This window comes from Aliirhizobium wenxiniae, assembly GCF_014201355.1.
Lineage (GTDB): Bacteria > Pseudomonadota > Alphaproteobacteria > Rhizobiales > Rhizobiaceae > Neorhizobium > Neorhizobium wenxiniae.
The window spans coordinates 213,611-270,346 of record NZ_JACHEG010000006.1 but is presented as its reverse complement, the minus strand read 5'-3'; the positions used below and the strand labels follow the sequence as shown (position 1 = coordinate 270,346).

At 56.4% G+C, this 56,736-nt stretch carries 52 protein-coding genes and 10 pseudogenes (2 of these 62 only partly in view); 28 read left to right on the top strand and 34 right to left on the bottom strand.

The window, feature by feature from the left end:
* The 4 genes from HNQ72_RS22710 to HNQ72_RS22695 form a co-directional block, all read left to right on the top strand.
* Positions 1-159, top strand: the final stretch of a protein-coding gene (locus tag HNQ72_RS22710; RefSeq protein WP_183995530.1) for an anti-sigma factor. The gene continues 570 nt to the left of window position 1, outside the view; 159 of the gene's 729 nt are visible here — the last part of the coding sequence; its start codon lies beyond the left edge, outside the window; it ends in the stop codon at positions 157-159.
* Positions 160-212: 53 nt separating this feature from the next.
* On the top strand, positions 213-1,184 hold the full coding sequence (locus tag HNQ72_RS22705) for an alpha/beta fold hydrolase (RefSeq protein WP_183995529.1): 972 nt from the start codon (positions 213-215) through the stop codon (positions 1,182-1,184).
* The gene (locus tag HNQ72_RS22700; protein WP_183995528.1) at positions 1,168-1,605 is read left to right on the top strand and encodes a DoxX family protein; all 438 of its coding nucleotides are present in this window, start codon (positions 1,168-1,170) and stop codon (positions 1,603-1,605) included. The genes HNQ72_RS22705 and HNQ72_RS22700 overlap by 17 nt, the downstream gene beginning before the upstream one ends.
* A 128-nt stretch (positions 1,606-1,733) precedes the next feature.
* Positions 1,734-2,291 (top strand): fasciclin domain-containing protein, encoded by a 558-nt coding sequence (locus HNQ72_RS22695; RefSeq protein ID WP_183995527.1) that lies wholly within the window; start codon positions 1,734-1,736, stop codon positions 2,289-2,291.
* 185 nt (positions 2,292-2,476) lie between these two features.
* On the opposite strand, the gene HNQ72_RS22690 is transcribed toward HNQ72_RS22695, so the two are convergent.
* Together HNQ72_RS22690 and HNQ72_RS30685 are read right to left on the bottom strand one after the other, a co-directional pair.
* The gene (locus tag HNQ72_RS22690; RefSeq protein WP_183995526.1) at positions 2,477-2,908 is read right to left on the bottom strand and encodes a PIN domain-containing protein; all 432 of its coding nucleotides are present in this window, start codon (positions 2,906-2,908) and stop codon (positions 2,477-2,479) included.
* A complete protein-coding gene (locus HNQ72_RS30685) occupies positions 2,908-3,207 on the bottom strand; it encodes a hypothetical protein (RefSeq protein ID WP_244654463.1) in 300 nt (99 codons plus the stop codon). Before HNQ72_RS30685 ends, HNQ72_RS22690 begins: the two co-directional genes overlap by 1 nt.
* A 1,250-nt stretch (positions 3,208-4,457) precedes the next feature.
* On the opposite strand from HNQ72_RS30685, the gene HNQ72_RS22685 reads away from it, so the two are divergent.
* From HNQ72_RS22685 to HNQ72_RS22680, 3 genes and pseudogenes are all read left to right on the top strand, one after another.
* Positions 4,458-5,432, top strand: a complete 975-nt coding sequence (locus HNQ72_RS22685; protein ID WP_183995525.1) for an alpha/beta hydrolase — start codon at positions 4,458-4,460, stop codon at positions 5,430-5,432.
* A 19-nt stretch (positions 5,433-5,451) separates the two neighbouring features.
* A pseudogene (locus tag HNQ72_RS31120) lies at positions 5,452-6,171 on the top strand (prolyl oligopeptidase family serine peptidase); the annotation flags it as partial.
* A gap of 17 nt (positions 6,172-6,188) precedes the next feature.
* Positions 6,189-6,522, top strand: a pseudogene (locus HNQ72_RS22680) (3'-5' exonuclease); the annotation flags it as partial.
* A gap of 269 nt (positions 6,523-6,791) precedes the next feature.
* On the opposite strand, the gene dinB reads toward HNQ72_RS22680, so the two are convergent.
* From dinB to HNQ72_RS22660, 4 genes are all read right to left on the bottom strand, one after another.
* Positions 6,792-7,883: a DNA polymerase IV gene (dinB, locus tag HNQ72_RS22675; protein WP_244654464.1), complete on the bottom strand. Its 1,092-nt coding sequence runs from the start codon at positions 7,881-7,883 to the stop codon at positions 6,792-6,794.
* Between the two features lie 42 nt (positions 7,884-7,925).
* Positions 7,926-8,117 (bottom strand): hypothetical protein, encoded by a 192-nt coding sequence (locus tag HNQ72_RS22670; protein ID WP_183995523.1) that lies wholly within the window; start codon positions 8,115-8,117, stop codon positions 7,926-7,928.
* A gap of 334 nt (positions 8,118-8,451) precedes the next feature.
* A complete protein-coding gene (locus tag HNQ72_RS22665; RefSeq protein WP_183995522.1) occupies positions 8,452-9,225 on the bottom strand; it encodes an SOS response-associated peptidase in 774 nt (257 codons plus the stop codon).
* Positions 9,226-9,286: 61 nt separating this feature from the next.
* A complete protein-coding gene (locus tag HNQ72_RS22660; protein WP_183995521.1) occupies positions 9,287-9,592 on the bottom strand; it encodes a hypothetical protein in 306 nt (101 codons plus the stop codon).
* A 220-nt stretch (positions 9,593-9,812) separates the two neighbouring features.
* Between HNQ72_RS22660 and HNQ72_RS22655 the strand changes: the two genes are divergently transcribed.
* The 4 genes from HNQ72_RS22655 (at position 9,813) to HNQ72_RS22640 (ending at position 15,792) form a co-directional block, all read left to right on the top strand.
* Positions 9,813-10,016, top strand: coding sequence for a hypothetical protein (locus tag HNQ72_RS22655; RefSeq protein WP_183995520.1), 204 nt, complete (start codon positions 9,813-9,815; stop codon positions 10,014-10,016).
* 313 nt (positions 10,017-10,329) lie between these two features.
* Positions 10,330-11,106, top strand: a complete 777-nt coding sequence (locus tag HNQ72_RS22650) for an ImuA family protein (protein WP_183995518.1) — start codon at positions 10,330-10,332, stop codon at positions 11,104-11,106.
* The gene (locus tag HNQ72_RS22645; RefSeq protein WP_183995516.1) at positions 11,027-12,538 is read left to right on the top strand and encodes a Y-family DNA polymerase; all 1,512 of its coding nucleotides are present in this window, start codon (positions 11,027-11,029) and stop codon (positions 12,536-12,538) included. Before HNQ72_RS22650 ends, HNQ72_RS22645 begins: the two co-directional genes overlap by 80 nt.
* The gene (locus HNQ72_RS22640) at positions 12,535-15,792 is read left to right on the top strand and encodes an error-prone DNA polymerase (protein ID WP_183995693.1); all 3,258 of its coding nucleotides are present in this window, start codon (positions 12,535-12,537) and stop codon (positions 15,790-15,792) included. The genes HNQ72_RS22645 and HNQ72_RS22640 overlap by 4 nt, the downstream gene beginning before the upstream one ends.
* 536 nt (positions 15,793-16,328) lie before the next feature.
* Here HNQ72_RS22640 and HNQ72_RS22635 read toward each other — a convergent pair.
* Positions 16,329-16,616, bottom strand: coding sequence for a DUF982 domain-containing protein (locus HNQ72_RS22635; RefSeq protein WP_244654465.1), 288 nt, complete (start codon positions 16,614-16,616; stop codon positions 16,329-16,331).
* 411 nt (positions 16,617-17,027) lie between these two features.
* Between HNQ72_RS22635 and HNQ72_RS22630 the strand changes: the two genes are divergently transcribed.
* Positions 17,028-17,207, top strand: a complete 180-nt coding sequence (locus tag HNQ72_RS22630; RefSeq protein ID WP_183995514.1) for a hypothetical protein — start codon at positions 17,028-17,030, stop codon at positions 17,205-17,207.
* A gap of 320 nt (positions 17,208-17,527) precedes the next feature.
* Here the strand turns inward: HNQ72_RS22630 and HNQ72_RS22625 are convergent, their stop codons facing one another.
* Both HNQ72_RS22625 and HNQ72_RS22620 read right to left on the bottom strand, forming a co-directional pair.
* Positions 17,528-17,728 carry a hypothetical protein gene (locus tag HNQ72_RS22625; RefSeq protein WP_244654466.1) on the bottom strand — a complete coding sequence of 67 codons (201 nt, stop codon included), beginning with the start codon at positions 17,726-17,728 and terminating at the stop codon, positions 17,528-17,530.
* 41 nt (positions 17,729-17,769) lie between these two features.
* Positions 17,770-18,186, bottom strand: coding sequence for a hypothetical protein (locus HNQ72_RS22620; protein WP_183995512.1), 417 nt, complete (start codon positions 18,184-18,186; stop codon positions 17,770-17,772).
* 499 nt (positions 18,187-18,685) lie between these two features.
* Here HNQ72_RS22620 and HNQ72_RS22615 point away from each other — a divergent pair, with 499 nt between their 5' ends.
* The 5 genes from HNQ72_RS22615 (at position 18,686) to HNQ72_RS22595 (ending at position 21,421) form a co-directional block, all read left to right on the top strand.
* A complete protein-coding gene (locus tag HNQ72_RS22615; RefSeq protein ID WP_244654467.1) occupies positions 18,686-19,117 on the top strand; it encodes a GNAT family N-acetyltransferase in 432 nt (143 codons plus the stop codon).
* A 104-nt stretch (positions 19,118-19,221) separates the two neighbouring features.
* Entirely contained in the window at positions 19,222-19,704 is a 483-nt protein-coding gene (locus HNQ72_RS22610) for a pyridoxamine 5'-phosphate oxidase family protein (RefSeq protein ID WP_183995510.1), read from the top strand.
* A 14-nt stretch (positions 19,705-19,718) separates the two neighbouring features.
* On the top strand, positions 19,719-20,354 hold the full coding sequence (locus tag HNQ72_RS22605; protein WP_183995508.1) for a glutathione S-transferase family protein: 636 nt from the start codon (positions 19,719-19,721) through the stop codon (positions 20,352-20,354).
* A gap of 6 nt (positions 20,355-20,360) precedes the next feature.
* A complete protein-coding gene (locus tag HNQ72_RS22600) occupies positions 20,361-20,963 on the top strand; it encodes a DedA family protein (RefSeq protein ID WP_183995506.1) in 603 nt (200 codons plus the stop codon).
* A gap of 17 nt (positions 20,964-20,980) precedes the next feature.
* Positions 20,981-21,421 carry an MgtC/SapB family protein gene (locus HNQ72_RS22595; RefSeq protein WP_183995686.1) on the top strand — a complete coding sequence of 147 codons (441 nt, stop codon included), beginning with the start codon at positions 20,981-20,983 and terminating at the stop codon, positions 21,419-21,421.
* Between the two features lie 370 nt (positions 21,422-21,791).
* Here the strand turns inward: HNQ72_RS22595 and HNQ72_RS22590 are convergent, their stop codons facing one another.
* On the bottom strand, positions 21,792-22,616 hold the full coding sequence (locus HNQ72_RS22590) for a DUF1206 domain-containing protein (protein WP_183995504.1): 825 nt from the start codon (positions 22,614-22,616) through the stop codon (positions 21,792-21,794).
* Between the two features lie 193 nt (positions 22,617-22,809).
* On the opposite strand from HNQ72_RS22590, the gene HNQ72_RS22585 reads away from it, so the two are divergent.
* Positions 22,810-23,112 (top strand): hypothetical protein, encoded by a 303-nt coding sequence (locus HNQ72_RS22585; RefSeq protein WP_183995502.1) that lies wholly within the window; start codon positions 22,810-22,812, stop codon positions 23,110-23,112.
* Positions 23,113-23,451: 339 nt separating this feature from the next.
* On the opposite strand, the gene HNQ72_RS22580 is transcribed toward HNQ72_RS22585, so the two are convergent.
* The 3 genes and pseudogenes from HNQ72_RS22580 to HNQ72_RS22570 form a co-directional block, all read right to left on the bottom strand.
* On the bottom strand, positions 23,452-23,658 hold the full coding sequence (locus tag HNQ72_RS22580) for a hypothetical protein (RefSeq protein WP_183995501.1): 207 nt from the start codon (positions 23,656-23,658) through the stop codon (positions 23,452-23,454).
* 32 nt (positions 23,659-23,690) lie between these two features.
* Positions 23,691-24,334, bottom strand: a pseudogene (locus HNQ72_RS22575) (SDR family oxidoreductase); the annotation flags it as partial.
* Positions 24,335-24,429: 95 nt separating this feature from the next.
* On the bottom strand, positions 24,430-25,152 hold the full coding sequence (locus HNQ72_RS22570) for an MOSC domain-containing protein (protein ID WP_183995499.1): 723 nt from the start codon (positions 25,150-25,152) through the stop codon (positions 24,430-24,432).
* A gap of 817 nt (positions 25,153-25,969) precedes the next feature.
* On the opposite strand from HNQ72_RS22570, the gene HNQ72_RS22565 reads away from it, so the two are divergent.
* On the top strand, positions 25,970-26,212 hold the full coding sequence (locus tag HNQ72_RS22565) for a DUF6894 family protein (RefSeq protein ID WP_183995497.1): 243 nt from the start codon (positions 25,970-25,972) through the stop codon (positions 26,210-26,212).
* 298 nt (positions 26,213-26,510) lie between these two features.
* Here the strand turns inward: HNQ72_RS22565 and HNQ72_RS31355 are convergent, their stop codons facing one another.
* The 3 genes from HNQ72_RS31355 to HNQ72_RS22550 all read right to left on the bottom strand — a co-directional run bounded on the left by HNQ72_RS31355 (position 26,511) and on the right by HNQ72_RS22550 (position 27,518).
* Positions 26,511-26,906 carry a hypothetical protein gene (locus HNQ72_RS31355; RefSeq protein WP_183995495.1) on the bottom strand — a complete coding sequence of 132 codons (396 nt, stop codon included), beginning with the start codon at positions 26,904-26,906 and terminating at the stop codon, positions 26,511-26,513.
* The gene (locus HNQ72_RS31350; protein WP_183995493.1) at positions 26,885-27,103 is read right to left on the bottom strand and encodes a hypothetical protein; all 219 of its coding nucleotides are present in this window, start codon (positions 27,101-27,103) and stop codon (positions 26,885-26,887) included. Before HNQ72_RS31350 ends, HNQ72_RS31355 begins: the two co-directional genes overlap by 22 nt.
* Positions 27,104-27,179: 76 nt before the next feature.
* Positions 27,180-27,518, bottom strand: a complete 339-nt coding sequence (locus tag HNQ72_RS22550) for a hypothetical protein (protein ID WP_183995491.1) — start codon at positions 27,516-27,518, stop codon at positions 27,180-27,182.
* 467 nt (positions 27,519-27,985) lie between these two features.
* Between HNQ72_RS22550 and HNQ72_RS22545 the strand changes: the two genes are divergently transcribed.
* Both HNQ72_RS22545 and HNQ72_RS30670 read left to right on the top strand, forming a co-directional pair.
* Complete coding sequence (locus tag HNQ72_RS22545) at positions 27,986-29,611, top strand: sensor histidine kinase (protein WP_183995489.1); 1,626 nt, start codon at positions 27,986-27,988, stop codon at positions 29,609-29,611.
* 76 nt (positions 29,612-29,687) lie between these two features.
* Positions 29,688-30,016: pseudogene (locus tag HNQ72_RS30670) on the top strand (flavodoxin family protein); the annotation flags it as partial.
* Between the two features lie 253 nt (positions 30,017-30,269).
* On the opposite strand, the gene HNQ72_RS22535 reads toward HNQ72_RS30670, so the two are convergent.
* A complete protein-coding gene (locus HNQ72_RS22535; RefSeq protein WP_244654469.1) occupies positions 30,270-31,223 on the bottom strand; it encodes a L,D-transpeptidase family protein in 954 nt (317 codons plus the stop codon).
* 464 nt (positions 31,224-31,687) lie between these two features.
* A pseudogene (locus tag HNQ72_RS22530) lies at positions 31,688-31,922 on the bottom strand (cold-shock protein).
* A gap of 170 nt (positions 31,923-32,092) precedes the next feature.
* Here HNQ72_RS22530 and HNQ72_RS22525 point away from each other — a divergent pair.
* Positions 32,093-32,371: a hypothetical protein gene (locus tag HNQ72_RS22525; protein WP_183995485.1), complete on the top strand. Its 279-nt coding sequence runs from the start codon at positions 32,093-32,095 to the stop codon at positions 32,369-32,371.
* 35 nt (positions 32,372-32,406) lie between these two features.
* Positions 32,407-32,481 carry a DUF2934 domain-containing protein gene (locus HNQ72_RS31345; protein WP_183995684.1) on the top strand — a complete coding sequence of 25 codons (75 nt, stop codon included), beginning with the start codon at positions 32,407-32,409 and terminating at the stop codon, positions 32,479-32,481.
* A 503-nt stretch (positions 32,482-32,984) separates the two neighbouring features.
* Here the strand turns inward: HNQ72_RS31345 and HNQ72_RS22515 are convergent.
* From HNQ72_RS22515 to HNQ72_RS22500, 4 genes and pseudogenes are all read right to left on the bottom strand, one after another.
* A pseudogene (locus tag HNQ72_RS22515) lies at positions 32,985-33,467 on the bottom strand (cupin).
* Positions 33,468-33,479: 12 nt separating this feature from the next.
* Positions 33,480-33,710 (bottom strand): hypothetical protein, encoded by a 231-nt coding sequence (locus HNQ72_RS22510; RefSeq protein WP_183995481.1) that lies wholly within the window; start codon positions 33,708-33,710, stop codon positions 33,480-33,482.
* Positions 33,711-34,156: 446 nt separating this feature from the next.
* Positions 34,157-34,567, bottom strand: coding sequence for a TIGR02588 family protein (locus HNQ72_RS22505; RefSeq protein WP_183995479.1), 411 nt, complete (start codon positions 34,565-34,567; stop codon positions 34,157-34,159).
* A gap of 7 nt (positions 34,568-34,574) precedes the next feature.
* Complete coding sequence (locus HNQ72_RS22500) at positions 34,575-35,444, bottom strand: TIGR02587 family membrane protein (protein ID WP_183995477.1); 870 nt, start codon at positions 35,442-35,444, stop codon at positions 34,575-34,577.
* Between the two features lie 222 nt (positions 35,445-35,666).
* On the opposite strand from HNQ72_RS22500, the gene HNQ72_RS22495 reads away from it, so the two are divergent.
* Positions 35,667-36,077, top strand: coding sequence for a hypothetical protein (locus tag HNQ72_RS22495; RefSeq protein WP_183995475.1), 411 nt, complete (start codon positions 35,667-35,669; stop codon positions 36,075-36,077).
* A 263-nt stretch (positions 36,078-36,340) separates the two neighbouring features.
* On the opposite strand, the gene HNQ72_RS22490 is transcribed toward HNQ72_RS22495, so the two are convergent.
* Complete coding sequence (locus HNQ72_RS22490) at positions 36,341-36,658, bottom strand: Rmf/CrpP family protein (protein WP_183995473.1); 318 nt, start codon at positions 36,656-36,658, stop codon at positions 36,341-36,343.
* 833 nt (positions 36,659-37,491) lie between these two features.
* Between HNQ72_RS22490 and HNQ72_RS30665 the strand changes: the two are divergent.
* Positions 37,492-37,725 (top strand): annotated as a pseudogene (locus HNQ72_RS30665) (PAS domain-containing protein); the annotation flags it as partial.
* 69 nt (positions 37,726-37,794) lie between these two features.
* Positions 37,795-38,485: pseudogene (locus HNQ72_RS22480) on the top strand (GGDEF domain-containing protein); the annotation flags it as partial.
* A 451-nt stretch (positions 38,486-38,936) separates the two neighbouring features.
* Here the strand turns inward: HNQ72_RS22480 and HNQ72_RS22475 are convergent.
* The 10 genes and pseudogenes from HNQ72_RS22475 to HNQ72_RS22430 all read right to left on the bottom strand — a co-directional run.
* Positions 38,937-39,688: pseudogene (locus HNQ72_RS22475) on the bottom strand (IS5 family transposase); the annotation flags it as partial.
* A 75-nt stretch (positions 39,689-39,763) separates the two neighbouring features.
* Positions 39,764-41,308, bottom strand: a complete 1,545-nt coding sequence (locus HNQ72_RS22470) for a response regulator (protein ID WP_183995471.1) — start codon at positions 41,306-41,308, stop codon at positions 39,764-39,766.
* Position 41,309: 1 nt separating this feature from the next.
* Positions 41,310-41,879, bottom strand: a complete 570-nt coding sequence (locus HNQ72_RS22465; RefSeq protein ID WP_183995469.1) for a chemotaxis protein CheB — start codon at positions 41,877-41,879, stop codon at positions 41,310-41,312.
* Positions 41,876-42,721 (bottom strand): CheR family methyltransferase, encoded by an 846-nt coding sequence (locus HNQ72_RS22460; protein ID WP_183995467.1) that lies wholly within the window; start codon positions 42,719-42,721, stop codon positions 41,876-41,878. Before HNQ72_RS22460 ends, HNQ72_RS22465 begins: the two co-directional genes overlap by 4 nt.
* A complete protein-coding gene (locus HNQ72_RS22455) occupies positions 42,706-46,140 on the bottom strand; it encodes a response regulator (RefSeq protein WP_183995465.1) in 3,435 nt (1,144 codons plus the stop codon). Before HNQ72_RS22455 ends, HNQ72_RS22460 begins: the two co-directional genes overlap by 16 nt.
* Before the next feature lie 528 nt (positions 46,141-46,668).
* Positions 46,669-48,479 (bottom strand): annotated as a pseudogene (locus HNQ72_RS22450) (putative bifunctional diguanylate cyclase/phosphodiesterase).
* 298 nt (positions 48,480-48,777) lie between these two features.
* Positions 48,778-49,209, bottom strand: a complete 432-nt coding sequence (locus HNQ72_RS22445; protein WP_183995463.1) for an OsmC family protein — start codon at positions 49,207-49,209, stop codon at positions 48,778-48,780.
* A 267-nt stretch (positions 49,210-49,476) separates the two neighbouring features.
* Complete coding sequence (locus HNQ72_RS22440; protein WP_183995461.1) at positions 49,477-51,117, bottom strand: dihydroxyacetone kinase subunit DhaK; 1,641 nt, start codon at positions 51,115-51,117, stop codon at positions 49,477-49,479.
* Between the two features lie 607 nt (positions 51,118-51,724).
* Positions 51,725-52,624, bottom strand: coding sequence for a hypothetical protein (locus HNQ72_RS22435; protein ID WP_183995459.1), 900 nt, complete (start codon positions 52,622-52,624; stop codon positions 51,725-51,727).
* Between the two features lie 1,206 nt (positions 52,625-53,830).
* On the bottom strand, positions 53,831-54,652 hold the full coding sequence (locus tag HNQ72_RS22430) for a polysaccharide pyruvyl transferase family protein (protein ID WP_183995457.1): 822 nt from the start codon (positions 54,650-54,652) through the stop codon (positions 53,831-53,833).
* A 145-nt stretch (positions 54,653-54,797) separates the two neighbouring features.
* On the opposite strand from HNQ72_RS22430, the gene HNQ72_RS22425 reads away from it, so the two are divergent.
* Positions 54,798-55,853 carry a glycosyltransferase family 29 protein gene (locus HNQ72_RS22425; RefSeq protein ID WP_183995455.1) on the top strand — a complete coding sequence of 352 codons (1,056 nt, stop codon included), beginning with the start codon at positions 54,798-54,800 and terminating at the stop codon, positions 55,851-55,853.
* 271 nt (positions 55,854-56,124) lie between these two features.
* Here HNQ72_RS22425 and HNQ72_RS22420 read toward each other — a convergent pair whose 3' ends face one another.
* Entirely contained in the window at positions 56,125-56,295 is a 171-nt protein-coding gene (locus HNQ72_RS22420; RefSeq protein WP_183995453.1) for a hypothetical protein, read from the bottom strand.
* Between the two features lie 181 nt (positions 56,296-56,476).
* Between HNQ72_RS22420 and HNQ72_RS22415 the strand changes: the two genes are divergently transcribed.
* Positions 56,477-56,736 carry the 5' portion of an Rmf/CrpP family protein gene (locus HNQ72_RS22415; protein ID WP_183995451.1) on the top strand. The gene runs 151 nt beyond the window's last position, so 260 of the gene's 411 nt are visible here — the first part of the coding sequence; its start codon is at positions 56,477-56,479; the stop codon falls past the right edge of the window.

The window sequence follows — 56,736 nt, the reverse complement described above, 5'->3', positions numbered from 1 at the left end:
GAGCCGGGAACGGATGGAGAGTTGCTGATCCCGGCAAAATTGCGGTCCCGAATCGGCCAGGGCGCTACCCTTGCCGTCAGCGTCGAGCCGCTCGGAGGCTCGCCGACCGGCCTGCCGACAGGGCCAGTGATCGCAAGCGGCTCGGCCCGCAACCTGTAATCGCGGTCGAGAGCGGTGAGGAGGCCACAATCCGAAGTTCCGTCATATTCTTCATGTCCCTGTTGATCTGGTGTTCTGCGAGTTTCGGACAGCCTGCGGCACACGATGCCGAAGCTCAGCCGCTGCTGACTGATGTCGGTGGATATCGGCTCAACAGCATTCTCATCCAAGCCGGGGGCAAGAAGGATCTGCCGCCGATCGTCTTCATCCACGGTGCCAGCACAAGCCTTTATGATCCGATGCTCTCCTTCCGCGAAAGGTTGGAAGGCAGAGGCACGCTCCTCTTCGTAGACCGGCCGGGGCATGGCCGATCGGATGCCGGTGGGAGTGAGAACGTGTCTCCCGACGGACAGGCTGATGCGATTTCCACTTTGATGGAAAAACACGGTATCGGCGGGGCCATCATTGTCGGGCATTCATTCGGTGGCGCAATTGCCGCGGCATTGGCGATCCGGCATCCCGACAAGGTGCGCGGTCTCGTTTTCCTTTCCCCGGCCGTTTACCCGTGGTCCAGCGGCGTCGCATGGTATTACGATGCAGCGAGTGCTCCCGTCGCCGGGGCGCTGTTCAGCGCATTCATCGTTCCGCCCTTGGGCCTTCTGGCAATCAACCGCGCCACAAAGGCCGTTTTTGCTCCGAACCAGCCACCCGCCGGTTATGTCGAGAAGACGAAGGCGCTGCAAGCTATTCGCCCTCAAGCTTTCCGACATAACGCAAGGGAAATTGCGGCTCTCAGTGACTGGGCCAAGGTCGCTGCCAAGCAATACCGGTATATCAAGGCTCCGACGATCATCATAACCGGCGACACTGACAAGATCGTTTCACCGGACATCCATGCCCGGCATCTGGCGCGCGATATTCCCGGCGCCAGATTGATCGTGGTCCACAACCTCGGACACAAGTCAGACTACATCGCCAATGATCTCGCGATTGCCGCCATCGAGCGCGTTGCAGGTCGCAAGGTGGATCTTCTCGGCATGGCTCGCGCAGTCGAGAAGAGGATCGCGAATGACCGCAGCGACTAGCGTCTGTCGCCAGCGGATGGCCGCTGCGTTGTCGATCCTTTATGCCGTCGCCGGGATATTGCATCTGACACTGCCGCAGCCCTTTCTTGCGATCACACCCGCATGGGTCCCGTATCCTGAAACCATCATTTTTCTGACGGGGCTTTGCGAGATCGTCGGCGCTATCGGTCTTCGGGTGCAACGACTGAAGCGGTTGGCCGCGGTGGCGCTGGCTGTTTACGCATTTTGCGTTTTCCCGGCCAATATCAAACATGCATCAGACAGTTTGGGAGCTGGCGATCCGACCTTCTGGCAATGGGCCTATCACCTTGTTCGACTGCCGCTTCAGCCCGTCATCGCCTGGACAGCCCTTTTTGCCGGAGAGGTTGTGACATGGCCTTTGCGGTCAGTATGTGCCAACCGTGCTCGATACCTCAAATAAATCCCTCCCGGCTTGCCCCGGCTGAAACTATTTCTCCGCGGTTCTCGTCTCTTGTCCTGTCCCGCTTAGGGAAGCCGAGCTTTAGGAGGCACGCACCGTGCCTGGGCAGTCGGCAGGAGGAGAAGATCATGTCCCGCAATGCAATCCGTCTCGCAGCAGGTATCGCCGTACTCTCGATCGCGGCCGGCAGCGCATTTGCCGCTAATCCGAAGGTCGGCGGCGCCGCCATGTATGAGGACAAGAACATTGTCGAAAATGCCGTGAACTCGAAAGACCACACAACCCTTGTTGCTGCGGTCAAGGCCGCCGGCCTCGTCGAAACCCTGGAAGGCAAAGGCCCGTTCACCGTGTTTGCGCCAACCAACGAAGCCTTCGCAGCCCTGCCGAAAGGTACGGTCGACAACCTTCTGAAGCCGGAAAACAAGGCCCAACTTACCAAGGTTCTCACCTGCCATGTCGTTGCCGCCGATGCCATGTCCAAGACCATCGAAAAGATGATCAAGGACGACAAAGGCACGCACGACGTCAAGACCGTCGGTGGCTGCATCCTGAAGGCGAAGGAGAGCATGGGCAAGATCACGCTGACCGACGAAATGGGCGGCGTGGCCCATGTGACGATCGCTGACGTCAAACAGTCCAACGGCGTCATCCATGTCATCGACAAGGTTCTTTTGCCGAAAATGTAGTTCTAAAAAAACGGACAGGAGGGCCGGTAGCTTGTCGGCTCTCCTTTGTCATTTTGATCTCGATCAAAGGTTGCAATTGGGATGTTAGCAACGATCGATAAGGCAAGCCTCTATAAAGGTTGACGTTATAATATCCAGGACATAGGTCCTGATCCCCTCAAGAGCAAAAAACTTTGGCGAGTGACTTAAATTACGGACGCACGGAGTGGATTGATAATGTCGATCTCCCGAAAATCTCGATCATTATCGGTGACAACGATGCAGTTATTGGATCGCGCAATAGCTGCCACGATTGTGTCCAAGGCACTCCGTGGGCGGCCCGTCGCCTTGCCGTGTGCCATTAGCTCGCCCCAGATCAGAGCTGCCTTCTCGTCGAACGGAAAGATGCGACCAGCAAAGAGCGATTGCGGGCCTTCATTGCCGGCAAACCACGCTTCGAGTGCGGCCCGTTTCTTTCCTGCCGGCTTTTCAAGTATTCCTCGGCGTATCTCGGCAACAGTAAGCGAAGCGATGCACAAATCATCGTCGGCTTGCTCGGCCATCCATGTCATCAGTGACGTCGAAGGCTCTGGCTTGGTGATATTGCTAAGAATGTTGGTGTCGAGCAAGTAGCGCATCACAGATCTATCGCGCGACCTTCCTCGCGTGAACGGAGTGTGTCGAGATCGGCTCCAACCATCGGCGATCGGCGGAGCGCCGCGAGAATACCACCCTTTTTAGGCGGCTCTCCGGCAAGCGTTTCGCTGACAACGGCACGCAGATTGGCTGCTTCAGGGCCATCTTCTGCCAATTTGCGCGCAAGTGATCTAATTAAACCGCGATCACTATCACGTCCGAGTACCTCAAAACGAGCGAGGCCGCGGTCGCCCAAGCGGCTTCTGTAATTCTGAATTGCACGTGTCTGAGAGCTAGCCATCGGATCCTCTGGATATTTCCAGTAATATAGCCAGATACGACGATCTCTGCAAGTCGCTTGGAGAAAGGATGGTTGGGCTCGGCTGACGAGCCAGATAAATCACAATCGTGGGCTCTTGGTTCAAATCCTATTAAGATCGACTACTGCGGGGATTTTTAGAAGGGTCGCCTTTCCTCGAGTAAATGCACGTTTCAGCCAGCTGACTTCCTGCCGTTGCAATACCAGTTCGAGATATTCACGATGAAACCCGGATAGCCTGATTTCACCACTTATCCCGCGCTCTTCCATCGTCAGATATCGTCGATCAGGGTGCGACATCAACCCGGAGCCGCAAGCTTTTCGCGTGCGCGTTCAACCCATACTTTTCGCAGTTCGACGGACATTCAGGACTCCTCACATCGTGCGAAAATTTGGGAACGAATGCGGCAGGTTCATCAGCATCCACCTCTTCGCTCAATGTCTCGCGACAGAGGATCCATTCATCTCACCGGTTATCACCCCGGAAGAAACCGTCCCATGACGGCAGAACTGACTGCCCGGGGGTTCTGGATTGCGGCGGTAATCATCGCCATCGGCAAGGACGTGGTCATAGCTGCGGCCAAGGTGAAGCGCCTAATAGCGTCGATCGAAAGATGATGATGCCGAACTCGAATCTGGCTCAGTCGAACGGACCAATGTCACGATCGTTGAAGTCATGGACCTGATGAATATTCCTGCCTATCGGGTCGAATCGCTGCGGGGTTGGGCAGCACAACTCTAAGTATATGTTTGCCGATGCTTCGAATCTGGAAGCATTGCAGAAAACGTAATTTTTCATAAACCCTAATTTTCTTCTGATTCGAAACAACTACCTAAAATTAGACTTCTGTGTTTCAATAGATACGGGGGAATGGGAGGGGAAGATGATTACTGATTTTGCGCAGCGCCTGGCCGACTGCCATGACATCACCACCGAACAACTCGAAGCCGTGTTCCTAACGTCTTCCTATAACTCACGACCAGTCTGCGTTGGCAAGAGGTTTTGAGTGTGTGAAAGCGGTGGAGATAGCAGTACTAAGGCGAACTCGCGACTATCCAAAAAACTGATTCCCATTAGGTTGCTGACATCAGAATCACGAGCTCGTTTCCGTTTGCGCCCCCTAGTCACGCTTTGCATCGCACTTTTCACTCTGACTTCATGTGCTCGCCCCGGTCCCGAGACCCTGACCATTGTAACACCTGTCGCGACGGCTACTGCCGTCTCGATCCTTGTGGCAACTGATCGCGTCCCCGACCAGAGCAGGCCGGGCGAGTACACGGCGGGCAGGGGCGACACATTACGCTATGCGGAAATCACCATTTCGATTCCTCCAGGCCACAGTCCGTCCAAGATAGAGTGGCCGACATATAAACCAGACCCGCGGACCACTTTCGCTGTTGTTGCACGGCGGGAACTGACGGCGCGGGAGTTTGCAGTCCTAGCTCGCGGTTCCGCAAAGTCCCCCGCTTACGGACACGCCGGCATATTCGTTCATGGCTACAATTACAGCCATCAGGAGGCCCTATTCAGGCTTGCACAGATGACGGTGGACTCCAGGGTTGGAGCGCGCGCGATCCTGTTCGATTGGCCTTCACAGGCGGAAGTGACCGGTTACGTCGCTGACAAGGATTCGGCTGCCTTTGCACGGGACGATCTGACAACGGTTCTTTCGAACCTGTCCGTGGGCGGGGTGAAGACAACCATCCTCGCCCACAGCATGGGGGCTTGGCTTGCCGTAGAATCTGTTCGACAGCTGTCGCTGACTGGAAATACTAAGGCAGTAAGCTCTATCGATCAGATGATTCTTGCTGCTCCCGACATCGACATAGATCTGCTGCGCAAGCAGTTGTCCGTCTCTGAAAAGCTTTCGAAACCGATTGTCGTTCTGGCATCAAAGGACGATCTCGCGCTAGCACTTTCAAAACGCCTTGCCGGCTCTGCCGCCACTGCCGGATCCCTCGATATTGACGATCCCCGCACGCGCGACCTCGCGCTCAAGGAGAACATCGAGGTAGTCGATATCTCGAGCATCCCATCGCTTAACGGCACCAACCACGACCGATTTGCATCACTCGCTGCGATCTATCCGCAGTTGCGTCAGGGATTCAGCAATCCGGTTGCCGGGACTGGGGCCTTGGTGCTCAACGGTGTTGGCGGAGCGATCTCGGCTCCTTTCCGACTGGGCGGCGCGATCCTTTCACAGTGATGCTCGTGACCTGTCAAAGATGCTTCAAATCTATAGCGACGGCTCGTTTAACGCAGCATCATGGAGAGGAGGATGGGCATTCATTGTCTTCGTAGACGGAAGTTCAGTCTTCGATAGGAGTGGCTGCGAGCCGGGAATGAATAACAATCGCTTCGAGTTGCTAGCGGTTAGGAAGGCTAGACGTGGATCGAGGCAAATACCAAAGACAGGGACATCTGGCTATGAGCGGATTCACTCCACGTGGTCGAGGGCTCCTATCGTTGGCGCAAGATCTGGTGAAACAACGGGTGGCACAGGATCACTGCCAACACTCATGCGCGGCGCCGGAGCAGCAGAGGCGGGCCGGATCGTAATTCAGGGGGTGAGCTTTGGCGGTACAATCGCGGCCCTCGCAATGTGTCGCGACCCCGATTTGTTTGCTGCCGCGATTATCGATTGCGCCGTCCTGGATCTGCCATTTCAGATGCGTAACAATCCGCTGGCATGGGCGATGGTTACCGATAAGGTAGAACAATATTTCGGGGCGGCGAGCGGTACCGACGCTGAAGCACTTTTAGAATATTCACCGTTAGATCAGGTCGAAGGGGCTCATGGCTCTTTTTTTCTGACAGCGTCGGTATCCGATCCGATCGTCAGTGTGGAGCAGACGCGACAATACGAAAGCGCATTACGCAGTGCCGGAAGAAATGTGGTGACGCGCTACTTTGAAGGTGAGGGCCCCGGCTACACGAAATGGCAGACCAGGCTTGCTAGAGCGCGGTCGACGATTGTTTCGCCCTGCTCGAAGTGCTTGATCGAAAGACTGATCGTGATGCCCTCACTCCATTTGCAGAGCTATATCGCAACAGCCAGAAATCTCGCGTCCGCATCTTTGCCGAAAACAGTCCGTTTGATCTGAAGGACCACCTCAAGGCGCGCGGTTATCGGTGGTCGGACGGCAGCGAGGGGCGGCCCAAATCCTGTTGGATCGAGGTGGATGAGGCAGATCTGGCTGGCGAGCTTCACTATCTGCGCACCGAAATCTATCGCTATCCGGAAGCGGTACCCACCGACCAGGTTCCTGACAGCCTTCGACCGGTTTCGCGGCTAACGGTTCGAAATTAGGCAGTCGGCTTTAGAGATCTGCGCTTGACGCATGGCTGAACTGCGGCGGGCCATCTAACTCGTTTTGCGGGAAGCTGTATAAACAATCCCAACGAAGCGATGTACCTCCCCCCACAGAGCTTCGTATTTCAGGCGACCCACTCCTCCTCCCGAGGTTGCCTGAGTGAACAGCGGCACTCCTCCTCCCAGTCGCTGTTCGGTTCTTTTCGAAAAGCCTGCCGCTCCTCCTCCCGCGGCAGGCTTTTTCGTTTTCTCCTACATGCTGAAATCCAGTTCCGGCTGCTCCTGGCTGTTATCATCATCTTGGGCGCCTGTGAGCGATGAAAGTGTCACCCCAAGTAATCGCACCGATCGCTTGAACGGATAGACCGTTTTCAGCAGCTCCGAAGCTGCATCGAGAACATCCTGGCCACTCGAAAAGGGCAGGGCGCCAGTTCGGCTTCTGGTGGCCTGGGTGAAATCCGAATATTTGATCTTCACCGTTACGGTTTTGCCGGAGATGCGTTTGGCCTCGCAATAGGTCCAGACCTTGTTTGCAAGCGGTTTCAGCTCGCCCGTTGCGCGGTCGAGATCGTCGATATCTCGGCTGAACGTGTCTTCAGCGCCGACCGACTTCCGCACTCGATCAGGTCGAACCTGGCGGTCATCGGTGCCACGCGCGATGCCATAGAAGTAAGGGCCTGACTTTCCGAAATGCTGGGTAAGGAACTGCAGCGACTGGGCTTTTAAGTCTGCACCTGTCTCGATCCCGAGTTTATGCATCTTCTCGGCCGTGGCCGGCCCGACACCATGGAATTTTTTCACCGCAAGCGCCTCGACGAAGGCCGGGCCATTCTTCGGTGTGATGACAGCCTGACCGTTCGGCTTGTTGAGATCGGACGCCATCTTGGCCAGAAACTTGTTGTAGGAGATGCCGGCTGACGCATTCAGTCCGGTGACGGCCTTGATCTTCGCTCGGATCTCCAGCGCGATCTCGGTCGCAATCGGCATATCTTTGAGATTTTCGGTCACGTCGAGATAGGCTTCGTCGAGCGACAGCGGCTCGATCAGTGGCGTGTATTCAGCAAAGATTTCCCGGATTTGCTGCGAGACGGCACGATAGACCTCGAAGCGAGGTTTTACGAAAATCAGCTCAGGGCATTTTCGTGCAGCCGTGACCGAAGGCATTGCAGAATGGACACCGAATTTCCGTGCTTCATAACTGGCAGCCGCAACGACGCCGCGTGCGGCAGCACCGCCGACCGCAAGCGGCTTGCCGCGCAGCTCGGGATTATCCCGCTGTTCCACCGACGCGTAAAAGGCATCCATGTCGACGTGGATAATCTTTCGGGTGGCTGGAGAGATCATGGCGTACATCGATGCAATCTCAGCGGCTGGTCAGCACTGGCGTCACCCACGACGCTCCTGGCGATCATCATGCTCATCTTCGATCGGTCCGCATTCGCCGCCCGTCCCCCAGACGGTGTCCCAGTAATCGGCCTCGGCGTCCGCGAGCTCCTGATCGAATTCCGGATAAGGACGGGTTTCATCGGGCAGTTCCACCCAGGCGGTATCGTAGGCAAGCGAGGTCCCGACCTGCAATTGAACTGCGTTGGATTCTGGCCGGCCACATGGCTCGTAAGAGAACTTGCCGAACCTGAAAAGCAGATCAGCGGCGCCCGGCGAAAAGTAATAGACCAGCGGCTCCTCCTGGCTCCGGTAGAATGCAGCGATATCCCAGTCGAAGCTTTCCAGATGCGGTAGAAACAGTTCCAGATAGTGATGCTGGACAGCAAGATGGAAATCACGACATCGACGATTTTGCAGGGTCGAGTTTGAGCCAGCTCATGTCCATATCCTCTCCACATTGAAAAGAACAAAATAAGAACAATCGCGGTGAGAGTCAAATCATGGCAAGTTCATACGGCACCGACGATCAGAGCAGCATTGGCTGCTCGAGCGGCTCTCCGTCCTTTGCGACGATCGACGACCCATAGGGCTCACGCGACGAGATGATCAGGGCACCCGCCGGTAGTGCCCGGGCAAGCGCCTTTGCCTCATCCCAGGGTGCTTGCATCCAGACATCGACTTCCTCTTGGGTCAGGAGAAGGACAGGCATCGCTTTATCGTGGATCGGTTTCACCAAGGCATTCGGATCGGTCGTCAGGAAACCATAGAGATCGTCGGTCGTCAGTCCGTCCTTCACCTTCCTGACACTTTGCCATTGCGGCACGTGGATGCCGGCAAAGAACATCAAAGACTTTTGCGCGTCACGCGCAAACCAGGCATTCGGGACCTTGCCGCCCGGCACTTGGGCTTTCGGGTCCGGCTCGGCAAAGCTGGTGACCGGAACGATACATCGATGCTCGATGCCGAACCATCGCCTCCAGTGTGGGAATGTGAGATTGCGAACGTTGGTCGTGCCGCGGTCGGCTTCCATGCGGATCAATTCTTCGATGTTGGCCGGCTTGCCTTTGGCGGTGAGTTTATCGGCTTTCGTCTTTGCTGCCTTTTCAAGCGCAAAGCGCGGGGAGGGTAGCCCCCATCGGGCGTGGACGAACTGCTTGCCTCCGTCGGCAGTGTTGCGAAGGATTGGCCCCATCTGATCCGGATTCATCTGATAGGCCGGCATCGGGTTGATCAGCCGCTCGGCATCCTGAGCCCACTGCGAGACCCAGTCCTTGTCTTCCATGCGATAAAGGTTGCACATGTCGGCTCCTCCTCGGCTGCAGTGAACCAGCATGTCCGCATCGTTTCAATAGGCGGAGACCTTAGGCCTCGGCAGCCTTGGAGAGGACGCGCAGTCTTCGGATCTCATCTGCGAGCATGAGCATGCCTGACCCGATCAGGAGCGAGATGCCATTCTTCCGACCGGCGATCTCCGCCAGCCTGCCCATCTCCCGCATGAAATCCGGTTGGAGCGGAACAATATTGCCACGCAGCTCCAGGAGCTCTCGCTGGGCTGCAACGATCGCCATGCCCCTCTCCAGCAGCCGTCTGCGCTCAAACGGCGTGACCTCATCGATCGTATTTGCAGCGTAGATCAACTCAGCAACAAAGTCCGTTGTCTGTGACACAAAACAGATCCATCCGAGAGTAACAGCAGCTTGGCCAAGGATAGTTCTAAACGCCATTCATAGACTCTACCAGCGTCGCGAGCCGGCCATGTCTCCACCGATGATGACGCAGCACCCCGGGAATTGAACATGTGGGCGGATACAAACGACGATTGCTAGATTTAGCATCTATGCACTCACGTCCGCTTCAGTACAAATGAGTTAGGCTGGGGCAAAGGATATGGTTTTCTCGTCGTTTGATGTGCTGGGTTCCGACGATCTGACGATGTTGCGCGGGGTTCTCGATGAACTGTGCCAGGAACAACAGCTTGGCATCAGCGGCCCCGAAGCCGAGGCTGCTGCTCGGGAACTGGTAAACTGGTGGCTCTTCGGAGTGCGCACGCCGACAGACCTGAAGCGGATAATCGGGCCGATAGCTATCTGACCATCCGTCTGGCGATAATAATATCGGCTCCATCAGTGGCTGCAGGCGTATCGGCGAGCACGCATGGATGGACGCGAAGCACCGAAGCAACTCTCGCGCGTGGAAAGTGGTGGCGGAGAAAGTTTCCGAAATTTTTTCGGTGGAGCTATATTTCTGAATCCTATGGGAATTTTTCGAATTCCTAATGTCAGGATTATATTCCTTAGCCTTCCACCGCTTGACTCTTCTCCGCCATCAGAACAGATAGTGAACGAATACTTCTGCACGACATGATGTCGGCCTGGCAACACGACCTTGAAGGGAGCCGTGAACGATGACTGCTGCCCGCGCTCCAGGGATGTCAGATGGTGCTTCAGACGTGATCGCCGATCTGCGTGAGCGGATCTCGGCACTGGAGGGCACGTCGACCCGAAAAGCCGGCTGTCTAGCATTCGGTGTCCCTGAGATCGACGCGGTTCTGCCCGGTGGCGGTCTCAGCCATGGCGCCCTTCATGAGTTTGCCGGTGGTGGTGCAGGGACCGTCGATGGAGCCGCAACTGCACTGTTTGCCGCCGGCATCGCAGCGCGCACCAAAGGGCCGATCGTCTGGTGTCTGACGCGACCGGACCTTTTCTTTCCGGCTCTGACGCAGGTCGGACTTCATCCCGACCGGGTGATCTTTGTCGAGTCCGACAAGGAGGAGGATGTGCTGGCGAATATGGAGGAGGGACTCTCCTTCGGGGGGCTTGGGGCAGTCGTCGGCGAACTTGTGCGCCTGCCGATGGTCGGTTCACGGCGCCTGCAGCTTGCGGCTGAGCGCACAGGCACGATGGCGCTCGCGGTCCGGCGCTGGCGACGCCAGACTGAGGCCAGTGATTTTGGCCAACCGACGGCCTCGACGACACGGTGGAGGGTGAGCGTCATGCCGTCGGAAGAACTGCCGGTGCCAGGAGTCGGACGGGCAAAGTGGTTTCTTGAGTTGATGCGCGTGAAAGCGGGTGAGTGTGCTGAGTTTCTCGTGAGGGCGTGTGATGAGCAGGGTCGTATCGATCTATCTACCGGATCTGCCGACCGATCGGATCCGGCGCGACGATCCGTCCATTCCGGCTGAGCAGGCTATTGCCGTGATCGCCAAAAGCGGGCCGAAACGCTGGGTCTCTTCGGTGGACGCAGCTGCGCGAAAATCCGGCCTTCGCGTCGGCATGCCGGCGGCAAAGGCCCAGGCTCTGTTTCGCGGGCTGATGATGGTTGATGCCGAGCCTCATCTTGATGCAGCAGCACTTGAGCGGATCACGCTTTGGGCTTTGACCCAATATTCCCCGATCGTCGCGGTCGATGGCCTCAATGGCATTGTTCTCGACACCGAAGGCGCAGACCACCTACAGGGCGGCGAATTGCCGATGATCACCAAGATCGCCAATCAGTTTCTGGCTAAAAAACTGACGGCGCGCGTTGCGATCGCCGATACCTGGGGCGCGGCCCATGCCTGCGCACGGGCGATCAGCCGTGAAACGGTCATCGTACCGAAGGCCAAGACAGCTGCAGCGATGGAAAGACTGCCGATCACATTGCTGCGGTTGCCGGAAAAGGTCGTCGGTGATCTGCGCACGCTCGGCTTTCAGGCCATCGGTGAGCTTGCCAACACACCCCGCGCTCCCCTGACCCTGCGCTTCGGCCCGGAGATCGGCCGGCGGCTCGACCAGATGTTCGGCCGGATTGGCGAACCGATCGATCCGATCCGCACACCAGAGTTGATCGAGGTTTCTCGTGCTTTTGCCGAACCGATCGGGGCGGCAGAAACGATCAACAAATATGTCGGCCGCCTCGTCGTGCAATTGATCGAAGAACTGCAGAAACGTGGTCTCGGTGTCCGTCGCGCCGATCTCATCGTCGAAAAGGTCGATGGCACGAGGCAAGCCATTCGAGCAGGCACCGCGAAACCGGCTCGCGATGTCGCCTGGCTGACCAAACTGTTTCGGGATCGGACGGAAAAGATCGAACCCGGTTTCGGCATCGAAAAATTGACGCTCGTCGCCGTCATGGCAGAGCCGCTCAGTGATGTTCAGAAGGTCTCGTCGCTGATCGAGGACGAGATCACCGATGTTACTCCCTTGATCGACGTTTATGGCAATCGCGGCCAACGGGTCTATCGCATGGCCCCAGTTGCATCAGACGTACCTGAACGCTCGGTTCAGCGGATTGCCGCGGCCTCCGATCCGCTCACCGTTGCATGGGTTGGCCACTGGCGCCGGCCGGTCCGGCTTCTGCCGCGACCGGAGCCGATCACCGCCATCGCCCTCATGCCTGACCACCCGCCAGCTTCGATTACCTGGCGCGGCAAACGCCGAAAGGTCAAATGCGCCGACGGGCCAGAGCGGATTTTCGGCGAGTGGTGGCAGCGCGATGCCGAGATGGAGGCAGTGCGGGACTATTTCGTCATCGAGGATGAAAGCGGCGAGCGGCTCTGGATTTTTCGGGCCGGCGATGGTGTCGATCCCGAAACCGGGGATCACCGATGGTTCTGCCACGGGATCTTCGCATGAGCTATGCCGAGCTTCAGGTCACAACCCACTTTTCCTTCCTGCGCGGCGCATCCTCGGCCGATGAACTGTTCGCAAGAGCGACTGAGCTCGGCATCGATGCCATCGGCGTCGTCGATCGCAACAGCCTGGCAGGGATCGTGCGTGCGTTGGAAGCATCAAGGGCAACCGGATTGCGTCTTGTGGTCGGCTGCCGGCTTGATCTGCAGGATGGAATGTCGGTCCTGGTTTATCCAATGGACCGTGCCGCCTATTCGCGGCTGACCCGGCTGATCACGCTCGGAAAATCCCGCGGCGGCAAGAACAACTGCGTCCTCCATTGGGACGATGTGGTGGCGTATTCAGATGGAATGATTGGCATCCTCGTGCCTGATCTCGCTGACGAGGTATGCGCCGTGCAACTGCGCAAGGTCTCAGAGGTCTTTGGCAATCGGGCCTATGTGTCGCTCTGCTTGCGCCGTCGGCCGAACGACCAGATGAGACTGCATGAGATTTCCAATATGGCGACGCGGTTCAAGATCAAAACCGTTGTCACCAATGATGTGCTTTTCCATGAGCCGGGCAGGCGGCAATTGCAGGATATCGTCACCTGCATTCGCAACAACACGACGATCGACGATGTCGGGTTCGAGCGTGAGCGGCATGCCGACCGCTTTCTCAAGCCACCGGAAGAAATGCAGCGGCTGTTTCCAAGATATCCCGAAGCGCTCGCTCGGACCATGGAGATCGTCAACCGATGCAAGTTCTCGCTTGATGAGTTGAGCTACCAGTATCCGGAGGAGGCGATCGTGCCGGGAATGGACGCCCAAGCATCGCTTGAGCATTATGTCTGGCAATGTGTTCCCGACCGCTATCCGGAAGGCCTTCCGCCTGAAGTGATCAGGACCGTGCGCCACGAGCTCGATCTTATCCGCACGATGAAATACGCTCCTTACTTCCTGACGGTGTTTTCGATCGTGCGTTATGCCCGCAGTCAGGGCATTCTCTGTCAGGGCCGGGGATCGGCCGCCAACAGCGCCGTCTGCTACATTCTCGGCATTACCTCGATCGACCCGTCAACAAACGATCTCCTGTTCGAACGTTTTGTCTCCCAGGAACGCGACGAGCCGCCGGATATCGATGTCGATTTCGAGCACGAGCGGCGCGAAGAGGTCATCCAGTGGATTTACAAGACCTACGGGCGGGAAAAGGCTGCCCTGTGCGCCACCGTCACGCGCTACCGGGCCAAGGGTGCAATCCGCGACGTCGGCAAGGCTCTCGGATTGCCGGAAGACGTGATCAAGGCTTTGTCGTCTGGCATGTGGTCCTGGTCGGAAGAAGTGCCGGACCGCAACATCCGCGAACTCAATCTCAATCCCGAAGATCGCCGCCTGGCGCTTACCCTGAAACTGGCCCAGCAGTTGATGGGAGCGCCGCGCCATCTCGGCCAGCATCCCGGCGGCTTTGTGCTGACCCATGATCGGCTGGACGATCTGGTGCCGATCGAGCCGGCGAGAATGAAGGACCGCCAGATTATCGAATGGGACAAGGACGATGTCGAAGCGCTGAAGTTCATGAAGGTCGATGTTCTGGCGCTCGGGATGCTGACCTGCATGGCAAAGGCATTTGAACTCATTCGTGAACACAAGGACGAGCCGATCGATCTGGCGACAATCCCGCAGGAGGATCCGGCAACCTATGCGATGATCAGGCGTGCCGACACGCTCGGCACGTTCCAGATTGAAAGTCGGGCCCAGATGGCGATGCTGCCCCGCCTGAAACCGCGCACCTTTTATGATCTTGTGGTCCAGGTGGCAATCGTACGGCCCGGTCCGATCCAGGGCGATATGGTACACCCCTATCTGCGCCGCCGTGAGGGTAAGGAACCGGTCGAATACCCGACACCGGAGCTTGAGGCCGTGCTTGGCAAGACGCTTGGTGTGCCGCTGTTTCAGGAAAGCGCCATGCGGGTGGCGATGGTCTGCGCCGGATTTACCGGTGGCGAGGCCGACCAGTTGCGAAAATCCATGGCGACCTTCAAGTTCACCGGAGGAGTTTCCCGCTTCAAGGACAAGCTGGTCTCGGGCATGGTGAAGAACGGCTATACGCCGGAATTTGCCGAAAAGACGTTTTCGCAGCTTGAAGGGTTTGGCTCTTACGGCTTTCCGGAAAGCCATGCGGCGTCATTCGCGCTGATTGCCTATGCCTCGAACTACATCAAACGACACTATCCGGAAGCCTTCTGTGCCGCGCTGATCAACTCGCAGCCCATGGGATTTTATGCGCCGGCCCAGATCGTCGGAGATGCGAGAGCGCATGGGGTCGAGATCCGTCCGGTCTGCGTCAACAATTCGAGATGGGACTGTACCCTGGAGCGCATCGGCAATTCCGACCGGCATGCGATCCGGCTGGGGTTCCGGCGGGTAAAAGGGATGGCAGCAGCCGATGCAGCCCGCATCGTCGCCGCCAGAGGCAATGGCGAGTTTGCCTCCGTCGATGATATGTGGCGGAGGTCCGGCGTTCCGTCCGATGCATTGGTGCAACTTGCCGAGGCTGACGCGTTTCGGCCCTCGCTCGAGCTTGAACGTCGCGATGCCTTCTGGGCGATAAAGGCTTTGCGTGACGAGCCTCTACCTCTGTTTGCTGCGGCCGACGAGCGCGCGCTGCAGGCGATGCCCGAGCAGCTTGAACCCGGTGTCGAGCTGAGACAGATGACAGATGGCCATAACGTCATCCAGGACTATAGCCATATCGGGCTGACTTTGCGGCAGCATCCGATTGCCTTCCTGCGCAAGGACTTAGACGCACGCAATATCGTCACCTGCTCCGAGGCTATGAGCGCACGTGACGGCAGATCGGTCTATACCGCCGGCCTGGTTCTGGTGCGCCAGAAACCGGGTTCTGCCAAGGGCGTCATGTTCATCACCATCGAGGATGAAACGGGGCCGGCAAATATCGTCGTCTGGCCGTCACTGTTCGAAAAGCGGCGCCGGGTCGTGCTCGGCTCATCGATGATGGCAATCAATGGAAAGATCCAGCGGGAAGGGGAGGTCGTTCATCTGGTTGCGCAGCAGTTGTTCGACCTGTCCGGTGATCTCTCAGCCCTTGCCGACCGCGATACGGAGTTCAAGCTGCCGGCCGGTCGAGGGGATGAGTTTGCCCATGGTGGTGGGCCGGATCCGCGCGACAGGCCCAAACCGGTCGTGCAGCCGCGGGATATGTTTGTCAGGGATCTGCATATCGACACTTTGAAGGTGAAGAGCCGGAATTTTCAATAAAGGGGTCGTGGGTTTATATCTTTGGAGCACATCATGCCGGACCTTATTCACTATGTGCTTCGAGCAGGCCATCGGTCAAACGCAGCGTCTCGGGGAGGAGTATTCCATCCGGTACGTCGGCCTTGCCGAATAAAGAGACTCGGCAACTCTAATACGCAAATCGCGAAGCGCGAGAATTTGCTTGTATGAAGGCTACGCGGAAAAGCAGTTGCTCACGTGCAGCTGAAATTGAATATCGGCGTGCTGTTGGGCAGGGCGATCTGATCGTCGGGCGACGATTGCGAGTGAAGAGCCGCTGCCTGCTGATTTGTTCGGCCTATCGCATATCCACAGATCCGTACGGTATCAGACAGTAGTATAAGCTTGCTCTCAAATCGATCTCACGATCATATTCGGTCCGCGCTCTTGCCAAAGGCGATTGAGTGCGGTGGCCGTCTTGTCAGGCTGGTCGTGTGCGGGAAGGTTCAGTTGGGAGGCTGGTCCTTCCCTCTCACGTCACGAGGCATGGATTGCTTCGGGACGCCATCGGCGTTTGGTCAGACAGCCTGAAAGCTACCGATATCTGAAATTATGCCTTTGATCGACATTCCAGCCTCTTCGGCGGCTTGAACGAATGCGGTGCGGGCAAAATCTGGATCAGCATCCGAGGTGATGCAGTCGAGACACGCCTTCACTGCTTCATAATAGCGGTCACTGTCGTCGATGGGCCATTCTGTTAAAAGCTCCTCGGCAGCTTCCTCTACAGAACTGATCGTCAGATCAGCGTGTGCGTCCCCGAGAGAGACTATGACCGGATTGAAAATGTGCAAATTGTCTCGTTCCAAAACACAATCTCCTGGTGCACTTCATCAAACGTTTACCGAGCAATAACCGTGCCACGAATGGGAAGCTGCTGCGGTTTTGAACTCGGCCATTGAAAGGGAAGAAGCAAGAAACGCGACTTGCATCCCGCACTGCAAGGCCCCATCACTTACGCAGGAGGAGCCGCAATACTGGACTTCTGATCGACATTGCCCGATCGATCGGTCATCCACCATTGGAGGCCCGCGACCAACGCGACGATTATTGGACTGACGAGGAAAGTGGACAGAATGTGGTGATAGCGTAAATGTCTCATGCGCTTCTAACCATCCCCGCGATCCGAGGTTCCTCGTAACGCGAATAATCACTTCGCATGAACAGTTTGGTTCACCGCTAGGATGTCATGTCCTCCGGCGCAACACGACTAAAACTGCGTGATCATCTTCGAGGGACTGAGTTGCCAGCATATGGTTCTCGGCCCGATCGATAAGGGAGCCAATGGCTTCCCGCACGGCCCAGCCCGCACTTACGGCATGGTCGATACCCTCATGGAAGGATGTTTCCTGAGCGTGCTGACACTCAATGCCGATCGGCAAGATCGCGCAGTGATCTGATGTCCCTCATCTTCAGGTAGATGGCGTGACCGTGACCGCAATGAACGGCAACCAGTTACTTTGATTTCAACATCAGTAAGTCAGCCCGCAAGACTTCTGCCTTATAGGGTCACGTTAGCATGTCGGCGATCTCGGCCGCAGCGAGCCTTGCCTCACCGTGCCGAGGCAGTCCGCGATACAGGCGGGGCTGGTGCTCGGAGCAGAACCAGCGCGTGACGGTACGACTTTCCTCAAAACCATAGCATCCCCATTCGTTGCAGCCGTCGGATTCGCAGTAATGCTCCACGATCTGATGCCCCCCGGAGCGGACGGTTCGTCCTTCATCGCTCATGGCGTTCCTCGATCAGAATGTTTGCTGTCAGCAAGCACGGAAAGCAGGCTTCACAACCATCCGTGCCACGTCGATCACAACCAATCGCCAGAATGCGCCGCAACTCGACAAACTTGATGGCTGCGCCGAATTTCTTCACCAGCGCCTTACGGTCGTAGATACCATGTCTGTCGCAGCGACTGCAGGACATGTCTATCTTCTTAGCGTGGTAGTCCTTGAGGCAAGGCAGGCTCATGTCGCTGGGCAATCTGCTATCGGCTGGATGCTATTCCCCCTGCCAAACTCACCAGGATACATTCGGTAGAATTCCAGCGTGTCGAAATAGTAGCCGTCCAGGGTAGGGCCGTAAGCTTTGGCCTTTGCCTCTATGCCTTGAGGGATTGAGACAACGTCATTGCCTTCAATCCAGCCATAACTGGCGCTCCTCGCAGCTTCCAGTGCGGACACGCCGCTGCGCCACAGAACGAAAGCACCGCCCAACTGGCGACTGAATGCGATCTCTACCCAGGAGGCGGTCGGCCCTTCATCCGTCAAGATATCAGCTTCAAGGAATTCGAAATCATAAAGGTCGGCCTTCCAGCCGATCTGCACAACCAGATCTGGATCAGGCTCCTCTTCGAGAGGAAACACCTCGCCTATCGTGAACATCTTTTCTCCGTTGCGATTACGCGGGCAAGGGAGCGACTGCCGCCAAGCGGCTCCATTTGTTCTTATTATGTTCCGTTTTGACGTTGAGTCAACATAGAAGTACAGAAGCGATCCGAGGGAATGGGTGTCGCGAGAGTGAGTTTGAGAGGGGACTTAAACTCATGCGGGGGGACGGCGGCTACTCTCGCGACGCGGGAAGAACACCGCATTTGCGATTTCGTTCCGTGAGAAGCGGCCAGAGCAGCACATTTGCCGCTCCGGCCAGACTTGGCCCCACGAGTGTCTCGAAGAAAATACGAGATTGCTAGCGGTGTTTCAACATTTCTCCCCTTCGGAGGACGCAGGTCGGCGTCGTGGACCTGGAACGCTCCGCTGAGATCATCGAAACACCGTTCTTGGGATCTGCGGTTCGGGCAACCTGATGATCGGGGCTATCTTTAAAGCTGGATGAACGGCTATGAACTCGTGCTCTAGTGATCTTCCACCCGCGAGGAACTTGATGGCCGTTGACGACGACAGGAGCACTTACACGCTTGTGAAACAGCCGCCCGAAATCGAAGACTACATGCGTCTTCGCAAAATATCCGGCCTTACGCCGTTCGAAAGAGATGCCGCAGAGATCGGCTTGAAGGGAACCATTTTCGGCAGCGTCGTTTCTTACAACGGAACTGCGGTCGGCATGGGACGTTTGATCGGCGATGGGGGGTGTTTCTTCCAGGTGACCGATATCGCTGTCCATCCCGAGCATCAAGGTCGGGGCCTTGGCAAAATGATCATGGCATCAATCATGGAGTATGTGGAGAGCGTGCTGCCAACATCCGCCTACGTGAGCCTGATCGCGGATGTTCCTGCCAACAGATTGTACGAGCAGTTTGGATTCCAACCGACCGCGCCACGCTCCGTTGGAATGTCCTATCTCGTTAGGAGGTGAGCCGGGGGCAACTTATTCGCTCGCGAGCGAGGCCACCAATGTGGCTCAATGTGTGGAACATTCGTCCGTAGCTTTCGTTTTCTCGCGTCACCAAGGAGAACATCATGGCACACGACGAAGACGACGCGGCAAAGGTTTGGGACCTGGCTGAGAAGATCGGCTTTTGCATGCTAACCACCCAGAGCGGTTCTGACCTTCGCGCTCGTCCCATGTCGGCATATTCGGAGCGGATCGACAATGCCTTCTACTTCCTGACAGATGTGGCCAGCCACAAGGACGAGGAGATCGCGCGATATCCGAGTGTCTGCCTGGCATTCGCCGACTCCAAGGGGCAGAAATATGTCTCGGTGTCCGGCACCGCTGAAATCCAGAACGACCGCGAAAAAATCCGCGATCTGTGGGCGACGCCTGCCAAGGCATGGTGGGATAATGCCGATGATCCGTCGATCAGGATCCTCAAGGTAACGCCCTCGTTCGCCGAATACTGGGATAGCCCGGGCACCATCATAAGCTATATCAAGATGGCGGCGGCTGCAGTCAGCAATTCTCGGCCGGACATGGGCGAAACAGCCAAGGTCGAGATGTAGGGCCGACCAAGCGGATGCTGATTGTCCACCATCTCAATAACAGCCGATCTCAGCGCATTGTTTGGATGCTCGAAGAACTTGGCCTCGACTACGAGATCCGGCGGTATCGCCGGAACTCCGACATGTCAGCGCCCAAAGAGCTGAAGGCCATTCATCCGTTGGGCAAGTCACCGATTTTAGAAGATATAAGCGCGGACGGGCAAAGGACGGCTGTCGTGGAAACGGGAGCAATCTGCGACTATCTTGTCGAGCGAGCAAACGGCCGACTCGGACCAGACCATGCAAGTGACCGAATCCTGTATCGTCAATTTCTCCACTATGCCGAAGGTTCGGTAATGCCGATCCTGCTTGCCATGCTGGTTGCGTCCAAAATCCCGATAATGGGGCGAGCGGCGATAAAACGTGTTCAGCCGATGCTGGACACGCATCTCGACTTTGTAGAAAGCCAGCTTGCTTCGCGGCAGTGGTTCGCAGGCGAACGGATTACCGCGGCCGACATCATGATGAGTTTTCCGCTTGAAGCGGCTCGAGCACGAGGCAGGTTGGGCAGCGCTCGACCATTTACGACCGCCTGGCTGGACCGTATCCATGCTCGGCCTGCCTACATTACGGCGTTAGAAAAGGGCGGTCCATACGCCTTTGCGACGTAGGTTTTCATGGAAGCGTTCGTCCAAGCGATAATGCAGCGCCTTGGCCCGTTCGGGATCGGGCTCCTCATGTTCCTTGAAAACGTCTTCCCGCCTATCCCATCAGAACTGATCATGCCGCTTGCCGGCTACCTGGCCACGCGCGGCGACATGAATATCTTCGTTGTGATTGGCGCAGGAACTGTCGGCTCTCTTCTTGGGACGTTGCCTTGGTATTATCTGGGACGGCGGCTCGGGCATGACGGAGTGCGCCGTCTTGCCGAAAACCACGGACGTTGGCTCACGATGTCGCCGTCAGATGTCGATGCTGCCTCTGACCGCTTCAAGCGGCATGGAAATTCGTCAGTCATGCTCGGGAGGCTGATCCCTACTGTGCGGACGCTCATTTCCGTACCCGCCGGTGTCGCCAACATGCCATTGAGGCGCTTTCTTCTTTTTTCCTCGATCGGTACGCTTCTATGGACGGCTGCACTGGCGTTGGCTGGCTATCTGCTGGGGCAGGCATACAGCACCATCCAGGACTATGTGGATCCGGTCTCCACCACGGTCCTCATCATATTGGTCGGCTACTACATCTACCGGGTTGTGACCTTCAAAAAGGAGAGCACGTGAGCGAGTTGTTGGCTTCGATGGGAGTAGAACTCAACATCCTCCCGCATTTGATCGCATTGTTGGTCGCCTATTTTCTGGCACTACCGATCGCCTGGGATCGTGAAAAAAATGAGCGGAGCGCGGGGTTGCGGACATTCCCGCTCGTGGCGATCGCTGCCTGCGGCTTCATCCAGGCTGCAGAAACTGTGACAGTTGGGAATGCCGAGGCGACAGCCCGTATTGTCGAGGGGATAATCAACGGGGTCGGGTTCATCGGCGGCGGAGCTATTCTTATCGGAAAGCTGGGGACTAGAGGAACGGCGACTGCCGCCAGTATATGGGCGACCGGTGCGATTGGGACTGCGGTCGGGCTGGGAGCCTATGATACAGCAATCGTCCTCTCCATCGTGACGTTCGCTACCCTGAGAATTATGGCGAGCTTCAAGTCAGCCAAGGACGAGCCTGATGATGGCGGGTAGTCATAACCGCGGATGTCCTGGAGCAGCATTTTCGACAAAGCGGAACCTGCACGGTTGCAGACCGATACCGCTATTCATCAGTCGACGGTATCCTTGTCGATCCGATCTGGACATGGCTTCCACGTTCTTCGATATGGCGATCGAGTGCCGCGACAAGACCCTCGACGTCGTCATGATCAACGTCGAACGCTCTAATTAGAAAGGCTGCCGCCTCTATCCCTAGCGGGCTCTTGGGGTCGACAGAATTCTCAGCGCACCACTCCAAATGAGCGTCCCTGATCGCGTTAAGTTGATCCACATTGAAAACTGACGACGAACTCATGCTTTTCTGCTCCTCCCAAGAACAGGATGCTCCAAAGGTCAATGCCACCTAGCAGTTTTTGTTCAAGGATACTGCTCGCTTTACATCATCGAGTTTTGGCCCTTTCACGGTGCGATACCTCGCAGCGACCAAATTGTAGATTCCAAAAGCAGCTAATCCAACTGCCATGACAAGATAGAGCGCTGAGCCGAACGGCATGCCTCGTAGCCACTCCAGCGCGTCGGCGATCCCTCCGGCCTGGTCTGGATCGACACTGAAACCCGCATATGCAAATAGTACTCCTGTCACAGAGAAGACCACGCCTCGCGCGATGAGCCCGTACATGCAGACGTAGCTGACGAGACCGCTCCGGTACGGGATGCGGACGTATTTTTCGAACTTGCGCAGAGCACCTTTTGCTCCCGTGACAATGCCTCCTACTATTAGGCCCATACCTATTGCTATTGCGATATACGAGCCAAACGGTTGTGACATTACCCATTCGGCGAGCCCTTTTTCCCCCGATCCGCCGCTGTCGCCACTCGCATTTAACGCGTGTCCAAGGGCGTAGACGGCAAGACCGAGGTAGGTGACAGCGCTTCCGAGGAGCGCAGCCCGGATGATTATCGCTTTACCCCTATTGCCCTGTCCATCCGCATCCGCAATCGATTGCGCCAATCGCCAAGCAACAAAACCGAGTAACCCAAAGCCGATTAATCCCACCCAAACGCGTCCCAAGGGTTGCTGCAGCAGTGTCGAGATCGCCGATTTTGTTTCTGGTTGGCCCCCAGTTACCCCCGAGAACACTGCGAGCACCGCGACCAGTAGGAATACAATGCCTCGTGCGGCGTAGCCCAACTTTGCCAGGAGCTCGAAACGAATTACGCTAGGCATTTGCACCTCCAGATTTCTTCGGGGCATCAACGCGCAAGGACGACTGTCGTTGCCACAAAAAGGGACGCGGCTAAAATCGAGACCTGATTGTCTGCCTCATCCCGTGCTTGAGGCTTCATCAAACTATAGGGTTCTCCTTGTTGACCAACTGACATCGCTGGAAGACACTCCCTCGGCAGACAAGGAGGAACGAATGGCAGAACATGATCGCTGGCAAAACATGCGTACCGCGCCGAGAGATGGCAGCCGGATCCTTGTGACAATCCGTCCCTCAGAACAGGGGCCGGGAGCGGTTGATCTGGCTTACTGGTCTAAGGGCGATCAATTCGGCGAGGGAGGTTGGCGCTCCTCTGATTCTGCACCTGGTTTGATCATCGAATACACTGAACCCGAACTGAAGTGTTGGATGCCGATGCCTTCAGCCGAGCTCGATCATATGACTGTACCGGCGTGGCAGGGTAGGAGCGAAGAAGAGCTCGACGGATCGGGAATCTAGCGAATCCCGGTTCGTCGGCCCCGCCTGGTTCCAGGTTCGAAACGGATAGTGGCATAGATCAGGCGCGCTATCGTCAGTCGCCAATCATTCATCCAGCCTTGAAGGGACATGTTCCAAGCACCTGAAGCAGCGCAGCGTGTTCTGGTTTTCCGGCACATCGTTCGAGAAAAGCCGTAAGCGCGGTGCGGGTCTCATGTCCTTTGGATGCCTCGTTGCCTTATGGAGGACAAACATATTACCGCCGATTTCCTCGAGGGACCAACGGTCTCCATTGCTGCTTATCGAAAATTCTTTTGCATCGCTCATGCCGAACTCTTCGCTCAGACTTTTGGGTTAGGTTTACGCGCCAGGTTTGCCACTTGTTTCTATCGGGTCGTAAATTGGATCGAAATCCTTTTCCTTCTTTTGGCCCGGCGGGGTCCGGCTGACGGTTGCGTCTTCCGAACCTGTCACGACGGTTGGCTTGGCACTGTGGACGCCGGTCGCGTGGCGATCTTCCTGCGAAGGGGCGTACTGACCCTTTGCATCATCCTGTGGTTTGGACATTTGATTTCTCCTTCGTCCTGCGATTTCTCATGTTAGATGATCGGTTTGCCGCCGGTAACTGCAATCGTCGCGCCAGAGACGTAACTCGACATTGGATCGGCCAGCATGACGTAGGCGGTCGCGAGTTCGGCGGGCTGGCCTGGGCGCTGCGTCGGTACCTGCTTGCCGAAGTTCCTGACGTTCTCCTCCGGCATGGTCGATGGGATAAGGGATGTCCAGATCGGCGCAGGAGCGACGGAGTTGGCTCGGGTACCCTTGTCGGCCAGCATCTGAGCAAGGCCTGCCGTAAAATTCTGGAACGCGCCTTGCGTCGTGGCATAGGCGAGCAGGTGCGGGCTCGGACTATCGGCATTGATCGACGTGGTGTTGATGATCGCACTTCCCGACTTCATGTGCGGCACAGCAGCCTTCGTCAGATAGAACATCGCATGGATGTTGGTACGGAGGTCACTTCCCACTCTTCGTTCGGAATTTCCCCGATGTCGTTGAAACTTGCCTGGTGAGCGGCATTGTTGACCAGGACATCGATGCCCCCGAACTGCGAGACTGCCGTGTCGATGATTTCCTTGCAGTGCGGGGCGTATTGAATGTCGCCGGGCACCAGGATTGCCCTGCGTCCGGCCTTTTCCATTGCGTTTCCGTCCCGTTCTTGCTCCACAAGCTCCCTTTCATCCAGGGCATTACGAGCGCACGCGACATGGGAGATATCGTCTCGAGTGCGATCGTCAGGTCGGTTGAGCAGCCAAACCGTCTTCTGCTTGTCGAGCCGGATTACGAAAGAACGAATGCGTCGCCAACCGACACTTCCCCAACCCGTGTCACAGAGGCGTAAACGCCGAGGCGTCGCGCTCGCTGCCTCACGATCGCTCGCAGGATCTCCGGGTCTTCAGGCAGGGCCGGCTGTGCCACCATCGTCATACCGCAGCGTTTGGTCTTTTCTGTTATTGTTCCCGCGACGGAGCCGCTTGCCCAGTCAAAGCCTGGCCAACCATCTTCACGACTGTCCGCCGCCAAGACAACGTTCGGCCGGAAACGCCGGTGATCTATCGCGCTGTCGGGCAACAATGACGCCAGATCTAAAAGGCTGTCGAGCGTTAGAAAGTGGAGTGGCGCGACGTCATACCGCGGTTGGACACTACTGGCTTGCAATACGTCACGTTCCAGGAAAGTGCCTCTTGGCCGCACGCCGCAGCGAAATGTCATAAAATCGCTTAGTCGCGCGTCAAGCTCTGGACCAACCGGCATCATTTTCCATGCGTTTGATGAAACCAGTACGTCGTCGCCGGATCGACAGGCCGACAGCATCAGGGCTGGGCGCCAACGTGGTTGGGTTTCTGGTGACGCGACCTCGCCAGTATCGAGATCGATCAGCAGGTGCGTGCGATCCCCGTCGATCCCATCGAAGCCGACCGAAGCTGCACCTAGCCCCTCACCACCGATTGAAGATACAGGAAAGCGCCAGATCTCTTTGATTGTCCCAAAAGTCTCACTCATTCAGGTCCTCATCGTTGTAATCGCCAGTGTGGAACACCGCCTACGGCCTTCGAGTTCCCGACTGAGATGAAGCCCTGAAAGGTCTGCTCATGTCGGAAATTGTATGTGCCGCGTTTATCGACGATGGACGGGTGCTGCTTGTAATGGTGTGTGAAAAAGTGGGATCTGGCCGGCGGCCATGTCGAAAAGGGTGAGGGGCTCGATGTCGCGCTTCGAGCCTTCGATCATGTTGCCACTCTCTATGAAGACGACGATCCCGAGAAAAATCTCCCTTCCACATTTTCAGGGTGCGGATACGGGATGGGGGTACTCCGCGCCAGCTCGGAGACGAGCATTCGGAGTTCCGCTGGTTTACGATTGACGACTTCCAATCTCTGTTATCAATCCGGGGCCCCGCATTGCATGAACGCGAAATGCGGCGTGCTGTCGACACCGAGAACCGCCGGAGCGCTCCGAAGGCCTTCCAACCCGATGCACACCCGACCTCAATGGTTTTGTCGCCGTTACCACCGAGATTTCAGAGGATAGTCCTCCGTTGAAAAAGAACGCGTGGCCTAGCTGTTGATCGGATTGGAACAGGTGCTCGCCCCGCTGAAACTCGACTGGCTCGAGATGAGGCCTCAGCCGTGTAACGACATCGTTCGAAAGCATTGATAGGATCCTATTCGTCATACAGCTCATTAGATCAGTCCCTGTGTCCTGCGTGCATCTATTCAGCTGCCTAGTGCGACGAAGCGAGATATCCATAAAAACAAAAGGTTCGCAGGCAACCTATGAGGCTTTCTCAAGTTATGCAGGGGTTATCAGGGAGTGAGCTATGATCCGATTTTATTTCCATATTCGCGAAGGGGATCGGTTGTTCAAGGATCCGGAAGGTGCCGAGTTTCAGAACGTCGAAACGGCACGTGCGGAAGCCGTTCGCTCGGCTCGCGAACTTCTGTCACAGCGTGTTTTGAATGGAGAAGAGATAGATGGGCAGTCGTTTGAGCTAACAGACGACAGTGGTGCTGTAGTTGATACCGTCAAATTTCGCGACGTGCTTCGGCTGCACCAGGGTTAAAATATCCGCTTAAGTAAGAAATGCGCATGCAAGGCGGGTGAGGTCGATCACCCGCCTCCACAGCTACCTTCAGATTACTCTTCGTCGGGTTCCTGACAAAAGAGAAAAGTAGGCCGAGGGTACGATGCCGTACCAACGCGGCCGAGGATTTTTCCGAGGCACGTGGCTCGCGTAAACGGTCAGTGCTACAGTGGCACGGCGCCGCGGGCCTTTCAGCGAGTTAGGTGACCGTTACCTGCACCGAGGTCGACGTCAAAGACATCGGCGCAAGTCCAAGACCCGCGCCGAATAATTGTCTTTAAGCATTAGTTGCCGATGCCGAGCCGAGCTTAACTGACGGCTCACGCCCCCATAGGCGAAGCTTGCCAAGCTCTTCGACAAAATTTGTCAAAGTCGCGACGCCGCCGGACAGCTTCAGGACACCTTCGTCGATGTGCTTCGCGATACCGGCTTTCTCAAGCAATGGCAGGGCAACGTGGTTATAGCCGATGAACTTGCGATGTTGGAACGCCTCTGCCAGGAAATCCCGTGCGGTCGCATCAGTCAGCAGATCTTCCACACCTGCATCGGCGGGAAGTAGGGCAACAGCGTCGATGAGCACCGAGGGGCCAGCTCGATCATATGGTGTGCCGCGATAAAAGCTTCGGTCGGATGCCGTCACGCCGCCAACCTTCAGTGCGATAAGCTTGCCCAAGCCTTTCCTTTCAAGGCAGCACTCGTCAGAGCCTTCAGCAGTTTCGCATCGACACCGTCGGTGATGAGAATGCGAAGCTTGCGCCTTTCGAAACGCTTCGGCTCACGCTCGACGATACCGAGTGCCGGGGACGGCTCAAGATCTTGTCGTGTTGCTTTGGCCGCCGGTGTTGCTTCCGGCGTGGCGGCCATTGCCACCGATGAGCGACCTCGGACGCGAGTGTCTCATCGATGTTGATCAGATGGGAAACCGCTCGCCCCCGCGAGCGTGGACCTATCGCGCGATCCCTAACAGAAATCCGGCGAGAACAGCAATCCCGACTGCCTGCCAGGGATTATTACGAATTTGAACGCGCACTTCATCCGATGCGCGATACCGAAGACTGTCGACCTCTTCTTGCAGTGCCGAAAACCTCTCCTTGGGCTCAACATAAGGGTCGTTACGATGTTCAAGAACGGAACGCAGCGCCTGATCGACACGTGGTGCATCCGAGGTATGGAGCGGACGGGAAACTGATGTTGACGGGCTCTTAGCCGATACTGGAATGGCCAGGTCCTTCGTTTCCAGATCCTCAACTTGTGCGGGTAAGCCGAGATTAGGGTCGTATTTCATAGCGCTCTTATCCTCCTTGAAACGCCGCGGCGGTCATCCACCGCGTTGGACTGACGAGGCTAAGCATTGATGCCAACAAATGTTCCAGATGCTGGCGCGGCATTGTGCTGACGTACGGTATCGGACGCCCCCCAATCATCTTGCGTGGCACAGATACCCTATGTTGCGTCGGCGCTAGCCTCGATGTGGGCTTGGGGAACGATTTTGACCGCAGGAGCAAGGGGCTGCGGTTATCTCGCGGTCCGCACATGGGCATAGAACCCGTGGGCATAGCAATAGTGGCCGGCGCGCTGGCCCGGAGCCAGTTCTCATACTTTGATATTTATAAGAAAATATGCGACCTTCCAGCTTGCGGCAGCATGCCCGAACAATGAAGAGAACAGAGTTTGCTCGATCACGTATCGTCGCCATCCACGCCGCTTGCCAGCCTCACCAAGGCAACGTCCCTGATCGCGCGTGCGCGGACAATGGACGAGGTCGTCGAGACCATCCACTCGACCGCACGGTCGCTGATCGGTTGCGAGGGGATCTCGATCATCCGCAAGGACGGAGACCTTTGCCACTACGTCGATGAGGACGCCGTCGGGCCGCTCTGGAAGGGCAGCAAGTTCCCGGCGACGTCTTGTATTTCCGGATGGTCGATGCTTCATAAGCAGACTGTCGTCGTCCCTGACATCGCGAAGGACGACAGGATTCCCTACGACCTCTACGCCGAGACCTTCGTTCGGGCCGTCGCAATGGTACCGATCCGGCCTGACGATCCCGTCGGCGCAATCGGCGCCTACTGGTCGAGCAACTATTCCGCCTCGCAGTTGGAGATCGAGATCCTCGAGGCGCTCGCAGAAGCTGCCGCGACGGCGGTGGAGAATATTGGCCGGGTCGCATCCGCTTCAAATGCCGCAGTGAAGGCCTACGAGGAGAATGAGGACTTCTCGAAGGACATCGAGACGATTGCCGGGATCGCTGCCGTTCCCACCATACTGGACGTCGTTCTGCGCATGACCGGGATGGGGTTCGCGGCCGTTGCGCGCGTGACCGAAAACCGCTGGATTACCTGCCGGTCTCTAGATCATGTGGGCTTCGGCCTCGGTCCTGGCGATGAACTCCCAGTTGAGAGCACCCTCTGCGACGAGATCCGCGACCATCGCCAACCAATCGTGTTTGACGACGCGGTGAGCGATCCGGCTTACTGCGACCATCATACGCCCCGGACCTACGGCCTGCGCAGCTATATCTCCGTTCCGATCCTGCTGTCCAACGGAACGATGTGGGGAACGCTCTGCGCCATCAGCGCCGCCCCTGCCAAAGTCAACAATCAACAGGTGCTGGGCAGCCTCACGCTCTTCGCCGAGCTGATCGCCCACCATCTGGACGCAGCGGAACGGCTGGTCCACACGCAGGCATCGCTCGACTACGAGCGTGAGCTTTCCGAACTCCGCGAGCAGTTCATCGCCGTCCTGGGACACGACCTGCGCAATCCGCTCGCCGCGGTCGACGCCGGAACCTCCCGCATTCTCAAGGAAGGTTGGACGGATCGAAGCCCGGTCATCCTCAAGCTCATGAAGGCCAGCATCTCGCGGATGTCGGCCCTCGTCGACAACGTCATGGATCTCGCCCGCACGCGCCTGGGCGGTGGGGTTGTCCTCGACCTTTCGAGCGCCGACCTGGCGACCACGCTTCAGCATGTCGTCGACGAGCTGCGTTCGACCCACAGCGAGCGGGAAATCAAGGCATCCTTTACCTTCGCCGGCCAAGCCACCGTCGACCATAGCCGCTTGGCGCAAATGGTCTCCAACCTTCTGGCGAACGCCATCACCCATGGGGCCGAGGACAAGCCGATCTGCATCGACGGTCGCATCGCCGACGGCGAGCTGGAGCTTTCGGTCATCAATGGTGGCCTGCCGATCCCGCCGGAGCAGATCGAGAAGCTCTTCCTCCCGTTCAAGCGGGGAGAAGCGAAGCCCGGCGTTGAGGGCCTGGGGCTAGGCCTCTACATCGCTTCGCAGATCGCAGCGGCACATGGTGGAAAAATCCACGTCACCTCCGATGACGAAGAGACGCGCTTCTCGTTCCGGATGACACTGAGCGAATAAGGTCGTTCATTCCCGACCCGTATCAGAACAACCTCTATCGCGCATGGTTACACCCACTCCACAAGCGGAGATGACCATGTCCCTGAAAGCACTTGCCTTCAATTCGACGCTCAAGCGCAGCGGCGGTGAACCGTCCTCGACCGACCGCATGCTGGAACTCATCGCAGCCGAGATGGCGAAGTCCGGCGTCGAGACTGAGACCATCCGTCTCGCCGATCACAACATCCTTCCGGGCGTCACCTCCGACGAGGGGCCTGGCGACGATTGGCCGGCCGTCCGTAAGAAGCTGCTTGCGGCCGACATCCTCATCCTCGGCACCCTGCATGGGGCAGCCCGACAGCATCTCGCGTCCTCGAACGCATGGACGCCTTCCTCGAAGAGACCGACGACCAAGGGCGGATGGTTGTCCTATGGCGCCGTACCCCAGGGCGCGGCCAGCTCGTGGACGATGTGAGCAAATTTGGGGGAGACGTCGGGCCCGAGATCTACATCGGGGCCGGCCATGCGGTGTTGCTTGAAATCTCTAGTTCTAACGAATGCACTCGGCACAATGTCCGGCCTGGAATGAGCACGCGATCTCCATATTGTTCCGCGGAAGACCAAGGCGGGGAATTTCGTTGGATTTCCGTCGTCGCGAGACACGCACGTTCATTATGGTTTATAATCGCGCGTTTACAGTCACTTGACAAAACTCCGCCACGACGCCTGGCTTCACCATCTCCGCAAGCCCTTCGACGTCCCAATTTGTGAGACGCACGCACCCATGCGAGCCAGCCTTCCCGATCAGTTCCGGATCCGGCGTACCATGGATGCCGTAGGTTGGTTCGGTAAGATCAATCCAAACACTTCCAACCGGCCCATTTGGACCACCGGGTAGCTCGAGAACTTTCTTGTTGTCACCCTGCTGGAAACTGATCTCCGGATTGTAGGTGTAGACGGGCATCTTTGATACGCCCTTCACCTCGTGAGTTCCCGTCGGGGAGGGGGTATCGCTGCCGATTGTTGCCGGATAAACGCTGACCAGCGAACCATCCTCAGCAAGCGCGACCACTTGCCCGGACGTCCTGTTGACCTCTATGCGCTTCACAACGCCGCTCTTTGGGTTGCCGGCTATCGTGACAGCGATCGTCTCGCCAGGGGCAAAGGAAGCCGTCGGGTTGAATGACTTCAGGAGGTTGATGTCCATGTGAAAGCGTTCGGCCAGCTTCTCGGCAATCGAAGTGTAGCCGAGCTGCGGCAGTTCCGCCTGCTTGGCATAGTCCTGCGGTATGCTTGAGACGAGATTTTGGCCGTCCTCGGCTGTGATCGCGTAGGCTTGCACGGCAGGCACCGCATCCGTCAGCCGCGCAAGCACTTCCTGATCCAGCGTTCCATCGACTGCAAGCTTTTGCTGTGCTCCGAAGCCGGCAACTGCTTTGATCAAGTTGTCGCCAAAATATCCATCGATGACCCCGGGCGAGACGCCGGCACGATCAAGAAGGACCTGGAGCTTGACGATCGCCGCATCGGGCTCTGGCGGCATCTGCATGGGCTTCTTCAGAGGCACGCTCTGGAATTTCGCAGTGGTTACCGCCTGAGCATCAATGGCCGCTGCGAGCGATGGGCAAAGCAAAAAACGGCAGCAGCCAGGGCGGTGATCATGAGATGGTTTTTCATGAGCAGTTAAGCCGCGCATGGCCTGTTTGTTCCGGCTGTTCGTGCGGTGGTCAGGGCAGAACGCGCGTCCCGAACGCGCAAGGCTGTATTACCTTTCGCTATTGCGATGTCCTTTTGAGGCTGTGTTCACCTATGGCTTAAGCAGGCGGATGAGGAAATCAAACTCATTCAGGCTGCGGTGCTGATCGGACCCAATGGTCGCGACAGTCCAGTATTCTTTGGCGGACCCAAAAATGTCGGAGACCTGCACAATCTCCGCCTCGTTGCTTTCACTGCTGCGAGCCCAATAATACGACCCGGCACGGAGGTCCTCGTGGTCTATCGTGATCGCTCCTGGCAATTCGGCCTTCCTATCGCTGCAAAACTTTCCGGCATGCGCCAAGGTCAGACGGCCCCACTATCGCAGGGGCCGTTCGGTCTCTAGAGGACGGTCACGTTCTCGGCCTTCGACTTGCCGGTCTTGCGGTCGTGTCCGACGTCGAAGCTCACCTTTTGACCATCCGTCAGCAAACCGTCGAACCCGACAGCCGAAATATGGACGAATACGTCCGGACCGCCAGTTGTCTGGTGTGATGAACCCAAAGCCTTTGTCCTGTGCGAAAAATTTCACCGCACCGGTTGCCGTGATTTCCTCGTCTGTTGATTGCGACCGCATTGAATTACCGATCGTTGTTGTGAACATCAAAGATTTTCCGATTCGACGCTCTGTCCCGCGTGCTCGCTATTCGCTTGTCATATGGATCTGAGCACTGTTTCAAAAGGGGGTACTATGCATCTTTTTCCTTCATGCATCGTTTCTTCCGTGATGAAACATGGAGGAAGCGGATGATTTTGCAGAACAACAACTTGAACGGGGAGGATGCGATGAGCGAGGTACGTCGCCTACGCGCCAAGGTGGCTGATCTCCAGGAAAGGCTGGCGGAAATTCGTAGTGTGTCTGACGTCGAGTACGCCCCGACTGACCCGCACCCTTGGTTGAGGATCGCGACAACGGTCGGCTTAACATTCGCGTTGGGGAGGCTGATCCAGGCCCTCAGGCTCCCAACAGCAACCGCTGTCGCGATCCCAATGATAAGCAACGAAGTCAATCGTCGTTTCCTCTGATGATTCTAAGAGGACCATTATGACAGACGAAGAATATTAGCCGTGCGCGCTCATATGAGAGATGGCAAGGGGCGGGTCGACCACATGGCCAGCAGGACCGTCATTGGTAAGAGGCTGGCGACGATCTGAAGGACTCTGGCATGCCGCAGACATGGTCGGCGTCGGCTGACTGCGAAGGGGGTGTCGGTGCGACGCACCGTCGATCTGAACGGCCGACAGATGTTGGTCTCAAGCCCTGGGACCTAACCACCGGGGATGATCAGGGCGGCACGTGAGTTCCTGTTTCACAGCCACAAAAAGGGATGTGGTCTTCATGTGAAGTCGGAGCTTGGCGTCAGACCGAAACTAGGTCAAACATCAGATGTTGCTCCCGGGGCGATCACTGTGACCGCCCCGATTGGCAGTAGGCGATACCGGCTCCGCTGGCACACCATTCCGCCAGCAGCGCGCGACATCATCGGCGCGCTCGCAGTCCGGCACGAAGCTAACGTCGCTTGGTCTCTGTTCAACGATGCCCCTGATTTCATCAAGCGTGGGGCTTTTTACGTTTCGGGAGGGAGAGCATTAAGCGCGTCTGTCAAGGAAAGGTTTGACGCCCCATCGGAACAGAAGGTCATCGCCACTTATCGAGCAGAATGCCGGATATGCCTTGAACCGGGTCGGTGCGAGGTAAGGGAAGGGAGGCGATCCTTGACAACATCTCTTCGGCGGGGGCGAGTGCTGTATGTCCGCGTGCTGGCCCGGAGGGTAGGCACCGAATTACTTGGAAATCGTGCGAGCAGCCGAGATTTTTGTGCCCGGTGCTGGCCGGAAGGACCTGGCAGTCCCCTGGCAAAACACTAAACGCGTGGCCATCTGGTCCGCCAATCAGCAGTTTAGCAGAGCCCCGCTTCACGCCCAGCACCTCGTGAGCTCCCGTATGGTAGTGTTGGTAGTCGTAAACGCCGTTTGTCCAGATCCCGGACCAGCCATACTTGGCAAACAACGCGTCAACCTCTTCGGCTTCAGCCACATCAACCCTGTAGCGCAATACAGGCAACCGTTGATTGTTCGGCACCCAGTCACTGCTTTCGAACACTATGGCATCAACATCCATGGTTATTCCTGTTCAGCTCGATGCAGGCTCGTCGCTCTCGTCATTCAGAGACGGAAGAAAGCTTTCCACATCGCGGCGCCCCCGATCAGTCAAACTGGCTACGCGCTCCTTCCAGAATTTGGCCGCCTCTGGCGGGTCACCATCCCAGTCGCGCGAGGAACCGAGATTGTCGTCGATCACAGCGACGCGACGACCCCCAAGTCGCCGGTATTGATCGGCTAAATTCTTTGATGCGTTTTCCATCGAATTTATTCACCTCACGCTTTATCGGGAGGAGGAACTGTCTGAGCCAGCCATAGTTCCAGAGCCGGCCGTCGGTGGTGGTATTCGCCTTGGGTGTAATGACGTCAATAACTGGGTTCGCCTCATGTTGGGCCGGGGGACGTGACAGGTTAGTTGGCGTCAGCCAGAATAGCGACAGCTCCGATGCGATCGTCAACCACTCTGATCTCCTTGGTCGCCCACCATAGGTTTGGTTGACGGCGCATTGGCGCCTTTTTTTCTGTAGCCAGCAGACCCGCAGCGATCATGAGCACTCCGCGTGTTCGGTTCACGGTTCTCTCATTAGCGCCGCCGGCTCGCTAGAAAGTGCCTCGGACCCGAAAATGAGGCCGGGGGCAGTGATCCTACGTTCGCTGAACGCAATGACCAACGCATCTGACTGCGGATGTACCCAGCACGATTTCGGATCACGGCTCGTCGAAAGCCGTTGGTCTGACTGTCAGCTCTTTCCCCGCTGGATTTTGCCGGAAGATCAGCCCTCCACCAGCTCTCGAGTGCCCGGGAACATAATCTAATACGCTTTCGGAGCTCTCCAGTACCGAGCCTTGATCTCTCAATTCTCCTCGAACTTTCACCTGGGACGCTGTGACACTGGAATCGTTGTGGATTTCGAAAAGGACTTGAAAGCCATCACTGCGCTCTTCTGTCTGCACGACCTGCCCATGGAGGTCCGGCGACCTGTCGCGGTCCAGGATGCCATCCTTGCCAATCCAGACGATGACGGTAAGAACGATTATCGCCGATATCGCACCTGTCACCCATTCTATCCAGTGGGGCGCGCTGGCTTCGATGTTTCTGCCGTTCGAGATTTTCGTCATCGGAGCCTCACAGGATTAGTCGAGCCGCCGCCGCGCCAATGGCGCCGGGAAAGCTCAGAATGACGACAATCATCAGGATTTGGGTGGATCCCATGTCATCGGTTCTATGGAACGTCCAAAGGCAATAGGCACTGATCAAGCCAGCGATCAAGTACCCAGGCAATGTAAAACGAACAAAGGCATGCCAGCTTGGCGTTCCCTCGGCAAGATCATGGCTTCCCCTGAACGACAATGCGTACACGAAGCCGTGCATGGCGGCTAGCGAGCCGACGATGATGACAAGGGCGTGCCAAGGCGTCATCTTGTACGACAGGAGGATCATTTCTTCCGTGGGGGCGACGTTAAGGTTCAGAAACAAGGCACCCACAGCCATGAGAAACAGCTCACCTGCGTAGCTTGTCTCCCTTTCGTGAACAGGGTCATCATCGGCGCTTCCGTCTCCGTGATGGTCATCGCCCGACTGCCCACCGAGTTGGCTCCGGCCCAGCATCGCACCAATGCTCGCAGGAACGGCCTGGAGCGCGATCATGCCGATTATTTCGTGCGTTGACTGATCTTCCTTGATCACCCCAATCGCGACAAGGATCAAAGCGCTGGAAAGGATGCCAAGAGCATAGGCAATGCTCGCATCGCGGATTGCTTGCCTCCATGTCGAGGTCTCTTCGAAGCCCACCCTATCGGAAAGAACGATCAGCAGAGGTATGTTGAGGAGGAGCAGGAGCAGGAGACGGCTGCGATCCATATAAACGCCCAGTTCCCACATCTCCATTGTCATGAGCATAGGTAGTGCGAAGAGGAGTGCCCCTGCAATACCGCGTGCAATTCCTCCGAAAAATTTGGAGGTGTCGAAATCCCGGCCGCTCGTCGCGATACTCAATGCCGCTTCTCCTCAAAATGCGAAATTACCACCTCCCTTAAATAGACTCCGCGCCATCAAGGGCCAGGGTACTTGCAGCGCATAAGCGGGATCGAGCAAGGGAAGTTTCGATCGTGGATGGTCCCGGATTCTCTTGCTCTCCGGCAACCTCGGAACCGTTATCGACCCTGCCGGTTAACTGGGTGGTGGACCGGATATTCAACTATTGAGAGAGGACTTAATATGCCAGAAGAGCTCGACCTGGCCAGTGATGCTGCGCGGACCGGCGAACACGCAGACGAAAACCGTGAAACTCTTTTGCAGGAGGCCCAGGCCAATCTGCGTTCCGCAGATCACGGGCATTTGGAGAAAGCCCAAATGTTGCCCGCGGCATCTGACCTCTCAGACGTCAAAGAATTCTCGCGAAGTTCAAACGGTGACACTTGGTCGATCGGGAAAAATGATCGCGGTGCAATCGTCGTGCTTCATCGTGGGAACCTGCCGTCAGGTGGCCATGCGACAGTTACGACGGTTCGGGACGTTCTCAACGCAGGCCCTGCCGGGCCACAACATGATGCGCTTGTCGCACTGTTGGCGGTAGCCGAAGATCCTGGCGATAGCGCCCAACCAGAATATTTCCCGGGAACAATCTAATCGCGTGCGAAGAAAACCTCGACATACTGTGCCGGGGTTCTGTTTGTAGGTAAGGCCCTGTCGACAACATCTTTCACATAGACTTTAGCCTGCTGGGCATTGCCCTTGGCCTTATGGATAGTCCCTGGCAACCTCTTTTGGCCGCCAAAGGGCGGAGGTTTCTACAATCACAAGACAGTTTGGCAGCTTAGAAACATAGGGCCTCCAAGCGACGGCTGAATTCCTGCGGCTCAGAAGGGCGTGCCGTGGCACACGCCGTCCTATTAAATTGGTTGCGGTTCGACATGTGGCGCATAACCCAAAAGCCATATTTCCATCCGCTCAGGATTGTCGTCATTTGTATATGGACACACCGATGCGGGTTCGCCCCGTTCGGCCGCTTCTTTGCCGCGATGAAAAAGATGCACTCGCTCGATCGGGATTATCTCCGTGTTGGCCACGGTTTCGAACCCTTCGATCCATGCATCCAGTTCAATCGAGCCTTCTTCAAGGTAGGGATTTGTTGTGCGAGGCATCCCGATCCTCGCAGCTCTGCGCCCATAGTCAAAGCATTGTGAAAATTTAACATCCTCAGCAGACACGATGAAATCCCCAAGTTAATGACATAAAACTTAAAGATGCAAGTTCCCACTTCAATCGCCCTTCCTATGACAACCCTAATCCTCACGGTCGACAGGAAACCAACTGGAACGAAGCTTGAGGAGCACACACGACAAAAGGTCCGCTCTTGTAAAAGGAGCCTAAGGTCCGGGAGGGGATCCTGTCTGGCGAAACACAGGTGCAGGTGCGCTACTTTTGGCTGATGACAAGACCGTGTACGGAGACGCCCCCACGCGAAGCTAAGCCCAAAGACCGCGTTATTAACCAAGGCAAAAATACGAAGGCTGCAAAACAGCTCAGTACTATGATGAAGCCGCGGCCCAACTTTGCGTTCTTAGCTCTCGCGGCGGGCGCTTCTGTCTTCTCTTGAAGAAAATTCTTGTCTTGTGGCCCGACCATTTTTAAGTCCTGCTCATCACCATATTAGGAGGAGATTCCGGAGGTTCCGGATGCGGAGCGCACAGAACAGCGGAACGGAATCTGGCAACTCCGGCCGTGGCTCAAAGCAGCGGAACCGGTCGCGGCAACAACAGCGGTGACGGTGGCAACAGCAGCGCTACCAGTAGCGACAGCGAATCTAACGGCAGTAATAACTCTGGCGGTGATAGCAGGATGGTAGCCAGACCGGCGATAGCTCGAACACAAACTGTGGCGCTCCGGGCGGCACCCAGGGCGCTGCGCAATCCGAACAGAATAACGACACAAGCACGAATGCGGGCGCAGCACAGGCAGTAACGTCCTGCTCTATAGAGCGCCAGACGCCGGTTCTTTTACCTGGTACCTGCCACACAACTTGCTTTAGGCAGATGGCGCGCTGGCGCGTTTATCTGGGATAACCGGGGTCTCGGCTGAACGAGGGCTGCCGATCGAGGATTATCTGGCTCTCGTTCAGCCTGACGACTTGCCTCGCTTGGCCAAAGCGATTCGCGAAAGCCTCGTTGAGCACACAGCACAACAGGAGCATTGCCGGGTTCTAAATTTGGACGGTCAATTTGTAAGCGTTTGTTTGTTCGGAAAAGGGTTCAGGGACAAGGATGGGGTGCCCGTCCGATATGTGGCATCGTTGTGCCAGTCGATCAGCCCGGGGAGGCTGCTCACGTCTCTGATTAAGGCGGAAGAGCTCTGGAGCGGCAACCTTTTTCATCATCGCGAGGCATAAATTGCGCCCTCGACGGCTCCGTACGGCATATCCTGCTGCATTTCTCGGTCTTTCCGGGCCAAGAGATGGATTGGTCACGCGTGCAGGTGGCGCTTGGCGACATCACGGCACGCAAGAAGGCGGATGCCTATCTCGAATATCTCGGCAAGCACGACGTGCTGACCAAACTATATAATAGCGCCTTTTACGCCGACGAGATGAACCGGTTGGAGCGCAGGTCGCTTCGCCCGGTGTCGGCCATCATTATCGAGTTCAACGGGGTGAAGGAAGCTAACGATCAGCTCGGTAACGATGCCGGTGACGGCCTGCTGAGGCGTTTCGGCGAGATCCTCAATGGTGCCGTCTCGGTATCGAACCATGCGTGCCGGATCGGCGGTGACGAGTTTGCCGTACTCGTGCCCGGAGCCGACGCAAAAGCAGCAGGCTCGATGGTCGATACGATCATGGAACTCCTAAAGATCAACAATTTCAGTTTTACTCCAACGCGCCGCTCAGCATGTCCTACGGAGTCGCAACCAGCGAAATCGGTGAGACGATCGAGGCGGTCGTTCGGCGCGCGGACGCATTGATGTACGATCATAAGAGGGCGCATTATGCCACCTCGGATAGAGCCGGCGGCGAGGTGCGGACAAGGGCTCGTCCGCGGTAATGCCTCGGAAGATGGCTGGAGCAACGAGCAGCACGACAGCAGATCGAAGAGAGTTGCTGCTCGCACGGATCAACCGGCGGCAAGCCGAGATCCGGGAAGGACATTGAAGAATATCGGAGCGTTCAGCATAGCAACGCCCGGTTCGGGCAGGAACCCGGGAATTCTCGACACGGTTTTGGTGGAGAAAAAGCAGCCGCAGGAGGCTAAGCGTAAGCTAGCCGGGACCGACTGCTACCGGCAAAACCGTTCCATACGACAAACGATTCCGCCAAGGACAGGACAAAAGCGACCACGGGCGATGTCATTCTTCCGGCTATATACTCCTTTTATTAGAGGTAGCTGCTGAATAAGTTTCGGCAAGGGCAATGCGGGAGCCAATCCCTGGGCGGGTCTGGCCACTACAAACATAAACGGAAGTCTCAAGTACATCCGAGGACGCGGACTCATTAGCTGAGGCAATCCATATCCTTGTCGCTGCCAGCTTGAGAGCTGCGAGGCAGTTGTCAGCACGCCGGTCGTATCTCGTCGCGAGGCGCGCATCTGCTTGATGCGGTTGAAGAACCGTTCGACGAGATTGCGCTAACGGTAGACGCAGCGACTGGAGCTGAATGTCTGCTTTCGATTGGCCTTTGGGGATGTTCGCCCAGCATTTGCGTTGCTTGGCAAAATTACGAATTGCATCAGTGTCGTATGCTTTGTCGGCAAAGATCGTCGCGCCGGTTTTCAGGTCGCTCAACAGCTTCTCAGCCATAGGATCATCGGCCGCCTGACATGCGGTAGCTCCAGGCGAACCGACAAGCCATCAGCATCGACAAGAGCATGGATCTTCGTCGTCAGGCCTCCGCGAGAACGTCCCATGCAAGGATCGGCAGCCCCCTTTTTAGCATTAGCACCATGCTGGTGAACGCGGACACAGGATGATTCGATCATCACGATATCGCCGTCGTAACACTTTGAAACGGCACCCAGAAGGCATCCAAGACACCTGCTTTGCGCCAGCGGGAAAACCGATTGTAGAGTGTCGTGCGCGGGCCATAACGTTCCGGCACGTCGCGCCAGGACGATCCGGTTCTGAAGCGCCAAAAGGATGCCATTGAATACTCGGCGATCGTCAACACGTTCAACTCCACGGGTATTGGTCGGCAGAAGCGGTGCGATGATAGTCCATTCTTCGTCGCTCAATTCGTGACGGCGCATGGCAATCTCCTTTCAAAGAGATTGAATCACACACCGTTGCCAAGATGAACCCTGTTTATGGGGACACTGCCTAGTGGCACGTTAGGCCAGATCGGCGAACACTTTTTGAAGCTGCCCCAATGGAACCGGTTTTGTCAGATGGAAGTTGAAACCTGCCTCACTTGCCAATTCCTTGTCGCGCTCCTGACCCCAGCCGGTCTGCGCGATGATCGGGGTATTTTGAAACCGCGCTTGGCTGCGAAATGCCCTGCAGACCTCATACCCGTCCATGCCTGGAAGTCCGATATCGAGCAGGATGACGTCGGGACCGTAGTCCATCGCGGCATCCAGCGCCTCTCTGCCGTCATGCACCGCCTCGAACTGATGGCCGATATCCTCAAGCATCATTCCGAGCGTATCGGCGATGATCGGATTGTCGTCGACCACCAGTACTCTCAACGATCGGAACGAGGAAAGTTCGATAGTCTGCGGCTCACTGGTCGTGATGATCTGTGGCGCGGAAACAAGAGGAAGCCTGATCGTGAATGTACTGCCTGTTCCTGGCCCGGAACTGTGGGCGTCAACCGTGCCGCCATGCATTTCAACGAGTTGGTTGACGAGAGCAAGGCCAATTCCGAGGCCGCCTTGTGCACGATTGAGATGGTCGTCGATCTGTGTGAACAACTGGAAGACCTTGGCCTTCATGTTCTCCGGTATTCCGACGCCATTATCGGTCACCCTCACTATGGCCTGCTGCCCTTCAGCTGCGGCAACAATGCTGATCTGACCTCCGCGCGGAGTATATTTGGCGGCATTGTTGAGGAGATTGCCAATCGCCTGCGACAGGCGGATTTGATCGCCGTCAACCCAGAGCGAAGCCTCAGCCAGATCGACCATCAGCTCGTGCCCTCCCGCGTCAATTAGCGGGCGGCTTGATTCAATCGCCGATCTGATGATTCCGTCAATCCGCACCGTATCTCGCCTGAGTTCGATTTTTCCCTGGCTGACCCGGGAAACATCAAGAAGATCATCGATCAGCCTGACGAGATGAACAAGTTGTCGATCCATCATGTTGCGGATTTCGCCGGAATTTTCGCCTGCTGGATTACGCTGGAGAATGTCGAGACCATTGCGAAGTGGGGCCAGCGGATTGCGCAGCTCATGCGCCAGCGTGGCGAGGAACTCGTCCTTACGGCGGTCGGCTTCCTTCAGCGCCTCGGCCTGTTTTTGAAGCTCGTCCCTTTGTTCTGCGATTTGCTGCCGTTGACGGAAGAGTTCGAAAAACACCTCAGCCTTGCTGCGCAGGACGTCTGGCTCGATTGGCTTCTGGATAAAGTCGACCGCGCCGGCCTCATAACCCTGAAACCGCCAGCGGCTATCTGCGGTGTTGCCGGCCGTGACGAAAATTATCGGGACACGCCGGGTTCGCTCATTGCCACGCATAAGTTCGGCAAGCTCGAAGCCATTTAACCCTGGCATCTGAACATCGATCAGAGCGAGGGCGACATCATGCTCCAGCAAGAGCTCCAGCGCCTGGTCTCCCGATCGCGCTTTTAAAAGGTTCAGCCCTTCGCGGCGTAGCAGGGCCTCAAGAGAGAGCAGATTCTCTTCGAGGTCGTCGACCAATAGAAACGATACCTGATCCATCTCAGCCCACTCTCCTCAAATAGTCAGTTATGCCCTGAAGCGATAAAACCGCCGCGTCCGGGCAAAGATCCAGTCCCGCTTGGGGCATCGCGGCGGCAAATGCTGTTTCGGGATCTTGGACGATCACCTCTCCGCCGGCCCTCGCGATCAGAAGAAGGCCCTTCGCGCCGTCGTGATTTGCACCGGTCAAGAGCACAGCGACAACATCTGGTCCGTAGATGTCTGCGGCGCTTTCAAACAGCACATCGATCGACGGTCTGGAAAACAGCACCGGCTCCTCATTGGTGAGGGCGAGAGTATGATCCTTCTCAACCAAAACATGATAATCCGGCGGCGCAAAATAGGCGGTTGATGGCCGTATCGGTTCCTTGTCTTCGACCTCGGACACCCGGATTTTGCATTTCGCGCGAAACAGTTCGGCTAGCACACTGCGCTTGTCGGGCGGAATATGCACGACAATAAAAATCGGCAGCCGAAAATCTTCGGGAAGCGCCGGAAGGATTACCGACAGCGCCTCGAGCGCTCCGGCAGACGCGCCAATCACGATTGCCCTCGGCAAGGATCTGATCATTTCCCACCCTTTTGGTAAATCTTCTCCTCGCGCACAAACTCCTGAAAATCATCGGCATGCGCAGAAAATCGCAGGTTTTCCTTGGCCCCAATTCCCAAAAAGCCCTTGCGCGCCAGTGAATCTTTGAACAGGCCAATGGCGCGGTCCTGCAGAGGTCTGTCGAAATAGATCATCACATTGCGGCATGATATCAGATGCATCTCACCGAAAACCGCGTCGGTGACGAGGCTATGGTCTGAAAACACCACACGGTCTCTCAAGGTCCGGTCAAACGTGACGCGGCCGTAGCCCGCGCTGTAGTAGTCGGAAAGAGAGGATTTGCCGCCCGAGCTGCGATGGTTCTCTGTAAACAGCTGGATCCGGTCGAGATCATAAACACCGGCCTCAGCGCCTTGCAGCGCATCCTGGTTGATGTCGGTGGCGTAAAAGATCGTGCGGTCCTCAAGCCCTTCCTCCCTGAACAGGATCGCCAGGGAATACACTTCCTCGCCGAAACTGCATCCGGCGATCCAGACCTTGAGGGATGGGTAGGTCCGCAGATGTGGAACGACATTGTCGCGGATGGCCTTGAAATAGCTTGGGTCGCGAAACATCTCGCTCACCTGAACGGTGAGATAGCCAAGCAGCGTTGGGAGCATGGTTTCGTCGTGGAGTAGACGCTCCTGCATCGCAGAGATTGTTGCAAAGCCGAGCTGCTCACGCGCCTGTCTCAACCGGCGTTTGATCGATCCCATCGCATAGTTGCGGAAATCATAGTGATACCGGACATAAAGTGCTTCCAGCAGGAGCCGGATCTCGATGTCCTCCACTTTTTCGAATGTCTCGATCACCGCGGCATCCATACACGTACCAGAGAAAGAAGCTTTTCCACGTCAAGCGGCTTTGCCATATAATCATTGGCGCCGGCCTCGATGCAGCGCTCTTGATCGTCCGGCATGGCCTTTGCTGTCAGGGTGATGATCGGCAGCTTCTTCCAATTTGGATTTCTGCGAATCGCACGGGTCGCGGTCAATCCGTCCATGACTGGCATCATCACATCCATCAGCACCAGATCGACCGCTGTCGCCGGATCGTTCTGAGACCGCTCAAGCTTGTCGAGAGCCTCCTGGCCGTTACGAGCAATCTCGATAAGTGCGCCGCGGGGCTCAAGGATATTGGTCAACGCGTAGACATTACGAACGTCGTCTTCGACGACCATGATCCGGCGACCTTCCATAAGCGCATCCCTATTGCGCGCCTTGCGGATCATCTTTTGTTGCTCATCAGGCAGATCTGAAACCACCTGATGCAGAAACAGCGAAACCTCATCAAGAAGACGCTCGGGCGACTTTGCTCCCTTGATGATGATGGACTTCGAATAACGACGAAGTCGCTGTTCTTCGTCAGCAGACAGGACGCGGCCGGTATAGACGATCACCGGCGGGAAGGAATGGCTGTCGTCCGCGCTGATGGTTTCAAGAAGTGAATAGCCGGAAGCGTCAGGCAGCGACAGATCGAGGACCATGCAGTCGAACGTCTGCTCCTTCAAAAGCGTCAGGCATTCCGCGGCCGTTCCGGTGCTGATCGTCTCAACATCATGGGAGGTGAGAAGTTTTTCGACCGCCTCGCGCTGGACGGCATTGTCCTCGACGATCAAAACCCGATGCAGACCTTGGGACAGCCTCGCATCCAGTTTTTCAAGCACATCGATAAGTTGCTCGCGCTGGACAGGCTTCATCATGTAGCCGACCGCGCCAAGCGAAAGCGCCGTTTCGGTGTAGTCGTCCGCCGAAACGATATGAATGGGAATGTGTCGCGTGCGCACGTCACGCTTGAGCCGGTCAAGGACAGACAGACCGGACTGATCAGGCAATCCGACGTCGAGAACAATGGCGCTGGGCATATGCTGTTTGGCCAGTTCCAGCGCCTCATGCGCCGTTCCCGCAACAAGCGCGCGGAAGCCCTTTTCCCGAGCAAGATCCCTCAGGATTGCGGAAAAGCTGTCGTCATCTTCAATCACCAGTAATGTACGACGGCCGTCACTGGCGGCAGCCCTATCGTCCTCGACAATCTGACGGCGTTCAGCAGGCGAAGGGCTCACGTCGGCGACAGCCGGTTCCAGTGATGCGACCGCAACCGCCGAACGGATGTCGCGCGAGGCAACCTGTGCAGGATCATAGGAGACAGGGACAACGACGGTAAACGTGCTTCCGACATTGTGCCGGCTGGTCAGGTGAATGGAACCTGCGAGCAATCGTACCAGTTCTCGGGATATCGAGAGCCCCAGGCCCGTCCCGCCAAAACGTCGGCTGATCGTGCCATCAGCCTGATGGAAGGCTTCGAAAATGCTGTTTTGCTGATCCTCGGCGATACCGATCCCGGTATCAGAGACCGCGATAGCCACCTGACCGTTATTGTCATTTCGGATGGACAGGGTAACCTTGCCCTTCTCGGTGAATTTAAACGCATTTGAAAGCAGGTTCTTGAGGACCTGTTCAAGGCGTTGAGGATCCGTCTCGATTACGGTCGGCGCGTCAGGTGCGATGTCAATCTCGAACGCGAGATCCTTCGATCTCGCGACGGGATCAAACAGCTGCCTGATGCTACCAACAAGTCTCTCAAGAGAAATCGTCTCAGGCCTGATGTCGACATGGCCGGCCTCGATTTTGGATAGATCGAGGATGTCATTGATCAGATTGAGCAGGTCGTTGCCGGAGGACTGAATGGTCTGGGCGTATTTGACCTGTTCCGCGGTCAGGTTGTCATCCGGGTTGTCGGCGAGAAGCTTGGCAAGGATGAGCGAGGAATTGAGCGGTGTGCGCAATTCATGCGACATATTGGCAAGAAAGTCGGACTTGTACCGGCTGGCCTGTTCAAGTTCACGAGCCTTGAGCTGGACCGAAGCGTTGACCTTCTCGAGGTCGTCGCGCTGGCCTTCCAACTGCTGAGCTTGTTCTTCCAGCTGCGAGTTTGTCTGTTCCAGCTCAACCTGCTGCTGCTCCAGGCGAGCCTGCGATTCCTTCAAGGCGCGGCCCTGCTCCTCAAGTTCCTCATTGGAAACGCGCAGTTCTTCACCCTGGACCTGCAATTCCTCGGCCTGTCGCTGGGTCTCGCGAAGCAGGTTCTGAAGGTCACTGCGATATTTTGCCGAGCGTACGGCAGTTGCGATCGATGCCGACGCCTGATCGAGAAGTGTAAGAACCGTGTCATCGACAGGGTGCAGAAAACCGAGTTCGATCACGCAATTGACCGCGCCATCAATGCTTCCAGGAGAAATGATGATATGCCGCGGCTTGTCGGCCCCAAGTGCCGACCCGAAGGCGAGATAACCGTCAGGTACATCGGCAACCAGGATCGGCTTTGCACTCGATACTGCCTGGCCGAGCAGTCCTTCCCGAGGTTTGAAGTTGGCGGGCACGTTTGCGCCGTTGGGAACGCCCCAGCTCGATGCACGCTGGAAATCGTCTTCATCCTTCACGAAAATCGCAGCCGCCACGGCATCAGTATATCGGGTAAGAAACTCCAGAATGCTGTCGCCGAGATCTTCAATGCGTCGGTCTCCGGTGACGGCGGCATTGAGGCCGACCTCACCGGATTGCAGCCAATCCTGCCGCCGCCGCGAAAGGGTTGCCTGGCGCATCAAGAATGCGATCGCGACGGTCAGCAAGATACCGAGCAATCCGGCCAGCACGCTGCTGGCAAACGCTGTGGTGTAGGCACTGTCCATTTCCGCAAGCCGCAGCATTCGCAACCGCGTCTCTTCCTGCCGCATTGCCGTGAGTTGCTCACGAACAGCGTCCATCTCTGCTTTGCCGCGATCGGAATTGACGAGCGCGAGCGCTGCCTGCTCGCCTTGTGTGCGCCGCAGATCGATCGTCTCGCGCAGCTCGGCGAGTTTCCCTTCGATCCGAGATTTCAAGACTCCCAGCCTTTGCCGCTGCGAGACATTGTCGCTGATCATCGCATTGATCGTTTCAAGACGTCGCGGAATGGCCATGAGAGCGGACGTGTATGGCTCTAGGTAACGTTCGCTTTCGGTCAATAAAAAGCCGCGCTGCCCCGTCTCGGCGTCCTGGATATTGGAAAGCAGATCGGAGAGGCCGACAATGACTTCATGCGAGTGCACGACACGCTCATTGTTCGAGCGAAGGGTCTGGACATTATACCAGGAGACTGCTGCGCTGATGATGAAAAACGCCAACGCTCCCGCAAGGCTAAATGCGACGGAAGGGTCGAGGCCGACGGTTCGCCGCGACGGTGTCGCGACATTGGACTTTATCATGGATATCTCGAGGAAAGAGGAAGCAATCTGATCGGTGAGACCGGTAGCTGGATCGACGTCGTGGCGCAATTATGTAGTGATTTTCGAACGGCAAAACGACGGCTACACCGAAAAGAGAAGTGCTCGAGATGAGGAGGTAAACTCAAGGGAGTTGAAAGGCGCAGCAACGCTCGACGTATCTGCGGGTCGCCCGTGCCAGAGTGGTTACGGAATATTATCCCGCAATCCGGGCCTGCCTGCACCATTCAAAGAACCAATCTATATCTTACACTGTCTCACTTTGAGCCCGGTAATGCCTGAGCGTAAAAATGGTTCCGGAGAAAAGAAAGATTTTTTAGGTCTATTTGGACCTGCCCGTACTGCGAGCGCGCATTGCATGAAGTCACTCAAAGCTTCGAGGGAGCGATTAGATAACCGCGTTAAATTTTCGCGCTGGCAGCCGGGGGGGAACCATTTACGTGACGGCCATCGACCAGCCGCACGTGATGGAGGAGAGGTCGGTGCTTTACTTATCGCGGCTCGTCGATGTTACGCCCTCTTGATCCGATCGCTGATTGGCCTCGTTTGGCCATATCGTAAGAGCAACGCGGCCGCTGCATCCCTGTCCACAGCCTTTGAGAAAAGAAAACCTTGGCCAAGGAGGCATCCAAGAGACAAAAGCCTTTCCAGTTGGGCTTCGTCTTCAAATCCCCTCCGCCACCACCCGTATGCCGAGCTTTTTGGCGATCTGAACCAACCCCTCCACGATGAAGCAAGCGGGTTCGAGCGGCCCCAACTGGTCGATGAAGGATTTGTCGATCTTGATGATATCGACCGGCATTGTCAGCAGATGGGTAAGCGACGCGTACCCGGTGCCGAAATCGTCGAGCGCGACGCGCAGGCCGCGTTCTCGAAGCTTTCGGATCTGGCCGGCAATCTCATCTGCAAGCCGTCCCAGATAGACCGACTCAGTCACTTCGAGGATGATGTGATCGAGCTGGACATGCGGCCGCAAACGCATCACACAACCGCTCTCCCAGATTACCTATGTGAAGGTCGACCGCAGAAATGTTGATCCCGACGTGCTGGAGGGGAAGGCCTTCATCCAGCCAGGAGCTGATATCATCCGCCACTTGAAGCAGCATTCGCTGTGTGAGGTCTGAGGCAATTTTTGCATCCTTGGTTGCCTCATGAAACATCGCGGCGGCAATGATGTCACCACTATGGGTCTGCATCCGGCAGAGCGCTTCAAACCCCACCACCTCGCGCGTATCCAGTCGAACTATAGGCTGGTAGAACGCTCTAATCCGGTCTTCCCGAAGCGCGAGTTCGGTATCTCGAACAGCACGAAATCGCCGGGTAATCGCGGTTCCAAGCCCAGAAGCATATTCAAAGAAGTTGCCCCGTCGTGTGTCCTTAGCATGATAGAGTGCGACGTCGGCATTCTTGAGCACCCCTTCAGCGGATGCGGCTTGATCCCGTCGCGAACCACCAATTGTTGCTGCGGGAAAAACCACATGACCCGCGCAATCGGCAGCTTTTTTCAGCGTCTCGAGGATCTCGGCAGCAGGCACCTTCAGGTCGACAGTCTCTGCCGCTCCGGTAACGACAATCGCAAACTCGTCGCCTCCCAACCGGAATGTGTCATAAGCACCAACGACCGCCGACAACCGTTGCGAGACGATCCGGATCAGGTCATCACCGGCGGTATGCCCAAACGTGTCGTTGACCAGTTTAAGGTTATCAAGATCAAGAAGAAGGATCCCCCAGTTGTTTGCGCATGTCGTCAGATCCGACAGCCGCTGCTGAAAACGAAGCCTGTTTGGCAGGCCTGTCATCCAGTCCGTGTAGCTCAGTCGCTCACGCTCCGCCACGCGCCGGTCTCTTTCGATTGCAAGGGCGCACAAATGGACGCTCGCATCCACGATCTCCTGTTCGCGCAGGGACGGGCCGCGCTGCTCGCGAAAATAAAAGGCGAAGGTCCCGACCACTTTCTCATCGATTATGATCGGCGAAGACCAGCACGCCCGATACCCGAGCGGTGATGCCATATCACGAAAGTCTCGCCAGCGGGGATCGGTCGCGATGTCGGTGACGACGACAGGCTTTCCTAGGAACGCTGCAGTACCACAGGAACCGACGAGGGGGCCTACCCGCAATCCGTTGATGGCGTTGGAAAAATCGTCCGGCAGGGTGGGGGCCGCCAGGGTTTGTAACCGACCCTCGTCCACGGCAAGGACCGAGCAGACAGCGTCAGTGGCGATCGCCTCGACTGCTCTGCAAAGACTACCAATCGTGATTTTAAGGGGCTCGCCTCGAGCGATCTGTTCCAGAATTACGTTTTGCAGCTGCAGCGTCATTACAAGGCCCCAAGTTGGAGCCGATGTTACATTCACAGCCTTGAATTCTCGTTTAAGATATACGTAAAGTCTAATATAAATTCGCTCATCACTTCCTGCGTGTTTCATCCTGCGTGAACAACCAAGGAGCGTTACAGTGTCGGTGTGGCACTGGGAGCCGTTCCAAACTGTCTGCCGATGAAACGGCTAGCCCGTTACAGCACTAGCCGTTTTAAGAAGATTTCGGCGAGATAGCGGTTGCTCCTGCAACATCAACTGTCACTCCTAACCGCGAAAGTACAGGAGCGGATTATGAGCGTCAGGAAAAGGTAACGTTCAGACTGATCGGGACCGTCGCGAGTGCCTTTGACACAGGGCATCCTTCTTTCGCCTTGTTGGCTAGCTCGGTGAAACGCGCCTCGTCAGCATTTGGCACAGTACCGCTAAGGTTCAGTTCGATTGCCGTGATCGCGAAACCGTCTCCGACCTTATCAAGACTGACAACCGCTTTCGTGTCTAGACTTGTCGCCGTTAAGCCCGCATCACCAAGGATCAGGGAAAGCGCCATTGTAAAGCAGGCGGCATGGGCCGCACCGATCAATTCCTCGGGATTTGTTCCCTTCACACCTTCGAAACGTGTTTTAAAGCCATAAGGATGGGCGTTAAGAGCTCCGCTCTCGGACGAGATTTCCCCCATTCCATCCTTCAGGCCGCCAGTCCAGTGCGCCGATCCGCTTTTTTTGATCACCATATTTTTCCTCCTTTTCTCTATTCAAAGATTGCTTGAATTGACGGACATTCAAAACCAACCACCTGAATGGCTTGATGTCAAACGACCAAGCTTGGATACCATGCGCTGGGGTAATACGTACGGGTATGCCCGTGCGATCGAGGGGCATCGCGATGGTGAAGTGGAGGAGCAGTCTGTCAACCTGCTCGCGATGCACACCCTAGGCGGCGTTCCCGATCGGCGCGGCAAAGCATATTAAGCGCGCAACTGAAATGGTGCCGCCGATTTTTATGGCTTTGCGGACGCCAGGCGCTCAAACAGGATCGCGACAGCCTCCGCGCCAGGGTCGACGTTTCCACTGAGATTTCTGGCTGCGACATGGGCGGATCTCCCGGCTTTTGCAGACTGCATCTTTCCCGTCAGGTTGGCGCCATGCCGCGCAGCTAGAGCAGCACTTTGCAAGTTGGAGCCGCCAACCAGACTTTCGATTGCCAGCTGAAGCGCATCGATCATCGTGCGGTCGCCTAGGTTTGCTCCTCCATAGGACTTCATCTTATCTAGGCCAGCCTTCAGGGCTTTAGGCCAATTGGAGGCCTGTCCGTAGGCATCTGAAGCGGCAGCGAAAAAGATAGCTAGCAAAATTCCGCTCGATCCGCCCATATTACGAGACAGAATATCACTCAGGCGGGCACAAAGGTTTGAGCCTGCATCAAGGGGAAGGCCGTCAAGCTCGCCCGCAATCGTGCGGGCAGCCGTTGCGAAGGTGGAGCCAGTGTCACCATCTCCCACGCGGCTATCGAGTTCGTTTAAAAATGCTTCCTTCTCGATGAACAACGCGGTCGCCGTCGAAAGGATCGTCCTCATCGCGGCATTTTCCGAAGGCTCGAATGTCCGGGCCAAGCTGCCACTTTCAATCGGCAAGAATTCCAGTATTGACGGGCGAATCGCGGCCTGCCAGGCTAATGGTTCGACATCGGAGGTGATCGCTTCCTCCAACTCCGCGTCCAAAACAAGATATGACAACGAGAACCCCTTCATATCCAGCGAGGTCATTAGCCTCCTTGGCCCAATGAGATAATCGACGCTCTCAAAAAGCGGTGTGGCGACAACGGCGTCTGTTACCGATGCCATTTCCAGCTCCGTCATGCCCCCCAGATTATTGATAAGCAGCGCGACGCGCGCGTCGGCCGGCAACCCTTTCGCCAAATGCGAAGAGACGGTTCCGACGAGTTCACCGATCGGGCGGTTCTCTACCAGTTCGATGCCTGGTTCGCCATGGATGCCAAGCCCTAGCTCCGCGTGCCCCTGTTTGATGCGGTCAGTTTTTTGGGCACCGGGAATGGTGCACGTGTCAACCGCAAGTCCAAGCGTTGCGAGCTGCGATGAAGCTTTACGGGCGGCGGCCGCCACAGCTTTAAGTGAAGCGCCGCGCGTCGATAAATGTCCGGCGACTTTGTGAACAAAAAGCGTTCCTGCAAGGCCACGCGGCTGGGCCGACCCTGGAATTGCGATATCGTCGGAGACAACAACCGTCTCAACTTGATATCCGAGCGCGCGTGCTCTTTCAGCGGCAAGTCCGAAATTCAGGCGATCGCCGGTATAGTTTTTTACGACAAGCAAGCAGCCGGCTGGCCCAGTGACAGCGGTGATCGCGCTGAAGACCGCGTCGACGCTTGGGGAGGCGAACACTTCGCCACATACGGCCGCGGTCAAAAGTCCGTTGCCGACGAAACCGGCATGGGCGGGTTCGTGCCCGGACCCGCCGCCCGAAATCACCGCAACCTTGCGTTTATCCACATCCTTGGCAACGACTACTTTGATGTCGGGATAACCTTCCAGAAGAGCAAGGTTTCGACCTCTCGCGGTCGTGACAACGCCAACCAATGCCGTTTCAACGAGCTTGGATTTTTCGGTGATGAAATGGTTCATGGCTTCCTCCCTTAAATACATGCGAACCTGGATGCGTCCCAATCACGGCTGACCTGTCATTTTTCATCGCAGGACCGGTCGATACAAGGGCACCGGTGCCTCGCGCTTATTCAAGAGCTGGACCCAGACTTAAACCGTGGCCCAGCGGTCAAATTCCTCTCTGGTGAACGCCGACGGATTTTCGACGCAGAAAGGAGCGCCGTACTCATGAGCGGGATAGGTTCGGGGTCGTTTGCTGTGGCTGCGGTCAGGGGCGACGCCGTTGCCCCGAGTATGAGACCTCGTTGGCGGCGTTATTCACAAGATTGCGAGAGCAGAGGCGGTCGATCACAACTTGCGGTTCTGGCGAGTGAGTTCCGCAACGCTGCCCACTGGGTCGTGGGGATCTGCCAGAAGATGTTAGCTCGCCAGTTTAAGATCGGGGGAGATCCGGCTGAGATCTGTAGGTTGCAACGTGATCTCAAACAGTACAAGAGCTTCATCCCGCGACGCCCGACCACCCAGTGCCTTCAATATGCAGGCTTCGGCTGCCGCACAGTCCAAACCCCTAAAATGCGAATAAGCCGCCTCGCTTTGAGTACAGCCGTATTCGCACAGCGTGCCCTGACTAAAGCTTTGTTATCAACGCTGCTTCTTCGTCATCGCGCTGACGGCCACCGATGGCTGCTGCAGCGGATGCTATGAAGGCGCCAATCAGAAGCGATACAGCTCCGAGCATTGCCGTGGTCGATGCCGACTTGCGCGCCTCGTCAGCGGCCCGTTGCGTTTCCACTTTTGTCCGCTCTATGCTCTGAAGTACGGCTGCGACCCTTTGATTGGCCTCATCCGGCGTCAAACCAGTGCGAGACGCGACGACTGCGGAGAGATAGGTTCTGTCTTCCTCAGGCATATTCCCTGCCGCTGCGGATTTTAAGAGTATCCGGGAGACCTCGGCCGCTGCGGCTGCATCGTCGGACTGCGCTCGGTTGCGAAGATCCTGAGGACGCAAAAGCACATCCGTAAAGTAACCTGTTGCCATATCTGGCCCGACATCATCACCTTTAGAGGCCGACGCCCCGGCGATGCTGGCAGTAGAGGCTGCCGGTGTTATAGCCTGCACGCCGCCTCCGATAAGTGATGTGAACGCGGATCCGGCAAGACCGGCAATCACAACTGTCGCGAGCGCCCAGGTAAGGAAGCCATGCGCCGTATCGCGAAAGAAAACCTCATCCGTGTGGACACCTACCCATTTCGTGCGGAGACGGCCGGTCAGGTATCCACCGAGTGCGGAGGCCAACCACTGTACCACCACAAACCATATCGCCGCGGTCACGCTCACCGTTGTGAATGACGCACTCTCGCCAGCCCAAGGCGACACCATCGTGAGCCCGACGCCGGCGCCTAGAAGAAGCAAGATAAGAGCGATAGCGGATGACGCGATTGCGCCGCCTATAACGGGTCCCCAACTAAGCGCAGATACGGAAGATTCAACGCCGACATCGGAAACACCAGATTGGTAGATAGGCATTTCATCCTCCTATCGCATGAACAGGACTAGCAGGATGACGATCGGCAATGGGATGCCAAGAAGCCAGAGAAGAATACCGCGACCCATGAGAGGCCTCCAATGAATTGAAAGTTCACAGCGCCCGAACGTTATTAAGAAACGGAAGTTCCTTAGCAAATCTCCTTCGAACGGTTTGGAACTTGAATATTGGAGATGGATGAACGTGAAAATCGTAGCGCTGGGTGCACTAGTCCTTGGCCCTTGGAGCTTCGGCCAGCACGCTTCGGGCTCTCCGACGTTAACCGCGGCCTTCCGATTCTCCCTCACATTCATCGGAAATGTCCTCGTTCCGGTTCCGGCCGGGAACTGAGTGCCGCTCCAAGATTTGGACGCCGTGAGAACGATGATGGTGGAGCAGATACCCGTTTATTTTTTCAATTTGCGTGATGGCCACAAATTCGAGAAAGATCCCGAGGGCGGAGAATTCGCCTCTCTCAAGAAGCCCGCGAGAAGATCATTTTGGCAGCCAGGGAAATGATGGTATCAAAGGTAGGTTCAGGGGAGAAAATTGACGGGAAGGCGTTCGAAATAACCGATGAATACGGTGCGAATCTGAAGCCCAGCTTAGTGCGCTTGCTGAACTCCATCGAGGTTGCGCGGATGGTTGGGGCTTCCTCGATACCTGATGACATTTAGGGCAAATAGCTGTCAATGGTTCAGGCGTTGGCTGGCTAAGGCGCATTGCCAATTCTCGAAGAAGGCATCACGCCATGCTCCAAGCACCCAGGAGAAATCCCCTCCATCAAGCCATAGTTCCGAAAAACGGTCTGGCGCTTGTTGGCTGTTGATGCAGCCGAGAAGTCGGACTTGTTACCAACATCGAACTGGACGACGTGCCCTCCCTCATCAAACGCTGCATCACCGTCCGGAGCCCAGAGAATATGTCCGGCCAATATCGCGTCCGTGAGGCCCGGGTTAGGCGGCTCTCCGTAACAGGCCTTCAGGAATTGCTCTGCTATCGCATAGCCGTCATACCGGCCATCTGGCCTTCGGACGGATATGCTTGGGTGATTTCGCTCTCAACAGCAAACGTTTGGGGTCGCCGATCAACATGGATGCGCTTCGTTTTTGCGTGGAAACAGACCGGCTCTAGCATCGGAGTGTCGGGAAAACTAGTCCGCTTCAGGCCGATAGAGGCCCACCGCCCTGACATCGTCGGTCGGGGTGTCAGGTCAGTGCGGCCGCAATCCTTTTCTGTAGGTCTAGCCGCACTCTCGACTTTATGTCCGCGATGTCCAACGGCGTGGGGATCTCTGAAATTCGAGGGGTAAACGGGCTAATTAGCGGATGCCATTTGTCTCGCCGTTTAAGGCCTATCTCTTCCACAACAGCAGTACGTTCAGTTTTTGGGCCTATGAAGACTGTTGGTATTCCCATCGCTATGCAGGGCATTGCGCAATGGATTCGTTTCGTGACTACCAATGCGGCTTTTCGTCCATAAGTTTCGATCATGCTTTTAGCGAAAGCCAGGCGAACGAGGGTCGGCGTTTCCACGACGCGGTGGCTGATAGATTTCAATTTCAACCCGTGGTTCTTCCTGAACGAACGAGTGAACGCGTTTTCGTCTGCCTCAACCAAATAAATCGAATCGGGCGACCTGTCGGCTACAGGTTCAAAAGTGAGCGTAGAGCAAAGAGATAGATATGCATCGACCCCGAGAGACCTCACAAAGTCAACGGTTGCGCTATCGCGGCAACCTATCGGTTCGTGTCTTTTCAAATATTGGGCGTGGCGCGCAATAGTTGGTTTGGCCCTGTCTTGGACATGAAACCCGAAGAATATGGGTTTGATGCTCTGGCTCGGCGGCCAATTGTCTAGCTTTTCGAGGAACCATCCATTGGTAACGAGAATAGCCGGAGGTCCGTCGTACTTGCTCAGGTGGTCTCTATCGATGAAAGCATCGACCCTCGGAAGATGCTGCATGACCGCGACGGTTTGGACGTCATCGCCGATGTTGTTGCTTAACCACTCAAGCGCGAGAATATTCATCGGCCCCCCAGACGTTTCGCACCTGTTAGTACGGCAATATGGAAAATGCAACGCACTAGGTTGCGTACGATACCGTACACAACTCTTCTGTTGATCCGAGCGCTTTTCATTTTAGGGTGCAGCTATAACGGGAGAAACCCTTTGGATGGACCAATCAGAGGACTACCAGAAGTTACGAGAAATAATTGCTGCAGATCAGGCCATCGCTGGATCTCAAATTTTAACTCCATCTCTGGGGGAGTTGAAGTCTGGTTCAGTCAGTCGAGGATTTCTAGACTTTAAGGATATGCTGCCACAGCTATCGTCTGATGAGCTTGGTCCTCTATTGATCGACTTGGCTTCTACCGGACAAAGGGCAATGGGAGTAATATCTCCTTACTACTCGAACCAAATGCGGGAGGACGGATTAAATCTCTATCGAACAGTCATGCCAGATGACTGGTGGAAAGCTTTGTTGGAGAAGCATTTTTTAATAACTGAATTTGTGGCTTCGCATCGCGGGAGCGAATTTTTGTGGACCAATTTCAAAGTGTCCGAAGGAACGCGGTTGAGGCTTGCCCGTGTTGGAAAGGTATCGTCGGTTAGGCGAGAGCTGTCCCGCCTGATAAGTCGCACAAAAGTTGGCTGGAGATCCCTTACGGGGCAATGTGTGCGCCGAAACGATCTTTTAGCGCTGTTAGACGGCAAGAGTGTTGCTGTTGTAGGAAACGCTCGCTCTCTGAACTGTCAAGACTTCGGTCGGGAGATCGACTCGCACGACATAGTTATTCGGTTCAATAGAGTGCCAATCGTGTCTCGTGGTTCGCACGGTTACCGTACCACCTGGGTTGCGACAGGGGTTCCGATCAATCAGCAGCGATTGTCTTCTCTTGGGGCCAGTCATGTGCTCTGGCTGTCTCGTTACCGTAGGAAAATCCCCAGGGAAACGGCGTCGATTGACAATCTCTACCTCCATCCGACTGGGATGATCGATGCACTTGCAGAACGGTCGAATGTCATGAGGCCAACAACAGGTCTTGCGGCAATCGATCTTCTCTCATCATCGATGGCGCGACAGATCACTCTGTACGGGTTTGATTTTTACCTCAGCCAATCTTCGTCATCCCACCAGACTATTGAAACCGCTCCTCATCAATTCGATAGGGAAGAGTTGTTTGTGAGAACGCTCGTCCAGGATGATCACCGGTTCGTGATCAAATGACAGAGCGCTGCCCTGACATCATTTACGCCATTCCGTGCATAAGGCTTCAAAAATGGATGGATAAGATCGCGACTACTGCCAGCACACTGATAATCGAACATGCGATGATACAGGAAACAATCACGAATTTCCCATCGCCCACGCTGCGTGTCGGTAGTGGAATATTCGGGAACTGCTCGTTGACTGGCTTCATGGCGGGCCTCACGGGAGAGTTAATCGCATAGCATCCATCAAAGGGAGGCCAAGGGCCTCCACCCCTGTCCATATCTGGTTAGCGATCCTTACCGGATTGCTTGTCCTGATCGTCACGGTGCTCGGTGCCCTGTTTTTCATTCTGCTCCCGGGTCTGCCGGTGCTGCTGCTGATCCTGCGGTTTTGCGGTCCGCTGCTGCTGCTGCTGGTCTCTACCCTTGTCAGGGCGTTCCTGATTTTCATTTCCCATGTCAAAACTCCTCCTATGGGATATTCCTCGTTACCGAGGCGCAATCCTAACAGTGTGGAAACGGCGATGTTCCTACCTCCAGATGCTATACGTTGATTTACGATCTCGTGGCTTCTGAGAGCGATCCAGGGGCTGCTGATCGAAAAACCCGCGCGGACTGCCATAGCGGCCCCAGTCGGCAATGAAACTCGGTGTTGAAGGAACTTCATCTGCGATTTTTAGTTTAGTGGGCGAAGCCGGGGTACCGTTTATGTCCGCTGAAGACGTTTTGCACTCGCAATGTTTCAACGAGGGAAGAAGAGCAGCTTGCATAGGGATGCCACGGCATTCCAATCCCTACCTAGACCGCGCCGGCATCAGTCTCCATGCTTGGGTTGAAGGCTTCGAGACAGTTAGCAACTCCGAGATCATACCGACTGAACGTATCCACCTATTTCATCT

Excerpts from the sequence above, each read along its gene's own strand:
- HNQ72_RS22615 (WP_244654467.1), top strand. The coding sequence starts at position 18,686 with ATGGCCGTTGACGACGACAGGAGCACTTACACGCTTGTGAAACAGCCG.
- HNQ72_RS22565 (WP_183995497.1), top strand. The coding sequence starts at position 25,970 with ATGATCCGATTTTATTTCCATATTCGCGAAGGGGATCGGTTGTTCAAG.
- HNQ72_RS22625 (WP_244654466.1), bottom strand. The coding sequence starts at position 17,728 with ATGTCCTGCAGTCGCTGCGACAGACATGGTATCTACGACCGTAAGGCG.
- HNQ72_RS30685 (WP_244654463.1), bottom strand. The coding sequence starts at position 3,207 with ATGGCTAGCTCTCAGACACGTGCAATTCAGAATTACAGAAGCCGCTTG.
- HNQ72_RS22690 (WP_183995526.1), bottom strand. The coding sequence starts at position 2,908 with ATGCGCTACTTGCTCGACACCAACATTCTTAGCAATATCACCAAGCCA.
- HNQ72_RS22455 (WP_183995465.1), bottom strand. The coding sequence starts at position 46,140 with ATGATAAAGTCCAATGTCGCGACACCGTCGCGGCGAACCGTCGGCCTC.
- HNQ72_RS22550 (WP_183995491.1), bottom strand. The coding sequence starts at position 27,518 with ATGAAATACGACCCTAATCTCGGCTTACCCGCACAAGTTGAGGATCTG.
- HNQ72_RS22600 (WP_183995506.1), top strand. The coding sequence starts at position 20,361 with ATGGAAGCGTTCGTCCAAGCGATAATGCAGCGCCTTGGCCCGTTCGGG.
- HNQ72_RS22495 (WP_183995475.1), top strand. The coding sequence starts at position 35,667 with ATGCCAGAAGAGCTCGACCTGGCCAGTGATGCTGCGCGGACCGGCGAA.
- HNQ72_RS22700 (WP_183995528.1), top strand. The coding sequence starts at position 1,168 with ATGACCGCAGCGACTAGCGTCTGTCGCCAGCGGATGGCCGCTGCGTTG.
- dinB (WP_244654464.1), bottom strand. The coding sequence starts at position 7,883 with ATGATCTCTCCAGCCACCCGAAAGATTATCCACGTCGACATGGATGCC.
- HNQ72_RS22465 (WP_183995469.1), bottom strand. The coding sequence starts at position 41,879 with ATGATCAGATCCTTGCCGAGGGCAATCGTGATTGGCGCGTCTGCCGGA.
- HNQ72_RS22665 (WP_183995522.1), bottom strand. The coding sequence starts at position 9,225 with ATGTGCAACCTTTATCGCATGGAAGACAAGGACTGGGTCTCGCAGTGG.
- HNQ72_RS22505 (WP_183995479.1), bottom strand. The coding sequence starts at position 34,567 with ATGACGAAAATCTCGAACGGCAGAAACATCGAAGCCAGCGCGCCCCAC.
- HNQ72_RS22645 (WP_183995516.1), top strand. The coding sequence starts at position 11,027 with ATGAGCAGGGTCGTATCGATCTATCTACCGGATCTGCCGACCGATCGG.
- HNQ72_RS22595 (WP_183995686.1), top strand. The coding sequence starts at position 20,981 with ATGGGAGTAGAACTCAACATCCTCCCGCATTTGATCGCATTGTTGGTC.
- HNQ72_RS22525 (WP_183995485.1), top strand. The coding sequence starts at position 32,093 with ATGATTTTGCAGAACAACAACTTGAACGGGGAGGATGCGATGAGCGAG.
- HNQ72_RS22510 (WP_183995481.1), bottom strand. The coding sequence starts at position 33,710 with ATGGAAAACGCATCAAAGAATTTAGCCGATCAATACCGGCGACTTGGG.
- HNQ72_RS22440 (WP_183995461.1), bottom strand. The coding sequence starts at position 51,117 with ATGAACCATTTCATCACCGAAAAATCCAAGCTCGTTGAAACGGCATTG.
- HNQ72_RS22445 (WP_183995463.1), bottom strand. The coding sequence starts at position 49,209 with ATGGTGATCAAAAAAAGCGGATCGGCGCACTGGACTGGCGGCCTGAAG.
- HNQ72_RS22580 (WP_183995501.1), bottom strand. The coding sequence starts at position 23,658 with ATGTCCAAACCACAGGATGATGCAAAGGGTCAGTACGCCCCTTCGCAG.
- HNQ72_RS22640 (WP_183995693.1), top strand. The coding sequence starts at position 12,535 with ATGAGCTATGCCGAGCTTCAGGTCACAACCCACTTTTCCTTCCTGCGC.
- HNQ72_RS22460 (WP_183995467.1), bottom strand. The coding sequence starts at position 42,721 with ATGGATGCCGCGGTGATCGAGACATTCGAAAAAGTGGAGGACATCGAG.
- HNQ72_RS22435 (WP_183995459.1), bottom strand. The coding sequence starts at position 52,624 with ATGCCTATCTACCAATCTGGTGTTTCCGATGTCGGCGTTGAATCTTCC.
- HNQ72_RS22610 (WP_183995510.1), top strand. The coding sequence starts at position 19,222 with ATGGCACACGACGAAGACGACGCGGCAAAGGTTTGGGACCTGGCTGAG.
- HNQ72_RS22585 (WP_183995502.1), top strand. The coding sequence starts at position 22,810 with ATGGCAGAACATGATCGCTGGCAAAACATGCGTACCGCGCCGAGAGAT.
- HNQ72_RS22655 (WP_183995520.1), top strand. The coding sequence starts at position 9,813 with ATGGTTTTCTCGTCGTTTGATGTGCTGGGTTCCGACGATCTGACGATG.
- HNQ72_RS22470 (WP_183995471.1), bottom strand. The coding sequence starts at position 41,308 with ATGGATCAGGTATCGTTTCTATTGGTCGACGACCTCGAAGAGAATCTG.
- HNQ72_RS22420 (WP_183995453.1), bottom strand. The coding sequence starts at position 56,295 with ATGGGAAATGAAAATCAGGAACGCCCTGACAAGGGTAGAGACCAGCAG.
- HNQ72_RS22705 (WP_183995529.1), top strand. The coding sequence starts at position 213 with ATGTCCCTGTTGATCTGGTGTTCTGCGAGTTTCGGACAGCCTGCGGCA.
- HNQ72_RS22545 (WP_183995489.1), top strand. The coding sequence starts at position 27,986 with ATGGACGAGGTCGTCGAGACCATCCACTCGACCGCACGGTCGCTGATC.
- HNQ72_RS22620 (WP_183995512.1), bottom strand. The coding sequence starts at position 18,186 with ATGTTCACGATAGGCGAGGTGTTTCCTCTCGAAGAGGAGCCTGATCCA.
- HNQ72_RS22590 (WP_183995504.1), bottom strand. The coding sequence starts at position 22,616 with ATGCCTAGCGTAATTCGTTTCGAGCTCCTGGCAAAGTTGGGCTACGCC.
- HNQ72_RS22570 (WP_183995499.1), bottom strand. The coding sequence starts at position 25,152 with ATGAGTGAGACTTTTGGGACAATCAAAGAGATCTGGCGCTTTCCTGTA.
- HNQ72_RS22425 (WP_183995455.1), top strand. The coding sequence starts at position 54,798 with ATGGACCAATCAGAGGACTACCAGAAGTTACGAGAAATAATTGCTGCA.
- HNQ72_RS22430 (WP_183995457.1), bottom strand. The coding sequence starts at position 54,652 with ATGAATATTCTCGCGCTTGAGTGGTTAAGCAACAACATCGGCGATGAC.
- HNQ72_RS22605 (WP_183995508.1), top strand. The coding sequence starts at position 19,719 with ATGCTGATTGTCCACCATCTCAATAACAGCCGATCTCAGCGCATTGTT.
- HNQ72_RS22650 (WP_183995518.1), top strand. The coding sequence starts at position 10,330 with ATGACTGCTGCCCGCGCTCCAGGGATGTCAGATGGTGCTTCAGACGTG.
- HNQ72_RS22695 (WP_183995527.1), top strand. The coding sequence starts at position 1,734 with ATGTCCCGCAATGCAATCCGTCTCGCAGCAGGTATCGCCGTACTCTCG.